The 46,327-nt window shown below is 51.5% G+C and carries 35 protein-coding genes (1 of these 35 running past the window's edge); 16 read left to right on the forward strand and 19 right to left on the reverse strand.

What is annotated here, in order from left to right; genetic code table 11:
• On the forward strand, positions 1-151 hold the 3' end of the coding sequence (locus PN498_RS13960) for a DUF502 domain-containing protein (RefSeq protein ID WP_272063422.1). It extends 578 nt beyond the left edge of the window; only the last 151 of its 729 coding nucleotides appear in the window; the start codon falls outside the window, past its left edge; the stop codon is at positions 149-151.
• 231 nt (positions 152-382) lie between these two features.
• Here PN498_RS13960 and PN498_RS13965 read toward each other — a convergent pair whose 3' ends face one another.
• The 5 genes from PN498_RS13965 to PN498_RS13985 form a co-directional block, all read right to left on the reverse strand.
• Positions 383-4,192 carry a tetratricopeptide repeat protein gene (locus tag PN498_RS13965; protein ID WP_272063423.1) on the reverse strand — a complete coding sequence of 1,270 codons (3,810 nt, stop codon included), beginning with the start codon at positions 4,190-4,192 and terminating at the stop codon, positions 383-385.
• A gap of 219 nt (positions 4,193-4,411) precedes the next feature.
• On the reverse strand, positions 4,412-5,356 hold the full coding sequence (locus tag PN498_RS13970) for a hypothetical protein (protein ID WP_272063424.1): 945 nt from the start codon (positions 5,354-5,356) through the stop codon (positions 4,412-4,414).
• 45 nt (positions 5,357-5,401) lie between these two features.
• On the reverse strand, positions 5,402-10,354 hold the full coding sequence (locus PN498_RS13975) for a hypothetical protein (protein ID WP_272063425.1): 4,953 nt from the start codon (positions 10,352-10,354) through the stop codon (positions 5,402-5,404).
• A 10-nt stretch (positions 10,355-10,364) separates the two neighbouring features.
• The gene (locus tag PN498_RS13980) at positions 10,365-11,978 is read right to left on the reverse strand and encodes a baseplate J/gp47 family protein (protein ID WP_272063426.1); all 1,614 of its coding nucleotides are present in this window, start codon (positions 11,976-11,978) and stop codon (positions 10,365-10,367) included.
• Between the two features lie 11 nt (positions 11,979-11,989).
• Positions 11,990-12,469 carry a GPW/gp25 family protein gene (locus tag PN498_RS13985; RefSeq protein ID WP_272063427.1) on the reverse strand — a complete coding sequence of 160 codons (480 nt, stop codon included), beginning with the start codon at positions 12,467-12,469 and terminating at the stop codon, positions 11,990-11,992.
• Between the two features lie 121 nt (positions 12,470-12,590).
• Here PN498_RS13985 and PN498_RS13990 point away from each other — a divergent pair, with 121 nt between their 5' ends.
• Complete coding sequence (locus PN498_RS13990) at positions 12,591-13,202, forward strand: Uma2 family endonuclease (protein WP_272063428.1); 612 nt, start codon at positions 12,591-12,593, stop codon at positions 13,200-13,202.
• A gap of 90 nt (positions 13,203-13,292) precedes the next feature.
• A complete protein-coding gene (locus tag PN498_RS13995) occupies positions 13,293-14,465 on the forward strand; it encodes a hypothetical protein (protein WP_272063429.1) in 1,173 nt (390 codons plus the stop codon).
• A gap of 330 nt (positions 14,466-14,795) precedes the next feature.
• On the opposite strand, the gene PN498_RS14000 is transcribed toward PN498_RS13995, so the two are convergent.
• The 13 genes from PN498_RS14000 to PN498_RS14060 all read right to left on the reverse strand — a co-directional run bounded on the left by PN498_RS14000 (position 14,796) and on the right by PN498_RS14060 (position 27,451).
• Positions 14,796-15,125, reverse strand: coding sequence for a hypothetical protein (locus PN498_RS14000; RefSeq protein ID WP_272063430.1), 330 nt, complete (start codon positions 15,123-15,125; stop codon positions 14,796-14,798).
• 29 nt (positions 15,126-15,154) lie between these two features.
• The gene (locus PN498_RS14005) at positions 15,155-15,961 is read right to left on the reverse strand and encodes a phage baseplate assembly protein V (protein ID WP_272063431.1); all 807 of its coding nucleotides are present in this window, start codon (positions 15,959-15,961) and stop codon (positions 15,155-15,157) included.
• A gap of 79 nt (positions 15,962-16,040) precedes the next feature.
• Positions 16,041-17,120: a hypothetical protein gene (locus PN498_RS14010; protein WP_272063432.1), complete on the reverse strand. Its 1,080-nt coding sequence runs from the start codon at positions 17,118-17,120 to the stop codon at positions 16,041-16,043.
• Between the two features lie 18 nt (positions 17,121-17,138).
• A complete protein-coding gene (locus PN498_RS14015; protein ID WP_272063433.1) occupies positions 17,139-18,293 on the reverse strand; it encodes a tyrosinase family protein in 1,155 nt (384 codons plus the stop codon).
• 52 nt (positions 18,294-18,345) lie between these two features.
• Positions 18,346-18,555, reverse strand: coding sequence for a hypothetical protein (locus tag PN498_RS14020; protein WP_272063434.1), 210 nt, complete (start codon positions 18,553-18,555; stop codon positions 18,346-18,348).
• 168 nt (positions 18,556-18,723) lie between these two features.
• The gene (locus tag PN498_RS14025; protein ID WP_272063435.1) at positions 18,724-20,955 is read right to left on the reverse strand and encodes a peptidoglycan-binding protein; all 2,232 of its coding nucleotides are present in this window, start codon (positions 20,953-20,955) and stop codon (positions 18,724-18,726) included.
• A 4-nt stretch (positions 20,956-20,959) separates the two neighbouring features.
• Entirely contained in the window at positions 20,960-21,352 is a 393-nt protein-coding gene (locus tag PN498_RS14030) for a hypothetical protein (RefSeq protein ID WP_272063436.1), read from the reverse strand.
• A gap of 115 nt (positions 21,353-21,467) precedes the next feature.
• Entirely contained in the window at positions 21,468-22,007 is a 540-nt protein-coding gene (locus tag PN498_RS14035) for a hypothetical protein (protein ID WP_272063437.1), read from the reverse strand.
• 45 nt (positions 22,008-22,052) lie between these two features.
• A complete protein-coding gene (locus PN498_RS14040) occupies positions 22,053-23,459 on the reverse strand; it encodes a hypothetical protein (protein WP_272063438.1) in 1,407 nt (468 codons plus the stop codon).
• Positions 23,456-23,923: a hypothetical protein gene (locus PN498_RS14045; protein WP_272063439.1), complete on the reverse strand. Its 468-nt coding sequence runs from the start codon at positions 23,921-23,923 to the stop codon at positions 23,456-23,458. The genes PN498_RS14040 and PN498_RS14045 overlap by 4 nt, the downstream gene beginning before the upstream one ends.
• Before the next feature lie 246 nt (positions 23,924-24,169).
• On the reverse strand, positions 24,170-24,745 hold the full coding sequence (locus PN498_RS14050) for a hypothetical protein (RefSeq protein WP_272063440.1): 576 nt from the start codon (positions 24,743-24,745) through the stop codon (positions 24,170-24,172).
• 9 nt (positions 24,746-24,754) lie between these two features.
• On the reverse strand, positions 24,755-26,428 hold the full coding sequence (locus PN498_RS14055) for a phage tail sheath C-terminal domain-containing protein (protein ID WP_272063441.1): 1,674 nt from the start codon (positions 26,426-26,428) through the stop codon (positions 24,755-24,757).
• 84 nt (positions 26,429-26,512) lie between these two features.
• The gene (locus tag PN498_RS14060) at positions 26,513-27,451 is read right to left on the reverse strand and encodes a hypothetical protein (protein WP_272063442.1); all 939 of its coding nucleotides are present in this window, start codon (positions 27,449-27,451) and stop codon (positions 26,513-26,515) included.
• Positions 27,452-27,732: 281 nt separating this feature from the next.
• On the opposite strand from PN498_RS14060, the gene glgA reads away from it, so the two are divergent.
• The 13 genes from glgA (at position 27,733) to PN498_RS14125 (ending at position 44,508) form a co-directional block, all read left to right on the forward strand.
• A complete protein-coding gene (gene glgA / locus PN498_RS14065) occupies positions 27,733-29,205 on the forward strand; it encodes a glycogen synthase GlgA (protein ID WP_272063443.1) in 1,473 nt (490 codons plus the stop codon).
• Positions 29,206-30,445: 1,240 nt separating this feature from the next.
• A complete protein-coding gene (locus tag PN498_RS14070) occupies positions 30,446-31,507 on the forward strand; it encodes a glycosyltransferase family 2 protein (RefSeq protein WP_272063444.1) in 1,062 nt (353 codons plus the stop codon).
• Between the two features lie 46 nt (positions 31,508-31,553).
• On the forward strand, positions 31,554-33,044 hold the full coding sequence (locus tag PN498_RS14075; RefSeq protein ID WP_272063445.1) for an NAD(P)/FAD-dependent oxidoreductase: 1,491 nt from the start codon (positions 31,554-31,556) through the stop codon (positions 33,042-33,044).
• An 18-nt stretch (positions 33,045-33,062) separates the two neighbouring features.
• Positions 33,063-33,986 (forward strand): glycosyltransferase, encoded by a 924-nt coding sequence (locus PN498_RS14080; protein ID WP_272063446.1) that lies wholly within the window; start codon positions 33,063-33,065, stop codon positions 33,984-33,986.
• A gap of 9 nt (positions 33,987-33,995) precedes the next feature.
• Positions 33,996-35,279 (forward strand): glycosyltransferase, encoded by a 1,284-nt coding sequence (locus PN498_RS14085; protein WP_272063447.1) that lies wholly within the window; start codon positions 33,996-33,998, stop codon positions 35,277-35,279.
• Between the two features lie 124 nt (positions 35,280-35,403).
• On the forward strand, positions 35,404-36,432 hold the full coding sequence (locus tag PN498_RS14090; RefSeq protein WP_272063448.1) for a glycosyltransferase family 2 protein: 1,029 nt from the start codon (positions 35,404-35,406) through the stop codon (positions 36,430-36,432).
• Between the two features lie 107 nt (positions 36,433-36,539).
• Entirely contained in the window at positions 36,540-37,385 is an 846-nt protein-coding gene (locus PN498_RS14095; RefSeq protein WP_272063449.1) for an ABC transporter permease, read from the forward strand.
• On the forward strand, positions 37,385-38,695 hold the full coding sequence (locus PN498_RS14100; RefSeq protein WP_272063450.1) for an ABC transporter ATP-binding protein: 1,311 nt from the start codon (positions 37,385-37,387) through the stop codon (positions 38,693-38,695). The genes PN498_RS14095 and PN498_RS14100 overlap by 1 nt, the downstream gene beginning before the upstream one ends.
• 27 nt (positions 38,696-38,722) lie before the next feature.
• Positions 38,723-39,601 (forward strand): glycosyltransferase family 2 protein, encoded by an 879-nt coding sequence (locus PN498_RS14105; protein WP_272063451.1) that lies wholly within the window; start codon positions 38,723-38,725, stop codon positions 39,599-39,601.
• A 42-nt stretch (positions 39,602-39,643) separates the two neighbouring features.
• Positions 39,644-41,290, forward strand: coding sequence for a glycosyltransferase family 39 protein (locus tag PN498_RS14110; RefSeq protein WP_272063452.1), 1,647 nt, complete (start codon positions 39,644-39,646; stop codon positions 41,288-41,290).
• Between the two features lie 135 nt (positions 41,291-41,425).
• Positions 41,426-42,334: a glycosyltransferase family 2 protein gene (locus PN498_RS14115; protein WP_272063453.1), complete on the forward strand. Its 909-nt coding sequence runs from the start codon at positions 41,426-41,428 to the stop codon at positions 42,332-42,334.
• Between the two features lie 46 nt (positions 42,335-42,380).
• Complete coding sequence (locus PN498_RS14120) at positions 42,381-44,024, forward strand: hypothetical protein (RefSeq protein WP_272063454.1); 1,644 nt, start codon at positions 42,381-42,383, stop codon at positions 44,022-44,024.
• Positions 44,025-44,346: 322 nt separating this feature from the next.
• Positions 44,347-44,508 (forward strand): family 2 glycosyl transferase, encoded by a 162-nt coding sequence (locus PN498_RS14125; RefSeq protein ID WP_272063455.1) that lies wholly within the window; start codon positions 44,347-44,349, stop codon positions 44,506-44,508.
• Between the two features lie 76 nt (positions 44,509-44,584).
• Here PN498_RS14125 and PN498_RS14130 read toward each other — a convergent pair whose 3' ends face one another.
• Positions 44,585-45,766 carry an aldo/keto reductase gene (locus PN498_RS14130; RefSeq protein ID WP_272063456.1) on the reverse strand — a complete coding sequence of 394 codons (1,182 nt, stop codon included), beginning with the start codon at positions 45,764-45,766 and terminating at the stop codon, positions 44,585-44,587.
• Positions 45,767-46,327: the final 561 nt, after the last annotated feature.

Here is a 46,327-nt window from a genome sequence, read left to right on the forward strand (position 1 = left end):
AGATGCGTTCAAGATTTTGCTGTCCGGCGGCATTGTGGGACCTAATTTAGCGGAGTCCATTCCTCAGGAGCGGCTTCTGAGCAGTGGAGCTGTTCAAGAAAACAGCGTGAATCGTCCCATCCTCAACCTCAACCAGCCTGTGTTGGAATAGCGGACCGACCTTCTTAATCCAACATTCCTAAACTTAGATCCTGTAGTTCAGTTTACGCTGAGCGCTTCGATCTCAGAATCCCCCGAAATTTGAGGGGTTTTGAGATCAGAGTCCCCCAAATTTGGGGGATTTAAGGGGGCGAATGCAGGGATAATGCTCCAGGGCAAGATCTGAGTTAAAAGCATGGTGGTCCCCTAATTCATCTCTTCAGAAGTCATAGCCACGATCTCGCTATGTCGGCTGGGAAGCTTCTCTGATTCGCTGCATTCTCGTGTTGATTCGTTCAACACCTTGCCGGTTTCCCTGGCGCTGAAAGATTTCGACTGCTTGTGAAAGATCGGACAGCGCCCCGTCACGATCGCCCACCTCTGCTCTACTCAGTCCGCGACGATAGTAGGCTTGGCCTACGGTGGGAACAGCTTCAATAAATTGGTTGTAGTGGGCGATCGCCTCAGTGTGTTGCTCTAATTTGCCGTAAGCATCTCCCAACAGCAAATAAGCCAGAACCGTAGTCTCTTGCGCCTCTTCACGAGCAATCACTCCTTCATAAACAGCAATAGCGGCTTGATAGTCTTGAGCAAGGGTAAGCCGATAGCCTTCCTGTAGCGCTGTTTGAGCCGCTCGGGGAGCACTAGCAATAAAGGCGGCGAGACCAGACGGAAGTTCTGATGAAGGAGGTGGTGAGGAAGCCGATCCGTTCCTCACGTTGCGATCGCTTCGGGCAGAAAGCGGATTTGGGATAGCCGATCCGTCAGTAGATAAGTCTTGGGTCAGGGGTTGAACCCGTCTCAGGCTTGATCCAGGTTGGCGGAGTATGACTGGAGTGCTGGCGAAAGGCGAACTAGGTGTGCTGCGTGTACGAACTACCGCATCTCTTGAAACCCCCACTCTGGCTGTGGACAAGCTTGGATTCGGCGAGGAGTTTGCTGTAGGAATCGGTGGTAGTAACGGCGTAGCGGCGGGGAGGTCGTATTCGACTTGCAGATCGGACACTACAAGATCGCCGGGTGCATCGCTGAGGAAGACGAGTGGAACGTCCAGAGTGTCTGCTTGAGTGAAAGAGATGGCAGTCACCTGCAGGGAGTCTGAATAGGGCTGAACAACGCGGATTTCAGCTTGGGTGGCATCCAATGGAGAACGTCCCGACCAGTTGAGTCCGGGAAATCCAGGATCATCTAAAGGCAGAACGATAGGCGAGGAGGCACCGTTCCAGATGATTTCTAGGCGCGATCGCTTTATCAGAGGCAATTCCTGGCTGTCTGGCGAGAGCGGCGCGGCAAATTGAGCCTGTACTTTCAGGCTGTAGTCTGTATCTGGCAGGACTTCAACGGTCTGAGATAGCACGGCGTCCCCTGCGTCATCACCGCGCAGTTCTACAACCGCATTGTTTACACTGACACCGCCCAAGGTTTCCCAATTGGCGAGTTCACCGTCTGAATTCAGCAAGAAGCGAGCGTTGCTGAGGGTCTCGGTCGTCGGCGTGAGGGCTACTGAGTCTAGAATGAGGCCGCCTGGCAGTTCTTGCTCGAAGCGAACTTCCACGGCGATCGCGCCCACGGGCGCATGAAGACTCACTTCATAGAACCGAAACCCAACCTGTTCGTCTTGTGACCCACCGCCTTCACCGCCTTCACCGCCTTCACCCCCCTCGCCACTGTCATCAGAGTCCACGATGATAGGTTGAACCGGAGTCAGGAAGGCTTCATCCATGCGAAGCGTTCCATCGTTTTCATCTCGCCAGATTACTTTCCAGGTAAAGCCCCTCATTGGCGGAGAAAAATCAAGCAGAGGGCTATCTGGCAAAGAACCATAATTGAATTGAAAACGATATGTGCAGCCTGCCCGACAGGCCACTTGCTGCCACAGGCTCAGGCTTAGGGCTGAATTGTCTGCGGCAGGGGGAATGGGCGGAAAGCAGGGTAGGTCAATTTCATTGTCAGTCCAATAGCTGGGATGCATGAGGAGCACGGCAAAGCGAACCCTGTCTGCTGCATCGCGCCATCTGAGCCGCAGCGTTTGACCATCTATCCCTTGCCACCCTTCAGGAACGACCGTGCTGCACCAGGTATGGATGTGGAGGTTCTCAATGGCAAAATCCTCACCTTCCAGATCCCAGTTACTGCCGCCAAAATTGGACAGTCTGGCGATGTTTCGTCCTACGGCTGAGTTAATCGCGTTAATAATATCGTCTACTCCGGTTTGAGCGGGATTTGCTCCAGCGCAATCAATCCTAATGAGCCGATTTGGCGTGGGCGTTTGCTGCTCAAGGGAGAGGGTAATGTAGCGCTCCGTACTGAGATCAATGCGGTTAATTCGCCGGGTGAAGCTGGCTGACGAGGTAAAGCCATAATGGCCGAGTTCTAGGGGAGCCGATTCGAGGGCTAAGCGATCAAAAAAGGTGGATTGAAAGCCAAAATCTTCGTCTTGATCGCGCAATTCAAAGAGCCGATGAGTTGCGTCGTCACTGGCAGGAAAACGGAAGTCGCCGTTGACCAGCAGGGTTTCGCGCCCGCACCCTTCAACGGTCTCAGCTTGACTCAAATGCTCCCCTAGCGTCTCTTCAAAGTCAAACTGGAATTCGACACGACCCAAGGGCGCAAATTCATCTAACCGTCGTCGAATCGCGGTTGGCCCTGCCCCGATTTGCAGCTGAACGGGCATCGTGAACTGCTCTGGCTGATTCCGCAGGCGAAACAGGGCACTGAGGGGCTGGGGTTCTCCGGGAACAGTGGCGACGCGCCAAGCGGTACCTTCGCGGATACTGCACTGTAAGCCAGGTTCAGGACCAATGCCGGGTTCTACCTGCCAGCTCGCCTCACCCAGTTGACTTTGCAGCACGAGCCAATAGCGCCGGGGAGAGCCGTCATCGAAGGGGGCGATTCGCAAGGGGTTTGTCAGCGTGGCACTGCCCCAACTGGCTTGCTCTGGGGGAACGGGTTTACCCACCACCACTTCAGCCGTTTTAAGGATTTCTCCCGAGGGTTTGCCGTCCGCATCCGACTGAAACGAGATGTGGATACCCGCCTGATTCGCGATCGCCTTCGAAAACAATACATCGACTGCTGTTACAGCAATCTCGCGATCAATCCAAACGGGCTGGGCCAAGGAGCACTCTGGAGAAACCGTGACAGGGACCGTTGGCGGCAGCGTTCCCACGGGGCCTAAGGCAATGCGGGTCGGTTTGAACTGGCCCTGAATGCGGGCCGTGGCCGCACGGGGCATTGCGCCTGTGGGAAGGGAGAGCCGTAACAGTGACTCAGACGCAGCAGGTATAGTGCCAAAGGTGAAGGGGAGCGTGGCTTCAGGCAGGTGGGGCGGCAGGACTTGCTGAGAAAGGGTGTAGGTGATGCGAATGCGGATATCCAGTCGGGCGATCGCATCGGAGTGAATCACCAATGGAATAGTGTAGAAGCCATTCTCTGGGGTCGCCGTACTGAGATAGCTGTTGAGCACTGCGGCAAAGTCCGTGGTGGAGACTTCGGCGGTGAGTTCCCCAAGCTGTGTCCAAAAAGCGGGCAAATTACCCAAACGCAGACTCAAATTGGTCGGAAGCGACTGGATCGTGACTGAAGTAATGTTGGGATTTCCCTGGGGCTGCGAGAGTGAAAACTGCTGGACGACGAGGCCCGGTACCGGATGCGTTTCGCCCCCCAGAAAGAAGGTGGGATCGTCGGGTGATTTGATGGCATAGCGACTGTTCAACTCTACAAAGGAGCCGCCAATGTCAATTTGTAAGGTAGCGTCGTCAAGGTCATTGTTGGTTTGAAACTCTATAAGCTTGCGGCGACTATGAAAGTTAACGGCAACAAAGTCAGTTCCACCATCGGTCTTTGTTGCAATCTGGCGATCGCTCCCCTCTAACCGTCCCTCGTTTCCTTCAAAGGTGATGGTTTCTGCAAAAAGCGTTTCTCCAGCCGTCACGGGTGTCAGGGTGATGATGGCCTTTTGAACTTTGGCTCCAGCGGGTAAGGTCCGGAGAGACAGGGTTCTATCGCCCTCAAAAGGGGTATTGGCTCCAGGATAGCGATCGTCTAGCAGCATGATGTTGGCCTCGACCTGAGGGCAATTTTGGATTGGCGATTTTGGATTGAGGAATATTCATTAGGTAGGGTGGGCACTGCCCACCACACCAATGGTGCATGAGCAGAATTGTTCCTAGACTTCCGAAAGTCAATAACCCAGGCAGTGCCACCCATGCAAAAGATAGAGGAATGAAGGCAGAATTTAATTCCATTTGCCTTCATTCCTTAGCCCCAAAAGCTAGGTTCGCAGAACGACCATAAGGTCGATTTTGTTTTGAGCGCGAATTTCTAACAGATTTTGGCTTAAATGAAAGACCTGAACGGTGTTAGGAACTGGGGCATTGTCGGCTCGTTCAGACGAGTCAAATGAAATATTGGTCGGGATCATCTGGGGGCGAATGGCTAAGCGCAGATCAGGCCAAACACCGCCATCCTTCAACTCTTTCACCGTGCGGCTGTTGCCTAAGAGCTGATCTTGAACGTATTTGGTATGTCCGTAGGAATTGCGGCGGAAGTGGTCTTGCTCTAGTCCTGGGTCAAATATTTTGCCCCACAGGTCATTCAGGACATCATCGAAATACTGAGTATCCGTCACCTGCAGGCCAAACTGATCCAGGATGTCTTGAATTGGGTCGCCCCAGTGCAGTGCATCGGTACCGGCACGGGTCATCAACCTTGCGGCATCCGGGTCACGGTGCCCTGCGTAGTAGACCAGAAATTTGACGGGAATCTTATCGGCGTCCCTTACAACCTCGGTCTCGTTGGGATCTCCACCACCGCGCAGTTCTGCTAATTCACCGCGCAGTTCGGCTAGTTCAAACAGGCTGACGACGGGATAGCGACCCAGGTTGTGTTCAATCAGTGCCGGCAAGGGCGTACCGGAAGGTAAGGCCAACTGCTTGAAATAGCGGCGGTATTGACCCAGGCTGCCTTCTAGGTCAGCTTTCAGCACGTAGCGTTCATCATAGTAAGCCTTCCATTCGTCTGGCGTTTGACCTCCGAACGTGTCGGCATCCACAGGCTGCTCTTTGAACTCATCCAAATCGTCTTGAACGGTTTCCACCTTGGCATGAATGTCTTCTTTGATGGCGACCTGCATGGCGTTCAGACGCTCGGCGGCGATCAGTTCACCGGGGTTGAACGTATCGTAAGGGGTTGTGTCAGTCTGCATGTTGGCTTGCATAGGAATCTCCTTTTAAGTGAACTTTGAACTTCGGATGTCGAAACGTTAGGGATGACAGGTATCGCGAGTGACGGTGGCTTTGACACCAGCGGCTTTGGCTTGCAAAATACCGATGGGGCTGGGTTCGAGCAGATCCTGAGTCGAAGCCGGGAGAGGATTGCCGAGAACCACCTGACGAGCATTTTCGAAACGGCTGGCTTGGTAGGCGATCGCCACCTCATACATCCCCTGACCAGCGGGACGAGCGGAGACGGCAATCTCGTTGCCCCAGACGCCTACAGCCTTGGCCTCTAACAGAACAAATTGATTGGCGACGTCAGGATCTTTGAGATAAATACGAGCGGCTGCGTCACGGCTGCCCAATGTCAGCACCTGAGGTCGTCGGAAGGGCACTTCCACCGCAGCCCATCCCAAGGGCACGCGGTCTACGATTTGAGCTTTGACGATGGTGGATTGCTGAGTCCCCTGGTTGACTCGCGGCACTAAGCTATGAGCAGCATCGAAATTGGTGTTGCCCGTCGTTTCCAGAACTGCATCGGAATACCGTTCTGGCTGTCCGACACTTTGGCTAAAGCGGGCTTCGTTGAAGCGCCCGCCAAAGCGCGGTGGCAGATCGGCAGGAAGATGCACCTCGAAGCTGCCGGGTTGATGGCTGAGCCAGGAAAAATGGACGAGAACGGGCGGCTCAACACTGATTTCTCCAGTGAAGACGGCCTCCACCAACTCGGGTGGCTCGTGGACAAACCGACTGACGTTGAAGATGCCGCGCTCTCGACAGCGATCGCCCGCAAAGTACGCTTGATTGAAATCGGCTTGATTGAATCGACTGCTGTAGCAGTCCAAATATTGCCAGTGAGACGGACCCAGGGGTAACCGTAACCCGCCCGATTTTGGCAGTAACTCCGCCGTTAGCCGCTGGGAACGTGCATTAACCTGCTGGCTGAGTGACTGTTCATCGTCTGCGCCGATGGTCACCTGAAAATACTCTTCAACGGCTGCATTCGGATTTTCGGGAGGGTAGTAAACCTTTACATCAAACAAGGCATGGATTTGGTGCACCTCTAGCAGCGGCGGCTGATCGCCATAGAGGGAACCGACAACAGTGACCACCTGAGTGTCATAGGACGCTAGCTCCAGGTCGGCATGGGGTCGCAGGTGAATTAGGTCATTGCCTTCCCCATCCACCAACCTGGGTACGGGAGAAAGCTGAAGTCGTCCTGACAAGCGAATAGCGTCACCCGGAGCGGGGAGGGCGATCGCATCTGAAAGCTCATGGGGTTTCACCGTGATCGTTAGGTCCGCTGCGAACTGAGACGCTGCCTTCAACCGCAGAATATGGGAGGCTTGGGGCGTGTTCAACTGCAACGCGGTTTGCTGCTGTCCGTCCAATCGAAAGGGATAGGCTCCGGTGAATGGCACCAGCACCTGAGTCCCAATGGGTCCCACCAGCAGCTTGTCAGAGCTGACGGAGCGTTCTTCTCCAGCAACGGATCGAATGCGGGCGTGGAGATGGTCTCCCTGCGCCTGCAAAATCAGTGTTTCACCGGCATCGACTAGAGACAGGACTCTGATTTGCCAGCCTGATGTCATGTTTACCAAAGCAGGGCCGACAGTCCCCTGGGGGGCGTGGATTTCCACCGTTGCCGTAGATTCTGTGACGCTGCCATTGAGTAGTGACCAGCGATCGCCGTGCCGCACGGATTGAGATGGCGCGATCGCTGGGGTCGGCACATATTCCACTAGCTCTAGATAGCGCTGGGGAAAGACTGCCAGCCGACTGGTTTCCCCTGCCGTGGGTGACGTGAGTTGGAGCTGTCCGGTTGGTGTGAGCGCTGCTAACTCGGGATATACCGCATTAATGGCGGCCATAACTTCATCCCCAAAGGTGTTGGTCGGAGTCGCCCCAACGACCTCAATATCGACTGGACTCTGGTCATCCACTTGCAGCCGCAGTTGACTCCCCTGGGTGAGGTCAATGGAAGTGGTCAGGTCAGCCTCTCCCACCAGCACTGCCGGAGCCGGATCGCTTCCCTGGGCTTGGCGATCGCTCTCCCCAAATAGCAGGGCTGTCGCGTCTGCCCCACTATGGGGCGTCAGCACCAGGCGACTGTTCAATCCTGTCGTGGGCGATCGCAGCACGAGGCGATCATTCACCACTGTGGCAATTTCGGTACCCTCGAAGGCTTGGTTGAGGGCGATCGCCACGGTCGCTGGAGGCACAGCACTGGCGTCACTAATGCCTTGGGTTAAGTCAACGGTTCTTGTTGGCTGATTATCAACGGCGATATCGACAATGTGGCGTGCTGACAACTCCAGCGTTGATGGCAAATCGCTCTGACTGCTCACTTTGGCGGCTTGGGCAGCCTGTCCCTGGTAGCTCCGAGGAGCGGCAAAGCCCAGCAAATCAGCCGTCACGTCGATCCCGGTTTCAGGAATATCCAACGCAATAACGCTCTCAGTCCCCATCGTCGCCGATGTCAAAACAAGATGCTGTCCGTCGGTCTGCGCCACGACCCGCGCCAATTGCTGATTAATTGTTAGGAGAATCTCATCCAAATTGAGCCGAGCTGCTTCTGGAGTGAGCGTGACGGTGACGGACTCCATCTGATCCACCTGGATGCGGAGAGCAGCTCCGGCAGGCAGATCGATGCCATCGCTGAGGGCAACGGTGCCAACCACGGTGACGCTGGTGGCATCTTGTCCCCGTGTCGTCGTCGCGGGCAGGGCTAAGGCAGGTAGCGCGTTCGTTGCTTGAGACGGTTCTAGAACGAGGCGGCTATGGGCTCCGGTGGTGGGCGATGTCAGCAGCAGAAAGCGGCCCGCAGCGCTGGCAATATCAGCATTGATTGCCTGCTGGCTCACAGCGTTGATTGCCGCAACAACGTCTGATAGCAGGGTTACGCGGGGGCGCAGTCCAGCGCAGTCAATGTCCCAAGCTGAATGCTCATCTACTTGAATTCGTATATGGCGGTCAGTGCTCAGATCTTTGCCGCGACTGAGATCGACCATGCCCACTAGACGAGCTGCGGTGGCAGCGGTACCGGATGCTTCTAAACGAGGGCGACCAAAGAGCGATCGCACCGCATCATTCAAAATCGCCACCCGCGTCACAAAAGGGCGCTCTTGAGTCGTTTCGATGGGCAATAGCTCAATGCGACTGGCGCTGCCCACGGTGGTGGACGTGAGCATTAGCCGCTCACCGTCATGGCTGGCTAGGTCGGGATAAACCTGATTGATGGCAGCGGTTAAGGCATTCAGGATTGGCTCTCGATAGGCCGAGGCGTCCGTTCCCGTCAGGTCCAGAAGCTCAATGCGCACTGGAATCTTGGTTGCCGCACTGCCATCGATCGCGAGCTTAAGCTGGCCTAGAAAAAGCGATCGTGGCGCTTGAGTATCCATCAAAGCAGCGACGTCAGGAACGCTGATGAGACGGGCAGGTAGTGCCCCTGCGCCGGTGATGGTGCGGGGAGGAAAGCCAAAGAGAGCCGCGATCGCATCTCCTTCAGGTAGGGGTTCCAGAGTCAAGCGGCTATTGTTGCCGACCGTTGGCGAAACCAGGCTGAGAAACTGACCGTCCTGACGCGCCAAATTGCGACCCGTGTCGGTATTGATGGCCGTGACAATCTCAAAGAGTTGAGTATTGGCCGGGTCCTCGCCCGCGCAGTCCACCATTAGGCTGCTGCCACCATTGACGCGAAAGCGAATTTGGGACTGATCACTGAGATCCACGCCGCTGCTTAGGTCTTGGCGACTGAGAATGCGAGCGGGCTGAGCCTCTTGGCCCAAGAAGAATCGCTCTGTCGTACCCAACAAGATGTCGGTTGCCTCTTGAGCAGACGGACGCTGAAGCGCAATGCTGCTGTTGAAGCCCACCGTTGGAGACGTGAGCACTAGCCGTCCCTCATCAAGGGTTGCTACCTCAGTTCCAACCATCTGGTTAATCGCAGCCTGAACTTGTTCAGGAGTGGTTTGATCAGGCGCAGCAGGATTAGCACAGTCGATTTCAACGGTTTGAGTCCGATCCAGTTCTAGGCGCAGGTAGCGCTGAGCGCTGAGGTCCATCATGGCGGGCAGGGCGATCTCGCCGATCACTTGAGCCGGCTGCGCTTCACTGCCGCGATAGTCATAGGGATCTAATCCCAAGAGCGCTGTGGCAGCATCGTTGGTCCCCTCTGCAACCACCAAGCGGCTGCTGGGGCCAAATCCCGGAGCCGTCAGCACCAGCACACCATCCTGGAGACGAGCAATGTTGGCGTCTCCAAAAGCCGCATTGAGGATGTCGATAATGGCAGAAACAGCTACCTCATCAGAGCTTTCACCTTGACTCAGGTTGATCGTCTGGGCCTCACCGTTGACTTCAAGGTAAAGCTGATGGGCTCCTTGTAGATCAAGCGTGGAGCCAAGGACAACCTGTCCAATAATTTGGGCAGCTTGGGCGGCTTGTCCAGTGACTGTTGTGTGTGCCCCAAAGACTGCGGCTGTGGCATCCTCACAGTGAGGTGTTGTGGTTAGCAGAGGCTGCGATCGCTGCCACCAGCCTTCCAACTCCTCCGGAGCATCCGCAATCTCCAGCACTAGCGCTTCCGCTGCCACTCGTAGAATGCCTTGAATAGTGACGGTGCCTTCCAGAAAGGTCCGAACATAGCGCTTGAGCCGCGCTCGAAAGGCTTCCACAGATTCGATAATGTCGCCTCGGTCTTCTCCGGGGGCCAATTCGCGACCGGACAGATCTGCTTCTCGTCGAGGCGCTAACCCGTACAGAGCAGCGATTTTTGCTAAGTCATCGATCTCGGCGGGAAGGATGCGATCGCCCACTCTCATGACGGCGCGATCAGCATAATCCACAAAATGCGCCGCCAGAATTTCCGCCAAACTATTGTCTGCTGCCAGCAGATCTTGTCCAAAGGTGTCAATAAGCTGCTTCAGCACGGTTGCGGCAGGCTGAGTCCGAAAGGTGCTGGGCAAATAGCTGAGAATACGATTGGTCTTAGTTACCATGGGCCTACTCCTACGCCAGCAATACGTCAGTGGGGTCTAAATCCAGCACAATCCACCAGGGCTGACCGTCAATTTCAGCAATAACCTGGAATTCGGCTGCTTCGATGTCTCCGTCCTGAGCGGGATTGCCGTCCAACGTTTGAATCAAGCTGCGGTTGGGTAACCGCTGTCCAGTGGGAACCAGGGAGGGGCCTTCGGCCAGCAGGACCTGATCGATCGCGGCTTTCTGGGCAGCTAAATCGGTCGGGGGCACGCTTTGCATAGCCGTCACTAGAGCGTCTGTCAAATCTGCCGTGCTGGGCTGACCCACGTCGGCTTGCCAGGTCATAACGTCTAAAAACCGCACAATGGGCTGTCCTGTTTCATTCGTGGCAACTTCTTTGACTGTGGCGATCGCCTCCAAAACTGCGCTAGCGGCGATCGCCTCGCCACTGCCCAACGCTTCCACTGCCTGCCGAATTGCGTCAATCACGTCATTCCGTACTTTGGCCTTATTTGAATCGGACAGGTCGCCAATCAAACTCACGGTCAAGCGGGGTTTGAAGAAAATGTAGCGGGCTACGAGTGATGTCTGAACCCCTGCTGCGCGAGTTTGGGCTACAGCCGCTTGCAGGCTGGGAAACCGCTCTGGCTCACTTTCCACCAGCAGCGACACAATGCCGGGGGGCGTCTGTCGGGCCGGGGGACCGTTGGGTTCCCACACCTCCGTCAGCTTGGCTCGCTGCTCGGCGATGACCTGAATCAGGGCTGCTAGGGTACCCTTGCCTAATCCTCGGAGGGCAGCTTTGGCCCGCGATCGCAAGTCTTCGTCAGTCTCATCTTCCGCTGCTAGCGCCAGAGGTTCAAAATTGTTGACGCGGGAAATTCCCGCAATGGGCTGCACTAATACCGTGATGCTGTCGGCAGCGACTAGACCCACCTCACCTCGCGATGCATCGCCCGCCCGCACAGGCACGTCGATGCGAACCTGTCCGCGCTGAAGCGTCCGCAACTGGGTTGTAACAAAGGTCGCTTCGCCTTTAGCGGTCGTCAGCAAAGTGCCGATAGGGATACTGATGCCGCCGTCCACTGCCGGATCCCGGAAAAAGGTTACCTGACCTACGGCAAAGTCTTTGGTTTTGCGAGTGATGCCGAGAATCGAGACGACCAAATCCAGCGATCGCCCCTGGGCTGTATCAATAAAGCCCGAACGATAGGTTTCATTCACCTGCTGGTAAACCACCGCCATCTCGCGTCCGATCGCCTCGCAAATCGTGCGGCCTACGCTGCCCACATTGATATCCGTAAGGGGCGATCGGCTGCCCTCAGCGAAGTAGTCCACATAGAATACTGAGTCGTCGTCGGGCCAAGTACCCCCTTCCAGCCAAATAATGGCGTTGTCGCCGCTGCTGTACTCAAAGTCAATATCCCGCTGAAAGAAGCGCTGGGGCGGTTGGCCTGCTTCCAAGGTGGCGGTGCCTGTAATACTGCGAACCCCTTGAGCAGGCTGAGCCAGCGGATAGAAATCAACTTTGTCGTCAAATAGAATCGGCTCATTGACTACACCACCCACTAGCGCGACTAGCAAGTCATCGCGAATTTCAGGGTAAAGGCGTTCAATGAGATGGACGGTTTCAGGAGTCACGACCGGATACCTCACTCAAGGAAGAAGGGGAAAACAAGATTTAGGGGAGTGTCGCTGTGAATCGGAATCAGGGAAATGTCGATGTCGATGCGGGTGCGATCGCTCGCATTCGTGGTCACCCTCACGGATTGCACTTCTTGCACCCGGGGTTCAGCTGCTAACGCTTGCAGGACGTACACCTTGGCTCGATTGCGGTTGACATCGTTATTCAATTCCCCAATCAGGGTGTAGAGCCGCGATCCATAAGTGGGATGTCCCAGTGATGCCAGCTCGCCAAACGGGGTCAAAAATCGCAGCAGCAGCGCTTGCTTCAAGTTGTCGTCGGCTGTCAGCGTCGCCAAATCAACGGGTCGATCTGCCGAAATAGCAACGTTGACAGGAGCAGTGCTAGATAGGGTTGACAAGTCGGCTCCGCGATCGCGCCCAATCTGTCGATCCAAGTTGCTGAGCAGTCTCAGATCCTGACCCCAGCGCTCATTTGATTCAGGCATCTCACATTCACCGCCCGTATCATCTCCTCGATTGTCGGCATTGGAAGGGCGATCGTCGGCACCCCGTCAGGGTACTTTTGGTAGATTCTAGAAGTAAGAGACTTTTGAGGTCAGAGAAGATATGGCTTTGTCGAGCTTGACCCCATCTCCGAACGTCGGCAACGAGCAGCGAGTGCTCCTGTATGGCGTGGACTGGCAGCAGTACGAAGGACTGCTTGATGTATTGGGAGATAGCTTTCCAACGCTGCGGATGAACTACCTGGAGGGCACTTTGGAGATTATGACTAACTCTCCAGAACATGAAGACCTCAAAAAGATGATTGGGATGCTGCTGGAAGCGTATTTGCAGGAGACACGCACCCGCTTTCACGCAGGCGGTTCAACCACGTTTCATAAGGCCGCCAAGCAGTGCGGGTTGGAACCTGACGAGTGTTATTGTCTGGGGGTTAAAAAAGAGTTTCCGGATCTCGCGATCGAAGTCGTTATTACGAGCGGACTGATCGATAAGCTGAATATTTATCAAGGGCTGGGAGTTACTGAAGTTTGGCAATGGCAGGCCGGACAGTTTTTGCTGTACCGCCTGCGTAAAACCGGATATGAGTTAGTCGAAGCCAGTGAACTGTTACCCGAACTGGACTTTGCCCTGCTTGCCAGCTACGTCAGACCCAACGAACAGTTTGACGCTGTGATGGACTTCCGAGAAATCATTCGCCAAACAGTACAGCCTGAATGAGGGCGTCTCGGACGGTAAGCAACAACCCAGTTGTGAAGCGGCTGTAGCTCCTACATCCATTAGAATCAGAACAATTGCTGCATGACCCTCATGGCGACTCAAATTCTGCCTCTGTCAGCGCCCCCAGGTTATCGAACTCAGGCCGAGGATACGGGACTTGAGACGGATTTGCTGTGCTTTCATCTGCTGCGTCAGAAGACCGTCATTGAGCGCTTGCAGATGGGGGCACAACTGACCCGCAGTGCTCGCCAGTTTTCCCTGAATGGCTTCCATCAGCGATTTTCACATCTCAGTCCTCAACAGTTTGCTCGCAAAATTGCTGAGGCTTGGCTGCAAGAGTATTGTCCGCCTAATTACATTCCAGGAGGTTCAGACTTGACCTGGATTCAGGATTCGATCCAGCTGGCAGCCGATCTCCACCCAATTCTTGAGGCAGAGAATATTCCCTACTACGTGACGGGTGGCGTTGCCGCGATCGCATACGGTGAATCGCGTACCACTCAAGATTTGGATATCGTCATGTTCCTTGCTAGAGACGGACTGCCAGCGTTAGCCAATACTTTGGAACAGGCCGGGTTTTATGTTCCTGGCGTGGAGGATGCGGTGAGTGGACAACTGCAAACCTTGCAGATCACTCAAATTGACACCATTTCTCGCGCAGATCTTGTCATTGCTGATGAGGATGAGTACGAGCGGCTCAAGCTAGCGCGGCGGCAGTCTTACCGGTTAATGAATGAAACGTCTATCTATTTGATTTCTCCTGAGGATTTGGTGATCAGTAAGCTGCGATGGGGCCAACGGATTCAGTCACAAAAGCAGTGGCGAGATGTGCTGGGCATTCTTAAAGCTCAGCAGGAGAGCTTGAATTACGAGTACCTACACTCCTGGATAGCTAAGTTTGACCTTTCTGAGGCGTTGGAGCAGGTCACGCTAGAAGCGGGAGTTAGGACGATTGCTGATCAGCAGTGGGCCACAGCAATTTATCCGATTCTGCGCCGCGCCTTTGCGATCGCCCAACAGCGAAATCGCACTACTCATGCCAGTCCGAACCTAGAAATTGCAGACGGCAAACGCTATGTCCTAATGCAGGATGACGCAGCCGAAATTTTCACGGTCTTAGCGAAAACAGGCGATCGTGAAATCGCTCGATACGATTCTCAGGGCCATGTTTTGCAGGCGAGTCCATCGCTACAAACTCGACAAGACTGGCAAACAATTGCTCAACAACTTGCCGACACCACTCACCCTCAATCTAGCGAATGATGCTTTAATCGAGCTGACATTACTCCTTACATCTTTTCTGGGAGGTTCACGACGGCGGATTCGTCCTGGTCGTTGGCCGAAGGACGCGCGAAGCTAGGGGTCTTGGGGGCAAGCGAAATTTCCCCCAGTCGCCCGCTTTAACGAAGCCAATAGGGTCGTCTTATGAACCGTTGTAAGCAGCAGCCAGAAGCCCTATCGTCTGAGGCTTTGACCACTTTTGTCTAAGTGATAGCAAATTTATGGGATTCTGAGATCGAAGTCTCCCAGATCTGGAAGATTTAAGGGGGGCAAATGCAGGATATTGTGCTGAATACAAGTCAGTCCTTTGAGCTACGGAGAGCGGTCCAAGATAAACGGAGCAGCGGGAGGCCCCAAGATGGTCAACACACCAGGAGGCGTAGGGATCACGTCGCCCAGCCGTACAAGACCGCGGCCTGACACGGTGACGCCAGTGCTAGCAATGGGGCCAATAACAAGCGGGTAAGGAACGCCCGTCAGGGAATTGATCATTGTGCAGAGGGAGCCCGTTGTCGCGAGGGGTAGCCCATTTGCAGTAATCAGGGGTGGAAAGATGCTGATGATCGTGCCGGAATCGGGAGGACCTGCGGCTCCGGGGGTGATGATGACCGCACAGCCAATGGAAACGGGGGGACCAGGCATGGTTCTTAGGAAAAGACAAAGATGGGGAGTTAAGAGGGAGAGAAAGACGTGATGCCTTTGATGCCAACGGTGGCTCCGCGAACGGTAGCAGCAATGCCGCCATCCACGGTTGCGCCCAGGTTGCCCTTAAGGCTGGCTTGGGTATTGGCTTCAATGTCTACAGCAGTTTGTCCGGTGATTTTGACGCTCTGACCCTCCAGGGTGAGATCGCGTGTGGCTTTAAGGGTCATGGCTCCGGCAGCCTCAATGGTGAGGTCACCGTCCTGATTCATCGTGATTTTGGTCCGTCCAGCCAGAACAGTGACTGTACCGCCGCTGCTACCGGGCTGATCGAGGCGCATTTCGGTATTGCCCGCGATCGCCCTTACCGAATCATCATTCACCTGTAGGGTAATCTTGGGCGGCATTTCGACCAGCATTTCCCGTGCCGGGTCGTTGGCCTCAATGTTGCGAATGGCGGCTAGCACAGACTTATCGTCGCTTTCAGCCAAAGGCAGCCGAAAAATCACCTCATCAGGATTGTTCAACGGAGGGCGATCAGCGTCATTGTAAAGGCGTCCGATAACAATCGGCTGGTTGACGTCCCCCCGATCAAACGCTAGCAGCACCAAATCTCCTTCGTTGGGAATGGCAACGGTACCAATGTGCCCCGTGGCAATGGGGACACGCTTCAGCAACAGGCCGCTGTTTTTGAGACGCACGTCGCAGCCATAGTTGTCGTCGTCGCTGCTAGCGCTGTGAGGATATACCGTTTCGACAAGGCCTATTTCGGTAATGCGGAGCGATCGCAGTTCTTGGCGAATGATGGTTTGTAGGCTGGAGATTAGGGTAGACATGGGAAGGGGGAAGCGAATAGGGAATGCAGGGAGTAGGGAAGAAGCCGTTGGAAATTTTGAGTTTTGAATTTTGAATTGCTTAGAAGCTGCGGAAGGTAATCTCGGTGGTGAATCCGGCGTGTTTGGTAATGCGGTGGGTGATGCCGCGGACTTGGTAGAGTTGGTTCAGATCGACGTTGGGCAGGGCGTCGAGGCGAATGGCGTCGCCAAGTTTGACCTGGGGATTGCCTAGGACGCGCAGTTTGCCGTGTAGAGTGCGTCGTTGAAGGTCTTTAGAGAAGGCATCGGCAGCGGTGCGGGCGGCGTCGGCAGTGCGGAGGGGCGATCGCTCCAATAACACAGTGGGACTACCGCTGCCTGCGGTGCCTCTGGAGCCGCTGAAGTCTTTGGTGAGCCAGGCCCAGGCTTCACCACCACGACTGCCGCCGGGACTTTCGCCCCAAGCCTGCACTTCACCCGCGCGGGGCTGCTCTTGGGCCACTTCTAAATGAATGATGTGTTTGGCGTACTCGAAGACGTGTACGGTTTTGCCGCTAACAAATTTTTCAAAAACGAGTTTGCCGTCTGCGTTGATGTATAGGTCAAAGCCACAGAGGTCGGCCAGGTCTCGCATGTGGTGGTAGGCGCTGCGGCGACTGTCTATGACGTAAGCAGGGAAGGTGATACCGTCTTCAGCGGTGTCGATTTCGAGGGGGGTACGACTGGGTGAGCCGGTGATGGCTCCGGCAACGTCATTGGCGATCGCCGTAGCGCTGTCGCTGGTATTCCCGCCACCGCTGGCCTGCTCCACCAGATCGCGGACAATGTCCCCTGCCGTTTTGTTCTCGTAGGTCTGATCGACAAAGGTTCGCAGCAGGGTAGCGGCAGCACTGTGGCCGACAACTTCAGTGGTGGTGAGGGTGGGGGCGATCGCAACGACTGCACCGACCATAACCTGGGTCAATTCCTCCTCGTCTTCATACCCTAGCTCTACCTTGATTTCGTCATTCTGCGCTGCCTCCAATCCGCCGACATTGCCCAGCTGTAAGGTAACGCTGTCTGCGGGAGTCTCCATGCAGAGGTTCACGGTGAGGTCAACCACCGTACTGGCTTTGGGTTCATCAGTGGTGTCGATGAACTTGCGACCCAAAATGATTTTGTAGGCAGGCTTAAGCATCACGATGTACTCGAAAAGCGACTAAGGATTGACTGGGATTTCGTCTGTCAAAGTTCGTAAAACAACGACATCGCCTGGATTTGGCCCTGCCTGTGTTTGCTCGAATTGAGCCCGAATCGTAGCTCCTGGTGTAGCAGGTAAAAAGACGGTGCTAGCAGTATCGTTCTGGCGATCGCAGTTAGGGCGAATTTCAATGACCTGATCAGAGACAAAGCGATCGCCCGTAGTTCGTCTCAGTCTGACGAATCTTCGATGAAAATCATCGTAGCTGTAGCCAAGGGTGGCAATGTCTAACAAATCAGCAATGCGACGATCGGTAGGGCCTGTCCAGGGAAACATGCGATCGTTCAGACGATGACCGGGTGGAGCATCCGCTACTGAATTGTCAGGAATATAAGGCACAGTGGGATTGCAGGCTTGCCACAACGCCCAAATACGGTCAACGTTGCAGTGATGTAGAAAAAACACTGGATCGTTTGGTGAGGTTCCAGGCAGCATCGACCCCCCAACCCAGACATGCCCCCGGTTATGTAGCCCTGGTGGAGACGGTACAAATCCCTCTAAGTGATTGCGGAAACTCTGACTAGCAGCGCTACTAGTATCCCAAGGAGACTCATCGTAACTGCTGACCGCTAAAGCCGCGTTGACTTGATCTTGCGTACCCAGCGTAGGGACTTGACGGCCCAGAGTCCGCTTCAGAAAGGGGGCGGGGTCTCCAGGGCTGGAGACGATTGTCCAACTATCTGGGTCGCCTGGATCGTGGGCAAAAGGCCCTGTTGTGACATGGTTGTTAGCACCACTACCGTCGCCACCCAACAAGTCATTGCGCCAAGCCGTTACGCGAAGGGGATCCGTTGAATCTGGAAGGGATGCATCAGCAGCCCAATCCCAATAGGGTAAGCCAAAATCAGGATCGCTTAGAACACCTTGCAAATCTTGCTCAAACCGTAAAATGAACTCCCGATGCCAGGGCAAAAAGGCAGGACCTCGATGAGCTGCATTGCGCGTTGCTGTGTTGGGCGTTTCGCCAGGAGCAGGAGTTGCCGTGGCCATGGCGCTAACATGAGACGACACATAGGTGTCATAGGTGCCATTTGCCTTTAAAAGTTTTACTCCTTGGACAAATTGAGCCTTTTCTGACGGACTTAAACGGGTAATGCTCTTTCGAACTGCCATGATCAAATCTCACCCATGAACATCAATACCAATAGCAAATCGTCAAATAGTTTTAATCCAAATGATTGTCAATCAAAGCCTTTGCCAGCACCTCTAATGACGGGTAATCTTCATAGGCCATACGTTCAATTGCCGCATAGGTCTTTGAACTGGGATCGAATTGCACAGCAATATTCTTGCCATCAATTTCGAGTGAGGGATTCTCTTGCTCCGTTTCAATAACGACTTCTTTATCTTTGTAATTGAATTCTTGTCTGGACATTAAGTTCTCCTTGACTCTAGTAATTTGAGTGTGTACCTTCGAACTAGAAATTCCTATTTATTTTTGTATCTTTGAAAAGCGAAAGTTCACCCGAAATAATTTTTTTTGAAGAGTAAAGGAAAAGAATTGAGTGAATGTTTATTGCTACTCCGACAAGGGCATACGTTCTCACTGATAACTAAAAACTTCAATAAAAACCTCATCTCCTGCCACACCTAAAAGGTCAGCTCGAATGCGAACACTGTCGTTAAAACTAACGCCTGGCACAACACTATCAATGTCACTAGGATCTACAAATTCAACTGAAGATGTTGTTGGAGGACGAGGTGTTGGAGGTAATGCCTGACTGTCAAGCTCGACCCAAATTTCATCAACGGCTAGCCCTGGAATATCGGCCCGCAGACGAACAGTATCGGCTGAGCTAGCTGCATCAACCAGAGCCTCAATGTTGCTTGATTCGACAAACTCTAGAGACGTTGGTCCCAATAATGGAAGCTCAACAATGATGTTGAATTCGGAACCTTCATCAAGTCGTTTGCAAACGACTTTTCCTTTTCCTGAACCCGGAGGATCTTCCTCAAGACGAGCGACAAGCGGCAGATCGGTTTCCAGCTCAAAAATATAAACACCTATGGGCTTTTCAGCCGGATAGCTAAACTCACCAGCATCGTTTGTCCGATTTCTTACGGCGACGGGACGACCACGGTTAGGACCATTAGGTGTCTCTCCTAAATCTGCTTGACCATCAGCGCTTTTGTGCAGATATTCCCCTTCGGATGAGATGAGTACATAGGGAGCATCTATCAACGGTGCACCATCAGCAAACTTGACGGTACCTCGAACGGTGATTTTATCGGGACTAACAGGTTGTCGAGTCCACGTTTCAATTCCAGGTGGACAAGCCTCTTTTTCCTCAACTTGAGCATGAGGTTCTACAAAGCAGCAACGAGGGGAACTGTTATCTCCTAAGCACCAAGTCGAACCTGCGCCATCTGGAGGTTGTAGTTCAAAGGTTTCAGGTTCTCGTACTGGGCTAGGTAACTCATCTTCTCTAACGAATAGGAACTCGGTGCGACGATTTGGACGCCAGGCATCGCCCGTATCTCTGAGTGGATCAGATTCGCCACAGCCTAGCCATTTGAGAATGCCACCATCACAGCCTTGGTCATTGGCATTCGGCAGAAATTTGTCTTCAGGAACGGCCAAATTGTCTTGACTGAGATAAGCCTCAATCAGCGATCGCCAGGTGTCGTCACCCACAATTCCATCAGCTGTCAAGCCGCGATCTCTCTGAAACCTTCGCACAGCGGCGTCTGTTTCAGCATCGTGACGTTCCGTAATAGCGCCTTTATAGAACCCTAAATCTTGCAGAATATATTGATATTCTCGCGTTCCCCAAGTGTCTTGTAGTGTTTGAATACTTCCAGTGCGGGGACGTCTAAGCTGGTCCCATTCGGCTACGGCAGCAACCGGATCGCGTCCGTGGGTTAAAAAAGCAAAAGCACTGCGAGCACGCCGTTCTGATAGAGACTGATTGTAGGTATCCGATCCGACCAAATCAGTATGTCCGAGGATCAGCAGCTTTTCGTCTGGGTTGTCGCTCAGGTATTGAGCCACTTCTCGCAGGACAGGTCTTAAGCAAGGCTCAATAAAAGCTTTATCAAACCAAAAGTGAATCCTGAGAAATTTAGCGATTCTAATCCCAGGTCTTAAGACCAGCTGAACTTGAGTAACTTGACCTCGTCGTACAATGGCTGACTTGGTATCACTCAACGCTTCGGGATCGCTCACCAGACCTGTAACGGTGTAGCTGCCGGGAGGGAAGTCTTCTTCTGTCCAAATGTTGCCCTCGCGATTGGTGAGTCGGCGGTCAAGCCGTTGACCATCTTCTTCTTGGGTGCCATCGACTGTTACCGTGACGGTGCTGAAGTCAAAATCGGGCCGCCCCTCAACGATGACTTCGACAATGAGCGTGCCTGTTTCGAGCGAGGGCGGCGGTTCTATAGGTGGCTCAGGCGGTTCAATCTGTCTGTTAGCAGGGGCCTCAATATACTCCCGCAGGGTAAAGGCATACTCGAAGCGGCTCGGTTTGCCCGCCAGTTCCCGCACGCCCATCTCCTCAATCAGCACCTGATCGAGTTGAGTCGCCGTAGCGATATCCGCCGCGAAAACAACAGGTTCAGCCGCATAGAACTTCTGCCGCAGATCGTCTAACCCAGACTCCACTTCGGCTCCGCTCAGTACACCACTGAGTTTCACCCAAGTCGCCTTGCGTCCCAGCCCCTGAAGGAAATCTCCTTCCAGAGCTGGGATGCTGTGCTGGGTCCACACCTGGTCGGCATCAGTTTCGATGCGCTGCACCTGCTGTAGCTCAATTTCACCAAGAACAGGACGAATCATTGCTTTAGAGGGCTTCTAACTTGGTCACGATCGCATCAATTTTGGTCAGGATGTTTTCGATTTCCTGCTGGGCTTCTGGCACATCCTGTAGCGTCTGCACGACGGAGCGTACCTCGTTAAAGGTGCTGGACTGGTCAGGCGCAAGACCTTCCGCTGCTTCCAAAAGCTCAGTCGTTGTGGAGAAAAGGTCTTCTAGATTGACAATGCTGGCGACTTTGTCCTTCAGGTCGTTGAGAGTCGTCTTGACCACCTCCAAGACCTGCTTCAAGCCTTCGATGATGGGAGATTTGAGCGTATCGGGAATCAGCCCTAACGCCGTTTTCACCGCTTCGGTATCGAGGGTATCTGAGAGTTTGTCGAGGGCAGAGTTGAGTTTTTCTAAGGTGTTATCAGCCATGATGAGTCTCCATTAAGGGGGTAAACGTTGTTTTCTTTTGGGGCTACGGATTTGAAGCTGAAAGTATGGCCATTCAAGGGGTCTCTAATCGGGAACTGAAAATCGGCAATTGATATCACGGGGTATCGGTCACTGAGTTGATGTCTTGACGCCGTAGGTCTTCGTTGAGGCCGTTGAGTTGGCCAATGAACTGAGACAGCTGATCGGTGAATCCCAAGGCATCAGTAATGCTGTCGATCGCATCCAGGGCGTCATCCAAAATGTCGCTGTTTAGTGCCGAAACATCCTCAGGTTTCACAGGTTCGATGTACTCGCGCAGAGTGAGCACATAGCCATATCGCAGGGGTTTGCCCGCCAGATCTTGTACCTGCAAGTTGTCAATAATCACCTGCTCGATCGCGGAATCAGTCACAATGTCGGCGATGAAGGTGACAGGCGTTCCTGCCCGAAACTTGTCGTCGAGCTGCTCGATTAGCGTGTCGGCTTCTGGTCCCGTCGTCACGCCCCACAACAGCAGACAAGTCGGTCGCCGTCCCAAATTTTGCAAGAGGCTGCCGGACATCCCAGGCGGTTTGTGCTCTGCCAGGGTGCGCTGGTCGTGGACGGTGATTTCTTGCACTTGAGGAAGTTCAATATCGTCGAGCATGGGACGCATGGGAGCCTCTGGGGAATGGGACGTTTTGAGTTTTGAGTTTTGAATTTATAAGTTGATGCCGTGGCGACGGGCTTCGGCGGTGAGGATTTGCTGGATCTTGTCAGATAGAAGATTGAGATCTTCGGGGTTTGGGGGGGGCTTACATTCGTTGGCTCGGGTGTCTGAGAGGGTGACGGGAGAGGGTGATGTAAGGGAGGGGGACAAGAGGTTGGGCAGTGCAGGAGAGGGTAATGAGGTCGCTGTGGGTTCTAGAAAGGGATGGGGCTGTGCGGGTTGAGGGGTGGGGTGCTGATTGTTTTGGTGAGAGTGCGATCGCGATGTGTCATCGGATGAATTCGCTGTCGTTGGCGCGTCTGGATTGAATTGGGTTGGCGGTGCAAGGACTGGTTCGCGTTGATGCCCGTTTTGAGCTGGGGTTGGGGAATCAAAATTCCAGGGCGATCGCGTTTTTGGGTCTGCTGGCAAATCTGTTTTGGAAAACTGTGCTGGTTTAGACGCGGGGACCTGAGGCGGACGAGAATCAGGAGCGGATCGGGAAGGTCCTGATGCCGTTGTGGGAGCGGTAGTTGGATTGTCTAAAAGCCAGGTTAGGTAGGTACGAGAAACCTGTTGACCGCCAGGTAGGAGACGCGATCGCGCGTTTTCGATTTTGGCTGGAGGCTGGTCGCTATTAGGTTGCGACGGTTTCAGGTGGGCTGTAAGCGAGTGCTTTTCTGGGTTTTCCTGGGCTGTCTTCCGAGGTTGAGGTGGCAGAGGGGATGCTTTAAATAGGGGGGCCTGTGCTCGCTGCTCTACCTGGGCCAACCAAGGTTTAGCGTCTTGTTCTGAACAGGGAAGTTTGGGGAAACGAGGCTCTTTATCAGCAGGCGGCGATGGAGTCGCCTCGGGAAACTTGCGCTTTGGGGGTTCCTTTTTGAGCCAGGGATGAGGTCGTGTCTCGTTACGCTTTTGGGGGGAAGTAGAGGGTTCTAACGGAGGGCAAGTTTTATTCTGGGCCTCTTGAGTCAGCGTTTTTAGCAGGGATGGAGTTGCTTGGGTTGGCAAATCGCAGAGTGGCTGTCGCTGAGATGTTTTGGTAAGAGTCGCATTGGTTGACGGGGTCGCTTTTGGCAGGACTGGTTTAGGAGTCGAGCGGCGATTGACTGGAGATGTGGCGCTCGGAGCGGGAGAAGTCAGGGGGGTTGGGCGTTCAATTCGCTTGGGGGCAACTGGCTGCGATCGCTCCGTTTCCCATCCCGTTAGCAAGTCCGTCAAGCAACTGCCTAACAAAGGCTGAGTTTGAAGTTGCGGTGTTGTTGTTTTCTGAATCACCCAATCACAGGCTTGGCGCAGAGGTTTGAGCTGTTGGATGTGCTGGTTAAATTGCTGGTGCCAGGTTTGGGGCGATCGCCCTGCTTTGAACGGACGGTGGATCTTGCTGACGGCTTGTTTTAGGCGGGGGGCGATCGTCATGACTCCGCTCCCTGACTTCGCACCATCTCCAGATACAGCAGAATTTGACCGATGGTCATACCGCTGACTTCTTCAGGTGTCCAGCCGAATTCCTTCGCCAGAATGAAGCAGGCTCGTGCCAGAGGAGCCTGAACGGTTTCTGCCAGTTCATCTTGGGGCGTATCAATGCCGCTAATGGCGTTGATTTGCTCGACCAAAAAGCGAGCCAGTCCTCCCGGTAGCTGAGACACCTGCTCCCGCTTCAGCGACGGTTCCACCAATGCCTGTTGAATCATCAGTGCGGCGGACAAACTGTCGTCGTTCTGAGCGGCTTTGCTAATGAGCTGCAAATCCCGCACCGTCAATGGCCGCAGCTTGACCTGCGTGTTGGTGGTTGAGTCGGACTCTCGCAGCAACTCAGCCGGAATATCAATTTCATGGGTGAGAGAGCCACCCGCGAGTAGGGCTTCGGCAGTCAACATCATGGTGAAGAAGAGAAAAAGAGAGAAAATTGTAGGATGGGCATTGCCCACCGTCACACGACCCTATGCAGTGAACTCGAAATGACAAAGAAGTCAGCTTCAGGTTGGGTTGAGCCAACAAAGCCCAACGATGACAAGGGTTTTGTCTGCAATAGCTTAAAATCCAAAATTGGATTTCTAGGGTCTCTGTTGAAGAAACGCGATGGGACAGGCATCCTGCCCCTACGCGCTGTCAGGCTTCTCAAGCGGCTATGCGGTTGCCGTATCACCACCGAATCCAGGGGCGAGGGCAATGGGTTCACCGCCGCCGCCACCCTCAGGTGCTTGGCTATCCAGAACACGGATAGAAATAGCCCGGAAAGTAGCGTTTTCCATCACAAAGGTGTCTTCCGGTAGAGAGTAGGACCAGTTTTGGAACTTGACCTGACCGATTTCCAAGGCTGCTCGATTGCCAGGAAAAGCCGGATCAGAGAGTTCTACCGTCATATTGAAGGTGGGCTGCACATAGGGATTTGCGATTTCGTCTACCTCTGTAGGTAGTGAACCGCGCCCCTGTAACAGGAACAGTAATGCGCCATTGATATAGGCCCGCTGCACTTTGCCACTGATATGAATGTTGCCAGGATGCAGAGAGACTGCGTGGCGCCGTCCAATTTCGTGAAATTCTTCCAAGTCGGTCTGCACACAAACTTCGATGCCCGTGACTCGTCCGACCGTTCGAATATCGTAGGATTCGATAACGGCATCGGCGTCCTGACCTTCTGGGGTATCTACGCTGGCTAAGGTAAGGGTACCGTTGGCACCGTTGTAAACGTTGACTAGCATGGCGTCTCCTTATTCGAGGAACATAGTGACTTGGATGAAATCGATGCTGAAGGTGGGGCGCAGGGTCATCACCACCTGCACAATGCCCTGACGCTCCTGCTCTCGGGTCGCAGATACGTCTAGCTCATAGCTGACCAACATTTCGTCGGTGACCATGCTGGCCAAAAAGCTATTGATCGTTGCCCGCAGTGCTCCGCGAACTCGGTTGTTGTTGAGCAAGCCAATGTAGGGATTCGCGGCTGAGCGAACGCCATACTTGGCAAAGTCCACAATCCGTCGGGTTGTGATTTGCGTCCAAGCGGTGTTGGTGGCGGTGGTAATACCGCGCACAATGCGGAAACCCTGACGAGATTCCAGTGCCAACACACGACTGCGGACAATTTGGGCGAGTTCGGCGCTGTTATATCGGTGCTCCAAGCCGCCCACCCGCAGAGTCTTATTGGTGAGACTAATGTGGGGGGAGTAGCTGGAGAGTAGGCCCGCGATCGCCGCTGCTGCATAGGCTCCCGGCAGGGTCACATTGACGGGGGGCGACACTGCGTTATCCGCGACGGTGATACCGGGGGCCGCTAGAACGACACGATCGCTCGCCAGAGTGTGATTTGTCACTTGAGAGACAGAAGCACTGCGATCGTTATTCAAGGCCTGCGTGCCCACAACCGCGATGCGATCGCGCCGCACAGCATCACTCGACGCAACCTGACAGTGAGCATCCAGCTCATCGCCAAACGTCTCATCCTGTCCCGCTGCCAGAATAATCTGGACCTCTTCATCCAAGAGCAAATCCAGTCCGACCTGATAATTGGCTCCACTTGCGCCATTGGTGCCGCCTTGGAAGGGGGCAAAGGCGTTAGGCTGAGCACTCGCCTGCAAAGCACCGGTTCCATCAGCTCCCACTAACGACGCTGTGACCAAGGTCGATCCTTGCACCGGGTCGCTGATATCGCGAATCAAATCATTGCCGTTGACAACGGTGAAGACTTCTTCGGCTTGACCATACCGGACAGTAACCTGCACGGCGGCAGCAGCCGTAGCATAGGAGGCAATGACATCTGCTCCAGCTTCGGGGGCTTCTCCAGTGGGAAATGCCAGTGCTCCCGTTGTGCGGTTGACGCCGATGAAACCCGCAGGCAGGTCCTCTGGCATAATGTCGCCGAGGTCGTAGGACAGTCTGCGTGATCGCCCATTCACTAAAATGCGATTACGGGCACTCTCGATGATTTCTGTATGGGTGAGCGTCATGTCCGCCCCCACTTCGACGGTTTCACCTTCGATGAAGGCGTCTTGTTCAGCAGGAGAAACATTGACTGACAAACCGTCACCCCAAGTACCAGGGCTTGCAGCAGTCAATAGCACTGCCGGAGTCGCGGCTCCGCTATTCAAGGCGTAGCTAGAGGCTTGGGCCCCGTTTGCCACTCGCACTGCTACTACCGTTGTTGCCCCGTGATTGTAGGCAATTTCTAAGGCACGCACCAAAGTCAATTCGGCAGTACCATCATTCCAGGCATCGTAGGCACCAAAGATTTGACGAGCCTGAGCGTAGCTACCCAGGATGACGGGTTCATCGACTGGGCCTTTACTGGCAGTACCGACAATGCCGATATTGCCGACCGTGACTCGACCGGGCACAATCAGACCCTCTGGTCTGACATCAATAAATACGCCGGGTAAAACCGTTTCCATAAATCGGTCTCCTCCTTAAGGGCAATGGGAATCGGGGTGCCTGCCGGAGCAAGCACAACAGGGAAACGCTAATTGTGAGGGAGCTTAGACTCCCCGCAGATACACCACTGCACTTTGATCGAATGCAGCTTCTTCGTAGGCGACTTCCAAGCGATCGCGCTTATCTGTTAGATCAATCGCTGGGTCAAACGTCAAAACTTTGGGTTGATAAGGGTCGAGCTGTCCGTCCTCATCCTGGTCGCCTAAACGCACCACCTCGCCAGCATCTGTCATGGCATCCAGAAAATCTGTCAGCGACCCAAAGGTGATTTGGGCGTGCCGGGTTGTCGGGTTAGTGCCTGCGATCGCGTTCAGGAAATCGGCGATCGTGGCAAAGCTCTGAGGGGTGCCTGTCGCTCCAACAAATGTCCGAGTCAGGGTTACACCTCCTGTCGGTGGGGTACCCGGCAGGGTGAATACCAAGGCCGAAAGCTGCCCCAAGGTAAACCGTCCCCGCAAACTCAGGGCAGGGGCAATGGCTGTGTCCCATCGGGTGAGTCGGCCAGTCACCACAGTAGAATCCGAAAACGGATTGCTGACATCAATGGGAATGCGAGCAATCAGTCCTTCGGCACCGTCAGCATCTTCAAACTGATGTTCAAAGAGGATTTGATAGTCTGTCGTTTGCGTCCAAGCGTTTAGGGCTGACTCAAACTGAGGCAGGGAGGTTTCAGCAACGGTGAAACTAAGTACCCCGTCTGCTCGCAACGCATCCCGATCCAACAGGATTTGCTGCTGTAAGTTGGCGATCGCGGCACTGACCATGTCGGCTTGAGACGCCCAAACCTGAAAGCGCATCACGGTGTTTAACCGAGTCCCCTTCAGCGCCACGGCTGCATAGTTTGCCCGTGATTCTGTCCCAATCCAGTTGCCCAATCCTGCGGGCTGTTCAGTGAGTTGAACAACAGTCACCGTTGGGCTAGGCAACGATGGCATATTGGGCGGTAGATAAAGTCTTAGGCGGTTCAGCAGAATGTCTAACATTGGTTGGGCCTTCGTGATTTGACGAGAAGCGGGTAAGCCGATCTCGCAGCAAAATCAGCAGGAAGCTTTCGGTGGCTTAGCTGATGGGGTGTTGGCCCAATCCTAAGCACTGCAATAGCGCTTGCCATCACCCCGGCAGGGTGATGTATGCATAACGCGATCGCTCAAATCGCTAACAGGGCTACAAGCTGAAACCCTGATAAATCCTCTTTTGCCCCCTATGCAGAGAACCCATGCCCCCGTAGACTGAGGATGAAGTTAAAGACTTTCTAAAGGGCGACATGCGGATTCTGTTTGTGGCGGCGGAAGCGGCTCCGGTAGCGAAAGTAGGCGGCATGGGAGACGTTGTCGGTTCCTTGCCCAAAATCCTTCGCAAAATGGGACACGATGTTCGCATCTTCATGCCCTATTACGGTTTTCTACCGGACAAGATGGACCTTCCAGAAGATCCAGTGTGGCAAGGCTATGCGATGTTTAACGACTTCGCTGTGTATGAGACCGTGTTACCGGGCACTGATGTGCCTTTGTATCTCTTTGGTCATCCAGCGTTTGATGGCCGAAATATCTACGGTGGGGCAGACGAAGATTGGCGGTTCACTTTTTTTGCCAACGGCGCAGCAGAATTTTCTTGGAATTTTTGGAAACCTCAAGTGATTCACTGCCATGACTGGCATACGGGTATGATCCCAGTCTGGATGCACCAAACCTCAGACATCGGCACGGTCTTCACAATTCACAACTTGGCCTATCAAGGGCCGTGGCGCTGGAAGCTAGAGCAAATGACGTGGTGCCCGTGGTACATGCAGGGCCACAACACGATGGCAGCAGCGGTGCAGTTTGCCGATCGCGTTAATACCGTTTCCCCCACCTATGCCCAGCAAATCCAAACCAAAGATTATGGCGAACAGCTAGAGGGATTGCTGTCATTCATCAGCGGCAAACTCAGCGGTATTCTTAACGGCATTGACCTTGATCTGTTTGACCCTGAAACAGATAAGCAATTGGCAAAACAGTTTTCGGTAGAGACGATAGAGCAGCGTCGAGTCAACAAGATTACGGTGCAGGAAGAGATGGGCCTAGAGGTCAATTCTGATGCCTTTTTGGTCGGTTTGATCAGCAGACTGGTAGAGCAAAAAGGACTAGATCTGATCTTGCAGGTTATGGAGCAGTTTTTGTCTTACACTGATGCTCAATTTGTGCTGCTGGGAACGGGCGATCGCTACTACGAAAATCAGCTTTGGGAGATGTCCTCTCGATATCGGGGTCGCATGGCGGTGTACTTAATGTATAGCGATAGCATTGGCCGCCGTATCTATTCAGGTGCTGATGCCTTTCTCATGCCGTCCCGTTTTGAACCCTGTGGCATCAGCCAGATGATTGCGATGCGATATGGTTGCATCCCCATTGTTCGGCGGACAGGGGGATTAGTCGACACCGTAGCCCACCATGTTCCTAATCGCGAAGCGGGAACAGGCTACTGCTTTGATCGTTATGAACCCCTTGATCTCTACACATGTATGGTTAGAGCTTGGGAAGGATTTCAATACAAGGACAAGTGGCAGGCCCTACAGCAGCGAGGAATGCGGCAAAACTTCAGCTGGAGTAAATCTGCTGCTGAGTATGTTCGCCTCTACTCTGAAATTTTGGGAGTCGACTATACGGCGCAGCTCAACCTGATAGCCGAGAGTGCTGAGAGTCCCGATGGCAAGGAAGCCAAAACGGACAAAAACCGTAAGACGGACAAAAGTCTCTGATAAGGTATCCGCGCAAGTTTGTTGGAGGGTTGAAACCCTACAGCTGTTGCTACCACTCTGCGCTGCTACACCGTTTTAAGGAAGGACCCGTTACGTTCCCCTCCGGGGAGAGGCCAATGGGGTAGGTTAAGCCTTCAAACTCTTCTGTTACATCCTTGATAGTCTTGCCCCGAACTCAGATGACTCAGGTTAAAGAACCAACGGACACTAAACGAAAAAGCAGCCCCGTCAGTAGCTGACAGGGCTGGAGACGCAGTTAGGAGGTATCTTGAGTCCAAACATAAGGGCAAGACGCGAAGATACCCAACTCCTTAAGACCAATTTAAGGAGCACCGAAAGAGGCGGTTGCAATTGTTTACACGCTGCCCCGTTTTGTGGCGATCGCTACAACGATAGACCCACCGCTATAGACAGCCTCGATATCAACAAATCAAGGTCTAATGGTTATTCCAACATAGATAAGCACAGCTAGTGCCGTTTCCTCTCTGACGCTACAAACCTAATCTTGTTCCATATCTTTTATCGCTTTAACCGAATATACACAGAGGCGATCTATTTTTTTATAGAGTATCGCTAACAAATATGTCTCGACAAGAAAAACAACTGAAAAACAATTGGGAAGACAATAAAAAAGAAGCGCTTCCAAGATTGCCAACAAACCTTCCTTCAAAAGTTTTACATATCCTTTAATCAACTAATAAAGTTATCAATTTTATAGGATTCCTCAATCCCTACGTATTTTTGCTGAGATATTTCTATTGTAGGCTCTGATTTTAAGCTGAGACAGATTCTTATTGAGTTATTTTAATCACCAAAATTGCGAAAGTCTCTCTATCTATAGATGACCAACCAACTCAGTGTTCTTAGAAACTGTTGGCTTAGCTAACAGCAATACTGAATTTTCCTTAAACAAGCGGGGTATCCTTTTAAGTGTGGCTAATACGACTCCGGAAACGTCGTCGCTTTATTTGTAAAGGCTCCATAAAGATAAGAAATCTCTCATTAAGTGCCGCGATTGAACGTGTTAACTTTATCACCAAATAAAAGCTTATAAGTGATGCTTTTAGAGACTCTTTGGTAGCTGAATTGACAATCGATTGCGCTCAATCTGGTGTCATTTGATAGAGATGCATTCATTCTTCTAATTAATTTAGCTTTGAAACTAAGGCGCAGTTATCGGTGAACTCTTGTTTGTAACAATCAACCATTACTAAAGCGTTATATCAGCAGTTTTCAAACTATGGATCAGCAAGTGCCATCAACAACATCAGGGTTAAAGGTATCTATAATCATTCCTGTCTACAACGGCGGCCCATCTTTTCGTCTGTGCCTGAAAAGCCTTGAACAATCAACAAGAAAACCTGATGAAATTATCGTCGTTGCCGATGGGGATACTGATGGTTCTTCTGAGTTCGCTAGATCTTTTGGTGCAACGGTTTTCCGATATCCTTCAGCGGGTGGGCCAGCACGGGCTAGAAATCGAGGAGCAACGCTGGCAACGGGTGATGTGCTGTTCTTTGTAGATGCTGATGTCACTGTTCACCCTGATACGGTTGCTCAGGTCGAAGAAGTGTTTCAGAGCGATCTTGAACTCGCTGCTCTGATTGGCTCTTACGACGACGACCCCGGCGCAAGCAACTTTCTATCGCAGTACAAAAATCTGTTTCATCACTATACGCACCAGATTTCTTCGAGTACCGCTTCTACGTTTTGGGGCGCTTGTGGGGCCATCCGTCGCCATGTCTTTTTCGATGTTGGTGGATTTGATGAAGGGTATCGAAAACCTTGTGTTGAGGACATCGAGCTGGGCTATCGGCTGAAACAAAGTGGCTATTCGATTCGTCTTTGCAAGCGTATTCAAGTCAAGCATTTAAAGTGTTGGCGTCCTCTGTCTTTACTGAAAGCCGAAGTCTTTTATCGGGCTTTACCTTGGTCAGAGCTGCTGCTTGGCGATCGCCAATTTAACGCAGATCTCAATCTGAGCCACTCAAATCGAATTAGCGTTGTTTGTGCATTCTTGCTGGTCGTCACTTCAGTGACTGGCTTTTTTGTGCCACCGTTCTTGGGTCTTTCAATCATCCTGGCAATCATCTTACTGATTACCAATTGGAGCGTTTATCAGTTTTTCTTAGATAGGAAAGGACTTTTCTTTACTCTGCGCGTAATTCCTTGGCACTGGCTTTATTTCCTCTATGGAGGGGGTGCTTTTGCCTATGGTGTCGCCAGGTATTTTCTAAGTCGTTTGCAGTTGCCAAAATTACCGATGCCCCATGGAATCCAGAAATCTGGCAGATTTCTTTAAAGGCGTCCAGTTCAATTCATAGTGCAGTTCATAGGAGTATTTACAAGTGCAATCTCAACCTGTAGTCATCATCGGTGGTGGACCTGCTGGACTGACCGCCGGCTACGAACTGATGAAGCACGGCATGCAGTCTGTCGTTCTTGAGAAGGCTGACAAAGTGGGGGGCATTTCACGAACCGAAACCTATCGTGGCTATCGGTTTGATATTGGAGGCCACCGCTTCTTTACCAAAGTCGGAGAGGTTCAGGCGCTTTGGAAGGAAATTTTAGGAGACGATTTTATCCAGGTTCCTAGACTATCAAGAATCTACTACGACGGTAAATTCTACGACTATCCTCTATCCATTTCTAGGACCCTCAAGAATTTAGGTCCAATTCGCAGCACGCTCATTCTGATTAGCTATCTTGAAGCCAAGCTTAAAAAGTATCGGAACCCCAATTTTGAAGCCGAAACATTTGAGGAATGGGTGATTGACTGTTTTGGAGAACGTCTCTATCGCATTTTCTTCAAAACCTACACCGAAAAAGTATGGGGCATTCCTTGTAATCAGATCAGAGCTGATTGGGCGGCACAGCGCATTAAAAATATGTCGCTTAAGCAGGCAGTGATCAATGCCGTGTTTGGTAGTCAGAACGCCAAAAGCCTAATCAAAGAGTTTGATTACCCTCGCTTGGGTCCTGGGATGATGTGGGAGCGGTGTCAGGAACTGCTTGAGGTGCACGGCTCAGCGGTTCATCTTAATACTGAAGTCGTGCGAGTTGAGCGTGAGGGCAATCGAATTACAAAGGTTGTAGCAAAAGAGGGCGATCGCACCTTTGAGCTGACAGGCGATCACTTTGTCAACTCTATGCCCGTTTCAGCCCTGATGCACCGACTCGACCCAGCCCCTCCTCAGGAGGTTCTAGAAGCAGCTCGTGGATTGAAATATCGGGACTTCTTGATCGTCTCACTGATTGTTAATCAGGATCACTTGTTCCCAGACAACTGGCTGTATATTCATAGCCCTGAATTTAAGGTTGGGCGCATTCAGAACTTCAAAAACTGGAGTCCAGCTATGGTCCCCGAAGCGGGGAAGACTTGCCTAGGAATGGAGTATTTCTGCAGTGAAGGGGACACTATTTGGGAGATGTCGGATCAAGACCTCATCAAGTTAGCCTCCAAAGAAATTGTGCGCCTGAACTTGGGCGTCAATCCTGAGGATGTTGAAGACGGCTGTATAATCCGTCAGCGTAAAGCCTATCCGGTCTACGACGGCGAGTATCGCCAGCATCTTCAAGTTTTGCAGGACTACATTCAGACGTTTGAAAACCTGCAGACGGTGGGCCGCAATGGCATGCACCGCTATAACAATCAGGACCACTCCATGCTGACGGCACTGTTAGCTGCGAAAAATATCGTTGGTGAGAATCACGACCTGTGGAACATCAACGTCGAACGGTCTTACCACGAAAACTTTACGAATGAGGAATGGTCCAAGGTGAGAAAAACTGCGGCTGAGGCCGTCACCGAGAACCAGCCCATTTCTAGCGCAGCTTAACCAAAAATAGGGGGTGTTATGGAAAGGCCAAACTGTCCTTTTGTTTCAGTCATTATTCCGGTCTACAACGATGCTGGACGATTGCGGCTGTGCTTGGCAGCGTTAAGCACACAGACCTACCCGCGATCTCGCTTTGAAATCATTGTGATAGACAACGGTTCTGATTATCCGGAACGCACTAAGGCAGCAACGGCTTCCCTCAATCGGGTGACAGTTGTGTCTGAGCCAACTCCTGGTTCTTACGCCGCCCGCAATCGCGGACTGGCGATCGCACAGGGTGAGGCGATCGCCTTTACCGATGCCGACTGCATTCCCGATAGTGACTGGCTTGAGCGCGGCATCGCCCACCTCCAGCAGACTCCTAACTGTGGTCAAGTCGTTGGCAAAGTCAATCTCTTCTTTGCCAATCCTGATCGACCCACCGCCGTTGAGCTTTATGAAAGCCTCACTGCATTTCCCCAAGAGCGCTTGTTAAAAGAGTTTCACGGCGGTGCAACGGCCAACGTTTTTACCTGGCGACGGGTAATTGAAGACGTGGGTCCGTTTAACACACGACTCAAATCGAACGGGGATTTGGAATGGGGTGGGCGCGTCTTTGACAGAGGTTATGCTCAGGTCTACGCAGCCGATGTGCAAGTCGCTCATCCCGCCCGGCGATCGCTAGGCGAATTACACAAACGGACGGTCAGACTTGCTGGCGGGGTCATTGATCGCTTGATTCGCCCCGACGACAAGTTTATTCAGCGGCAAAAGATGTTTGCTCGCCTCTTGGTTGATGATCTAACCCCCCCAGTTAATTTCGTCATCAATACGTTTCGCAACTCCGACCTGAAGCACTGGCAGCATAAGCTGAAAGCGTCTCTAGTCATTTTTTATGTGCGGTATGTCAGTGCTGGCGAAAAGCTGCGGCTGAAGTTTGGCGGAGCCTCAAATCGAGGATAGGAGGGGCCTATGCGAATTGCGTTTATCGTCGGTCATTTTCCCAGGCTGTCTGAGACCTTCATCCTGAATCAGGTGACGGGTCTAATTGATCGAGGGCACCAGGTCGATATTTTCAGCGAATATGAGGGTGACTGGCAGCGTGTCCACCCTGATGTTGAACAGTATGACCTGCGTCAGTACACCTATCCTTTGCATCCAGTCCCCGCTAGCTATGGTCAACGATTTTGGCAGGGGGCTAGATTAGCGCTGACTCGGTGGCCCCAAGCACCTGGACGCATTGTGCGATCGCTCAATCCTCTGGCCCATGGTCGCTATGCTCTTGGCCTGTGGACACTTTACAGCAGTGTTTCTTTGATTGATCAAGACTGGCCTGCCTATGATATTGTCCACTGCCAGTTTGGCACACAGGGACATCGAGGCTGGTTTTTGCAGCGTTTGATGGCACCTGCGACCAAGCTCGTTGTCATGTTTCGGGGTCACGACATCAGTAGCTACGTCCGACAAAAAGGGGAAGACGTTTATACCGATCTGTTCCATGCTGCAGATGCTTGTCTTACAAACTGCAATTTCTTCCGCCAGCGCCTCATTCAGTTAGGCTGTCCGGCACATAAGGTTGCCGTCCACTATTCAGGGCTGGATATTGGTAAGTTTGACTATCAGCCCCGCCGACTTGACCCAGACGGTACGATTCAGCTGCTGACCACAGGTCGCCTAGTCGAAAAGAAGGGAATTGAATATGTGATTCGGGCGATCGCTCGTCTTGCACGGCGTTACGACAAGCTTAAGTACACCATCGTAGGCGATGGTCCACTTCGGGGACACTTCGAAGACCTGATCCGCAATCTAGGTTTAGAGAACTTTGTGCAACTGGTTGGATGGCAGGATGAACAAGCTCTGATTCACCAACTTAGTCAAGCTCATGTCTTTATTGCCCCTAGCGTTACCGCTGAAGACGGCAACCAGGATGCCCCTATTAATGTGCTCAAAGAGGCGATGGCGATCGGTCTTCCCGTTGTGAGTACCCGTCACGGCGGCATTCCAGAATTGGTTCAAGACAGCGTCTCTGGTTACCTCGTCCCCGAGCGTGATGTGGCAGCGTTAAGCGATCGCATCGAGCAGCTCATCAACTCTCCAGAACGTTGGCCTGAGATGGGACAGGCCGGACGGACTTTTGTGGAGCAGCATTTCAATCTGCATATGCTCAATGATCGTCTAGTTACCCGATATGAGGAACTGCTGCGTACCAAGGATCCGCCCCCGCGATCGCTGCCGCTAGCAAATTTCCCCGCTTAGTTTCACCCTTTTGAAAGGTACTGCCTCTCGACAACCCGTTCTAAATCCCAATGTCAGTTTTATCGCTAACGTGTCTACGCTCATTTTTAGCCATTAATCGTTTACTTCTAACAGAATCTCAGCAATGAATGAACCTATCGTTACGCTAGTTGTCGTTCCTAGAGAACGTTTCAGTTGCGCCCCAGCTTCTCTAGAAAGCATTTATGAACACACCAAGATTCCTTTCAATCTGGTGTATGTTGATGGCAATTCGCCTCCCGAAATCCAGCGCTATATCGCTGCCCAAGCAGACAAAAAGCAATTCCACCTGATCCGCACGGACTACTATCTCTATCCCAATCAGGCACGGAATATTGGGGCTGCTGAAGTCCAAACTTCTTATTTAGCCTTTGTTGACAATGATGTCATTGTTACCCCGGGCTGGTTGGATTCACTGGTTCAGTGTGCTGAAGAAACAGGCGCTGCCGTAGTAGGGCCTCTAATGTGTCAGCACGAACCCTTGCACTCAGAAATTCATTTTGCTGGAGGTGAGTCTCATATTTGGGTTGATAAGACCGGTCGGCGACGGCTGCGTGAAAAAATGTACAGTCAAGGGAAGGCGACCGATGTGATTCAGCCGAAAGTTCAGCGGACTGAGACTGAACTCGCAGAATTTCACTGTGTGCTTGTACGGCGTAGCATTTTGGAGCAGATCGGCGGTCTAGACGAGGCCATGCTCAACACTAAAGAGCACCTGGATTTCTGCATGATGGTGCGATCGCTCAAGGAGACCGTTTATCTGGAACCTGACTCTCTCGTAACATACGTTCCAGGTCCTCCAGCAAACTGGGGCGACCTGCATTACTACATGCTGCGCTGGAGTGACGAATGGACCCTCGCCAGTCTGCATCGCCTTCGTGATAAGTGGAATTTATCGGAAGACGCCTATTTCACCACTAAGTACAAAAAGCTGGGCTGGCGGCGAAAGATGACGATCATTGCCCCCATCATCTTTCGTCTTACATTCGGGCTATATAGTCCCAAGCTAGAAAAAGTGATGATGTGGTTTGAGCGCCGCATGAATCGCTATCTCACTCGTCGTCATCGGCAAACTCAGTCTCAAATACAGCCTGGGGCGATGGGGGGAACAGCCTCAAGCACAGTTTCTGGGTAATCAGCCTTCGATACGGTCTGGGTGGGCATTGCCTACCTAAATCTAACCCACTGATTTGTCAGCACAAAATCCAACGACAATTTGTAGCCCAAAATTCAAACTTTTCCATGCCGCCTGAAATCATCCATACTCCCGATAGCCTGCTGCGGCGTCCTCGCTTCCTACTATGGACGATGTGGCAAGATTTGCTAGCCTCTCGTGAATTGGCATGGCGGCTGATGGTGCGCGACATCAGCGCTCAGTATCGACAGGCCCTTTTGGGTATCGTTTGGGCCTTCATTCCACCCATCGCGATGGCTGCCGGTTTCACTCTGGCACGTGAGGCCAATGTGTTCACCGTTGGCGAAACAGACATCCCTTATCCAGCCTACGTCATGTTCAATACAGCTCTGTGGCAGACCTTTGTGGATGCCGTAACTGGACCTGTACAGGCCGTCATCTTGGCAAAACCGATGCTGGCTAGAGTCAATTTTCCTAGAGAAGCCATTATTTTAGCCAAACTAGGCGAAGTTGGTTTCAACTTTGGTATCAAACTGCTGCTTATCGTTGGCTTGTTTCTATACTTTCGAGTACCTATCAGTTGGACCATTATCATCACTCCAGTGGCGCTGATCCACCTAATCTTTCTGGGTACCTTGGTTGGGGTATTGCTGGCTCCTTTGGGCGTGCTTTATCAAGATGTTTCTAAAAGTTTGAGTATGGTCATGGGCTTTTGGCTATTTCTTACGCCCGTGATCTATCCCGTTCCCACAGAAGGACTCTTTGGTGTCTTAGTTGCCTTGAATCCTGTCACACCGCTGATTGTCACCATTCGTGAGCTGTCAACGATGGGCGTCCTTTCGAATCCGGTTGGATTTTGGTTGGTCAGCGGGCTGACCTTTGTGGGGCTATTAATAACTTGGGTGGTTTTTCGCATTGCCATGCCGTATGTGGTTGAGAGGGTAACGTCATAATGCTGCTAGAAGATGAGATTCAGAATCAGGCACGGCATCAAGAAACATTGCCCTCTCCTCCGGTCATTACGGTAGATGGGGTATCCAAAAAGTTTTGTCGCGATCTCAAACGATCGCTCTTTTATGGCATTCAAGATATTGCTGCTGATTTGATCGGTGGGCGGCAGCACAGCGATCGCCTGCGCCCTAGAGAGTTTTGGGCACTGCAATCGATTAATTTTCAGCTTCATCGGGGACAGGCTTTAGGGCTAGTCGGCAGCAATGGGGCTGGAAAAAGTACTCTGCTGCGAATTATCAGTGGCCTGATCAAACCCGATACCGGCAGCGTCAGAATTCGAGGTCGAATTGCGCCCCTGATTGCCCTCGGCGCAGGCTTCAATCCCATCCTAACTGGACGCGAAAACATCTTTGCCAATATGTCCATCTTGGGGTTGACCACGCAGGAAATCAAAGAGCGGTTCGAGGATGTAGTCGCCTTTGCTGAAATCGAATCAGCGATCGATGCCCCAGTACAAACCTATAGCTCTGGCATGGCCGCACGACTAGGCTTTGCTTGTGCCGTCTATACCGAACCCGACATTCTTTTAATTGATGAAGTGCTGGCTGTAGGCGATGCCCGCTTCAAGGCAAAGTGCTATCGACGCCTGTATGAACTCCGGCAGCGAGGCGTTGCGTTCATTCTGGTCAACCACAATTCCCAAGCCATTTTGAACATTTGCGATACGGCGATGTATCTCTCTGGTGGAGCACTGATTACTCAAGGTGAGGTGAATGCAGTTGTTGACCGCTACGAAGCCGACCTATTTCTTGCCGGAACCCAACGCTCTGAAAACCGCCTGAGTTTTCCTGCAAAACCCTCACAGCAATCTACCGGCATCGATATTCGGGCGCTGTTTTTTCGAGACGATCGCGGCGAACCCACTCAAACCTTACTGACCGGCGAACCACTTAGCTTTTGTGTTACTTGTGAAGCCCACGACACCTACGATGGAGTCACCCTCAACTTTAGAGTCGTCAAAGTCGGCGGAGAAGAAAGGGCGGGAAACATGCTGTCCATTCGAGGAGAGAATGATGACGCTTTCTTTAAGCTGTCCCCCGGTTTATCTGAACTGCAAATCCGGTTTCCCTATTTAGGTTTAGGCCATGGCACCTATGCTGCCCAAATCCGACTTCGTAGAGAGGGAATTTACACGTTTGATATTGTCGAATCCTTTCGATTTACCGTCGCAACTGAATGCGATATGAAGAAATGCCAGTTCTATCAGCCCCGTACTTGGCATCTGACATCGGATACTCATGTTGAACCCTAGAACATTCCCATTAATTGCTTCTTTACAATGACCCCACAGCTCACCGTCATCATTCCAACCTACAATCGTCCTCAGCTTTTGAAGTTGGCAGTCGACAGTGCCTTGAATCAAACGTTTCAGAATCTCGAAGTGCTGGTGGTGGATGATGCTTCTGATGAGCCCGTTAATCTGCCTGAAGAGCCTCGGCTCAGGGTCATTCGATTAGAACGATCGCGAGGCGGCGCCGGTGCTCGTAATGTTGGCACCGAAGCGGCTCAGGGGAGATGGATCACTTACCTAGATGATGACGACTCCTTGCTGCCTCACATGGTAGAGCGGTCCTTGGCGGCGATCGCTCACTCCTCACTACCTGCACCTGTCGGAGTTCTCTCAGGTCTAGAAAAAGTGAGTCAAACGGGGGACATATTAGACACTCGGCTTCCGCCTGATCACTGTCCTAAAGGCGGCGATTTCTTTCTAGAACCCTTGCAATCAGGACGCTCTTACCTGACTAAGCAGACGCTCGTTGTTGAGCGTGATGTCATTCTCAGCATTGGGGGATGGGATGAGAGCTTCCGGTCCAGAGTTCATTCGGAGCTATTTCTTAGGCTCAACCCAGCCTGTAGCCTCATCGGAATTCCTCAGGTCGCCTATCGTCTACGGAGCCATGCTGGTCCACGAGTGTCAGACAATATGACTCTGAGGCAGGAAAGCTTTGAGCGTCTCATTGACAAGCATCGGACTGCTTTTGAATCTCATCCCCGACAATTTGCCCTATTTACTTATCAACATGCTCGGACGCTAAAACGTCAGAGCCAAAACAAAGCAGCCTTGCAGGCCGTTGCCCTTGCGCTGCGCATTCATCCTCCTGCCATTACTAGAAATCTTTTTCAAGACGTTCCCAAACTCTTTCCCAGCTTTGACTAACGTTGATTTAACCTGCTCTACCAAGCCTAAACCATTGCCCAGATGCTTCAACTTCGCCAAAGTCCCAGCCCTATTTTAGAAGAAACAGCCCGTCGTCCTGCTTACGGGATAACTCCAAGGCGCATGCTGTGGCTATTCATTCTTATCGGTGTTTTGCTTAGGGTCGTCCAATATGCATTGGATACGTCGCTGTGGATCGACGAGGCGTTCTTAGCACTCAATATTCTTGAACGATCGCCAGCGGAGTTATTAGATCCTCTCAGCTATCGGCAAGGTGCACCCTACGGTTTCTTGGTGCTAACGAAAGGAGCAACGCTGCTGTTGGGTACGGATGAATGGGTACTGCGTCTGCTTCCCTTTCTATCTGGCATCGCTTCGCTGTTACTCTTTCAGAAGTTAGCCAGAGAACTGTTATCTCTTCAAGCAGCAGCAATCGCAGTCGGCTTCTTTGCGCTATCAGATCGATTAATCTATTACTCAGCTGAATTAAAGCAGTACTCTAGCGATGTTGCGATCGCCCTGCTGGTTTATGTTCTATTAGTATCTTGGCGGAAGAGAAAGGCAACTTGGTTGGAAATTCTCACCGCATCTATCATTGGCGCGGTACTGATATGGTTTTCCCATCCAGTTATATTTGTGCTGGCCGGTTTGGGACTTGCCTACGCTGTTCCAATCATTTATGAGAAACGTTGGAGGCAAGTTTCGAAGGTTTTCGTCTTATTAGCGTCTTGGTCAGTAAGCTTTCTCTGCTTTTACTGGATCTCACTGCGATCGCTGACCCAAAACGAAGCACTTCAACAGTCTTTTACGCAAAGGCATAACGCTTTTATGCCTTTGCCGCCGACCTCTTTTGGTGACATCCGATGGTTTTTTGAGAACTTCTTTGACTTTTTTGATGATCCTGTCGGTTTACCGTTAGTCGGACTCGCCGCTTTCTTTTTTGCCGCAGGGCTATACCAATTTTGGAGGGTAGACAAAACAAAGCTAACTATTCTTGTATCGCCTTTACTGATTACGCTACTCGCGTCTGGTCTACATCAATATCCGTTTAAAGCTCGGTTACTTCTCTTTCTAGCACCCATCGTTCTACTAACGGTAGCTGCTGGTGTTTGCTCTACAAAAGATTGGATCAAAGCAGAATATCGATGGATTGAAGCGATTCTCGTTCTCATCATTTTTCTTCATCCTGTTTATTATGCAGCCAACAATTTGGTGAATCCAAATTTCATTACTAATGTCTCTTCTCGTCAACGAGTTAGGGAGCATATCAAACCCGTACTTTCATATATCAATAAAAATCGTCAATCAGGAGACAAGCTACATATTTACTATGCTGCGCAATATGCGTTCAAGTATTACACTGATAAATTTGAGTTTTCTGATTTAATGACCGGAACACCTGTTGTTTTAGAACCGTCTGATAATTGGTTTGAGCCGGCACTGTCCTCATATCCACCCCAGTTAGTTGTGGGGCAGTATTCACGGGATAATATCTCAATATTTCTGTCGGAACTTGAGCAATTAAAAGGAAGCGATCGCGTTTGGTTCCTTTTTTCTCACGCTCATGATAGGCGTTCAAAGATCGATGAAGAGGAGCTATTTTTAAGCTATATTCAGCAGTCAGGAACGCAAATTGATGCGTTTTCGGATATTGAAGCAAGCGTCTATCTATATGATTTAAGGAGTTAGTGATGGGCCAATTGGCTCGCGGAACTGTCTTTGTATTGTTCTGGATTACTCGTCTGTCACAAAAGTCCTCTATTGAGGCGATCTAGTTGGCTAGAATTAGCCCAGGCTCCATCTCAACGTTTTGACCATATTAAGATGAAGACTCAAAACCTCGAATTCTCTATTGTTATTCCCACCTACAATCGCCCAGAACGATTAGAACGGTGTCTTAGCAGTATTGCCAATTTGGATTATTCCCAAGACAGTTTTGAAGTTGTTGTTGTTGATGATGGCAGCCAGCAAAGTTTGTTGCCGATTGTGCAGCAGTTCGAGAAAAAGATTGCCATACGCTTCATTCGTCAAGACAATGCCGGACCTGCTAGCGCCCGTAATAAAGGAGCCGCTGCGGCTCAAGGTAAGTATTTGGTCTTTACGGACGATGACTGTCAAGTGGACTCGCAATGGTTGACCGCGATCGCTCAAGGCTTTGCTCACTCTCCACAGGCACTAGTCGGGGGATACACCATCAACGCCCTACCTGAAAATGCCTATTCTACGGCTAGTCAGCTTTTGATTGACTATATCTACAGCTATTACAATATTCAGCCGGAACAGGCAACGTTCTTCGCTTCCAATAATTTTGCGATGTCCCGTGAGCTTTACCATGAGGTCGGTGGATTTGATACTGATTTTCCACTGGCTGCTGGGGAAGATCGAGAATTTTGCGATCGCTGGCGATACCACGGCTATCCTATGTGGTATGCACCTGCCGCCAAAATTCATCACGCTCATTGGCTGACAATGCGGTCTTTCTGGCGACAGCATTTCAATTATGGTCGGGGAGCTTACCATTTCCATCAAATTCGAGGCGATCGTACTGAAACGGGAATCAAAGTTGAGCCACTGACCTTTTATTGGCAATTGCTCACGTTTCCCTTTTCTCAGTCCACTCAACACCCCCCTATTGTCCTGGGTGGATCCCTGTTCCTATCTCAAGTCGCGAATGCGCTGGGCTTTTTTAGAGAAAAATTCTCTGATAAATCGCTGACCAAGGTGTATTCGTAGGCGATCGCCGGAAGCTATCAATTAAGACCTGTTTGGCTAGAAAACAATGACACGGTCGTTGTCGAAACGTAAGTACATCACAATCGAAAGCTGGCTGGAAACCGGAATCATTGCAGGATTTGTTCTGTTCAGTTTGATCGGCATTCTGCAACATGAAATGTGGAGAGATGAACTGCAAGCTTGGATGATAGCTAGAGACAGCAGTTCAATTCTCAACCTAATTCAAAACATGGCTTATGAGGGACATCCAGCTCTCTGGCACCTCATACTGTATGGATTGAATCAGTTTACGCATGATCCCCTTTTGATGCAGCTGTTTCATGTGACTATTTCGATCTGGACAGTTTATATTGTCGTCAAACTTTCCCCTTTTTCACTCCTCCATCGTTTTTTATTGTCATTCAGCTACTTTTTGTTTTTTGAATATACTGTTATCAGCAGAAATTATAATCTAGGCGTTTTTCTATTTTTTCTGTTTTGTGCTCTTTTTGATCGAAAAAATCCAAGATATATTATTCTCTCGATCATTTTGGCGCTGGCAGCGAATGCCAACTTCTATGCACTCTTAGTTAGTGTCGGATTAACTGTTTTCGTTGCTTTGGATACGGTTTTCTTTTCCAGGGGATTCCCTAGGCTTAAACCCAATATCGCTATAGCCTTTTTAATTGTGAGTTCGGGTTGGTTAATTTCTTTGGTGCAGATTCTTCGGGTCAGAATTTCTGACTTATTACTAATTCCTTTTCTCTCGAATACAGCAATCGGCTCTCCTACGGTTGTCGCCATGCAAGCCGATGCATCAATGGAATCCTATTTATCCCTATTACGAAAGGCTAAATCTGTCCTTTACGCAATCATGTGCGTTTGTGAGAGCTATTTCCCGCTGCCCAATACCCTGAGGGTCGATTTTTGGGAAACTAATATTTTCACAACTCATCAAAGCTTGCCTATTGATCCAGACTTATACTTAGCGACACCCTTCTCAATTGGAGAATTAATAGCGCTTTTTATATCCATCCTGATGCTAGGACTCTTCAGCATCTTCTTTTTTAAAAGAAAATCACTTTTGTGCGCTTATAGTCTTGGAAATTTACTCATCATTCTTTTTATTGGAGGGATGCATTCTACGGCGACCTATCGTCACTATGGCTATCTGTTCATCACTCTCATCATCTACCTCTGGCTGTTTCAAAAAAGCAGTTTAGCTAAAGACGACTATCCATCTCAGCATTATCAAAAATTTGTTAATGGGGTTCTAACCTTTATTTTATCGGTGCAGGCGATCGCAGGCATTCATGCCATGAGTATGGACTATCTTTATCCGTTTTCAAATAGCCGAGAAGTTGCTCAGTTTATCCGAGATAATAATCTACAAAATCAGGAAATCATTGGTAGCCGATATCGCCAGGCGTCTACTCTTTCAGGTTACTTAAACGTTCCCGTCTATTATCCTGAAAAACAGACTTTAGGAACCTTCTGGTCTGAGAGGGTCCCGGATATAGAACAGGCCGAGATTATGGAGCAACTTCCAGCTCGACTTGCAGCAACACAATCGCCCCAGTTGACTCTTGTGCTGACAGAAGAGCTCCAGGCACCGGCTCCTGCTGGACTAACCATCGAGCCTCTGAAGCAATTTAATGAGACTATTGTTGATAACGAACAGTTTTATCTCTACAGCGTCGAGAAAAAATAGCTTATAGCCCAATGGCTTGCCCCGTCTGTTCGAACGGAACTGGCGACGGCTGTACTTGACTCTACCGACGATCGCACATACTCGGCTCAATCGTTCAATAATCCTGCGGATCACGCAAAAACGCGACTCTTCTAGGATTAGATAACTTATATGCATTGGCCCTAAATTTTCTCAGAACAGAAAGCGTAAACCAAGAACTTTCAAAATTGAAAACTGGACAAGAATAACGGGTCGATTCCATCAGGTTTGGATCACAGCAAAGTAAGGAACCCAAGTTCGTCGTTGCTTTGCACCATTGAGCAAGGTATGCCTGGAGGCGTATATGTTTTGGGAAGTGTGCGTTCTGTATGCTGATGGCACAGAAAAAGTACTACAGGTTTTTAAGGATTTAGAAATTGCCCTGAACTGTGTAGACCGCATCTATGCTGAAGACGGCTACCCGATGCATATGGCCTATTGCGTCCGGCCAGCCTGTAGTGCATAACCTATAGCCGTTGCCAAGAATGCAACACCTCGCACGCCTATCGTCTCGAATGCATGATGCCGCCCAGACTAGCGTTTTAGGATTGGGATAGTCGCTGAACAGTTTTGCCCTTCATACGATCATGGGCATCGGCCAGCAAAGCTGGAATTTTGTCAGCGTGGGGGCTTTGCGCGATCGCCTGTTTTAGGTCTACGCTGTTCAAATTGTCAGCTTTCTGCCCTGGAAACCAGTGTCCGCCGTTACCCAGCATGTTGTAGCGGGCTTCGACGTACTCTTGCATATCGAACGCGAGCAAAAGATTTCGCAGCCAGAGAATTACGGGAATGTTGATGTTGCCGGGGGTTTTGTCAGGACTGGGCAAGCCAACCGTCCAGGTTCGCAACCAGTCTCGTCCGAGTGCTTCTACGGCGGCTGTCTCCAATTGCTTCAAGATAGGAGGCAGTAATGTATCTGCCTGAGCCAACAGGGGTAAGACTTTGAGATGCTCATCGAAATCAGACGGGCGAGCTGCACCTAAGCTGAGGGTATGAACCTGGGGATGACTGAGGCAAAACAGGTCGTTGAATACGATGGGACTCAGCGGCGCACACAGATCGACAAGCTTTTGCGGTGGATTGTAGAGGTGTCCGCCTTTGTCAGTCGGGCTAATGATGAAGACGCCCATGTCTTGGCGAGTCGCGGCGGCGATCGCAGGCCAATTATCCTGCTTAATGTAGTACCAGTGCAGGTTGACGTAATCGAACTGTCCAGTTTCAATCGCGTCAACAATCACATGGGTTGGGGCATGGGTAGAAAACCCAATATGACGAATGCGGCCCTGAGCTTGAAATTTACGGGCCTCGTCCAGACATCCCCCCGGTCGCACCGCATATTCCAACAGTTCCGGTGTGTTAATGCCGTGAATTCCTAGCAAATCGATATAGTCAAGCTGAAGGTTTTGCAAGGACTGCTTCAGCGTCATCCGAAATGCTTTGGGGTCCTCTTTCGGTGAAACTTTGGTCTGCACGATGATGCGATCGCGCGGTAATTTAGGCAGCACTTTACCCAACTGTATTTCAGAGGTGCCATAGCCTCGGGCTGTCTCGATGTGATTAATGCCAACGTCTAGCGATCGCCGAATAGTTGCGTCTAAGTTTTCCTGGTTTTTCCGAGGAATTTGCCATTGCGGAATATCCTGCCAAGAATGCTGATATCGCATTCCCCCACAAGAAAAGACAGGCATCTGAAGTTCAGTGCGGCCAAAGCGTCGATACTGCATTAGTTCAATCAAAGTGAGTCGTTTGAGAAATGCGATACGGGCAGGGTAGACCTATCGAGTCTAATCTGTTGATAACGCTAATAAGTAAATCGCTTGACGATAGTGTCTAACCATCAAGAAAAAGCAATCAGTAGGGAAGATGTATTCTCACCATGCTGATTGAGTTCAGTAGGAATTTCTACAACTATCCTAGCGAGAACACACCGAATGACTCTGAATCAGGACTGGAGTGATTCAGAGTCATTCAGGCGTCTGTCCTCGGTGATGTAGCTGTGGCCAGTTCCGTTAAGACTAGGGCTGTTATCACTTAGCGTTTAAATGCTTTAGTAGAGCAGGTTTTAGCCCCTTAGCCGATTAAATTGAGAACGGGCAGCAAGGCTTGCGCCACCAGGCCTTTAGTATGAATTGATGATGCGCTAAGGAATGCGCTCGGAAATAAGATACCAGTCATCTTGACCGAGAGGCTGTGAGATAAACTGGCAGGCTAGTCCTCTTGGGTGAAATCGCACCATGCTTGAAGCAACGGTTAAATCAACTATTCGAGATGCCGCTCAAAAGCTA

Source organism: Oscillatoria sp. CS-180 (genome assembly GCF_028330965.1).
GTDB lineage: Bacteria > Cyanobacteriota > Cyanobacteriia > Phormidesmidales > Phormidesmidaceae > Halomicronema.

Coding starts and splice junctions, on each gene's coding strand:
- PN498_RS13965 (WP_272063423.1), bottom strand. CDS start 4,192: ATGCTGCTAGACGATCGCTATCCTGGAGCCAATACCCCTTTTGAGGGC.
- PN498_RS13970 (WP_272063424.1), bottom strand. CDS start 5,356: ATGCAAGCCAACATGCAGACTGACACAACCCCTTACGATACGTTCAAC.
- PN498_RS13975 (WP_272063425.1), bottom strand. CDS start 10,354: ATGGTAACTAAGACCAATCGTATTCTCAGCTATTTGCCCAGCACCTTT.
- PN498_RS13985 (WP_272063427.1), bottom strand. CDS start 12,469: ATGCCTGAATCAAATGAGCGCTGGGGTCAGGATCTGAGACTGCTCAGC.
- PN498_RS13990 (WP_272063428.1), top strand. CDS start 12,591: ATGGCTTTGTCGAGCTTGACCCCATCTCCGAACGTCGGCAACGAGCAG.
- PN498_RS13995 (WP_272063429.1), top strand. CDS start 13,293: ATGGCGACTCAAATTCTGCCTCTGTCAGCGCCCCCAGGTTATCGAACT.
- PN498_RS14000 (WP_272063430.1), bottom strand. CDS start 15,125: ATGCCTGGTCCCCCCGTTTCCATTGGCTGTGCGGTCATCATCACCCCC.
- PN498_RS14005 (WP_272063431.1), bottom strand. CDS start 15,961: ATGTCTACCCTAATCTCCAGCCTACAAACCATCATTCGCCAAGAACTG.
- PN498_RS14015 (WP_272063433.1), bottom strand. CDS start 18,293: ATGGCAGTTCGAAAGAGCATTACCCGTTTAAGTCCGTCAGAAAAGGCT.
- PN498_RS14020 (WP_272063434.1), bottom strand. CDS start 18,555: ATGTCCAGACAAGAATTCAATTACAAAGATAAAGAAGTCGTTATTGAA.
- PN498_RS14025 (WP_272063435.1), bottom strand. CDS start 20,955: ATGATTCGTCCTGTTCTTGGTGAAATTGAGCTACAGCAGGTGCAGCGC.
- PN498_RS14030 (WP_272063436.1), bottom strand. CDS start 21,352: ATGGCTGATAACACCTTAGAAAAACTCAACTCTGCCCTCGACAAACTC.
- PN498_RS14035 (WP_272063437.1), bottom strand. CDS start 22,007: ATGCGTCCCATGCTCGACGATATTGAACTTCCTCAAGTGCAAGAAATC.
- PN498_RS14040 (WP_272063438.1), bottom strand. CDS start 23,459: ATGACGATCGCCCCCCGCCTAAAACAAGCCGTCAGCAAGATCCACCGT.
- PN498_RS14045 (WP_272063439.1), bottom strand. CDS start 23,923: ATGATGTTGACTGCCGAAGCCCTACTCGCGGGTGGCTCTCTCACCCAT.
- PN498_RS14050 (WP_272063440.1), bottom strand. CDS start 24,745: ATGCTAGTCAACGTTTACAACGGTGCCAACGGTACCCTTACCTTAGCC.
- PN498_RS14055 (WP_272063441.1), bottom strand. CDS start 26,428: ATGGAAACGGTTTTACCCGGCGTATTTATTGATGTCAGACCAGAGGGT.
- PN498_RS14060 (WP_272063442.1), bottom strand. CDS start 27,451: ATGTTAGACATTCTGCTGAACCGCCTAAGACTTTATCTACCGCCCAAT.
- glgA (WP_272063443.1), top strand. CDS start 27,733: ATGCGGATTCTGTTTGTGGCGGCGGAAGCGGCTCCGGTAGCGAAAGTA.
- PN498_RS14070 (WP_272063444.1), top strand. CDS start 30,446: ATGGATCAGCAAGTGCCATCAACAACATCAGGGTTAAAGGTATCTATA.
- PN498_RS14080 (WP_272063446.1), top strand. CDS start 33,063: ATGGAAAGGCCAAACTGTCCTTTTGTTTCAGTCATTATTCCGGTCTAC.
- PN498_RS14085 (WP_272063447.1), top strand. CDS start 33,996: ATGCGAATTGCGTTTATCGTCGGTCATTTTCCCAGGCTGTCTGAGACC.
- PN498_RS14090 (WP_272063448.1), top strand. CDS start 35,404: ATGAATGAACCTATCGTTACGCTAGTTGTCGTTCCTAGAGAACGTTTC.
- PN498_RS14095 (WP_272063449.1), top strand. CDS start 36,540: ATGCCGCCTGAAATCATCCATACTCCCGATAGCCTGCTGCGGCGTCCT.
- PN498_RS14100 (WP_272063450.1), top strand. CDS start 37,385: ATGCTGCTAGAAGATGAGATTCAGAATCAGGCACGGCATCAAGAAACA.
- PN498_RS14105 (WP_272063451.1), top strand. CDS start 38,723: ATGACCCCACAGCTCACCGTCATCATTCCAACCTACAATCGTCCTCAG.
- PN498_RS14110 (WP_272063452.1), top strand. CDS start 39,644: ATGCTTCAACTTCGCCAAAGTCCCAGCCCTATTTTAGAAGAAACAGCC.
- PN498_RS14115 (WP_272063453.1), top strand. CDS start 41,426: ATGAAGACTCAAAACCTCGAATTCTCTATTGTTATTCCCACCTACAAT.
- PN498_RS14120 (WP_272063454.1), top strand. CDS start 42,381: ATGACACGGTCGTTGTCGAAACGTAAGTACATCACAATCGAAAGCTGG.
- PN498_RS14125 (WP_272063455.1), top strand. CDS start 44,347: ATGTTTTGGGAAGTGTGCGTTCTGTATGCTGATGGCACAGAAAAAGTA.
- PN498_RS14130 (WP_272063456.1), bottom strand. CDS start 45,766: ATGCAGTATCGACGCTTTGGCCGCACTGAACTTCAGATGCCTGTCTTT.